At 61.0% G+C, this 41779-nt stretch carries 36 protein-coding genes and 3 pseudogenes (1 of these 39 cut by a window edge); 14 read left to right on the forward strand and 25 right to left on the reverse strand.

Features of this window, described 5'->3' with window-relative positions; translation table 11 throughout:
* Together BS629_RS21135 and BS629_RS21140 are read right to left on the reverse strand one after the other, a co-directional pair.
* Positions 1-218: the 5' portion of an alanyl-tRNA editing protein gene (locus BS629_RS21135; protein ID WP_018241737.1), read on the reverse strand. It extends 520 nt beyond the left edge of the window; 218 of the gene's 738 nt are visible here — the first part of the coding sequence; it begins with the start codon at positions 216-218; its stop codon lies beyond the left edge, outside the window.
* 6 nt (positions 219-224) lie between these two features.
* A complete protein-coding gene (locus tag BS629_RS21140; protein ID WP_018241738.1) occupies positions 225-1262 on the reverse strand; it encodes a cysteine synthase A in 1038 nt (345 codons plus the stop codon).
* Between the two features lie 225 nt (positions 1263-1487).
* Between BS629_RS21140 and BS629_RS21145 the strand changes: the two genes are divergently transcribed.
* Positions 1488-2147, forward strand: coding sequence for a ChrR family anti-sigma-E factor (locus tag BS629_RS21145; protein ID WP_018241739.1), 660 nt, complete (start codon positions 1488-1490; stop codon positions 2145-2147).
* 99 nt (positions 2148-2246) lie between these two features.
* Entirely contained in the window at positions 2247-3080 is an 834-nt protein-coding gene (locus BS629_RS21150) for an SDR family NAD(P)-dependent oxidoreductase (RefSeq protein WP_018241740.1), read from the forward strand.
* Here the strand turns inward: BS629_RS21150 and BS629_RS21155 are convergent, their stop codons facing one another.
* From BS629_RS21155 to BS629_RS21175, 5 genes are all read right to left on the reverse strand, one after another.
* On the reverse strand, positions 3081-4340 hold the full coding sequence (locus BS629_RS21155) for an SAM-dependent methyltransferase (RefSeq protein ID WP_018241741.1): 1260 nt from the start codon (positions 4338-4340) through the stop codon (positions 3081-3083). It lies immediately after the preceding gene.
* A 93-nt stretch (positions 4341-4433) separates the two neighbouring features.
* A complete protein-coding gene (locus BS629_RS21160; protein WP_018241742.1) occupies positions 4434-5285 on the reverse strand; it encodes a DUF1365 domain-containing protein in 852 nt (283 codons plus the stop codon).
* A complete protein-coding gene (locus BS629_RS21165; protein ID WP_018241743.1) occupies positions 5282-6613 on the reverse strand; it encodes an NAD(P)/FAD-dependent oxidoreductase in 1332 nt (443 codons plus the stop codon). The genes BS629_RS21160 and BS629_RS21165 overlap by 4 nt, the downstream gene beginning before the upstream one ends.
* Complete coding sequence (locus BS629_RS21170; protein ID WP_018241744.1) at positions 6610-8061, reverse strand: cryptochrome/photolyase family protein; 1452 nt, start codon at positions 8059-8061, stop codon at positions 6610-6612. Before BS629_RS21170 ends, BS629_RS21165 begins: the two co-directional genes overlap by 4 nt.
* Before the next feature lie 154 nt (positions 8062-8215).
* Positions 8216-8542 carry a hypothetical protein gene (locus BS629_RS21175; RefSeq protein ID WP_018241745.1) on the reverse strand — a complete coding sequence of 109 codons (327 nt, stop codon included), beginning with the start codon at positions 8540-8542 and terminating at the stop codon, positions 8216-8218.
* A 214-nt stretch (positions 8543-8756) separates the two neighbouring features.
* Here BS629_RS21175 and BS629_RS21180 point away from each other — a divergent pair.
* Positions 8757-9070: pseudogene (locus BS629_RS21180) on the forward strand (hypothetical protein).
* A 118-nt stretch (positions 9071-9188) separates the two neighbouring features.
* Positions 9189-9866 (forward strand): HAD family hydrolase, encoded by a 678-nt coding sequence (locus tag BS629_RS21185; RefSeq protein ID WP_018241746.1) that lies wholly within the window; start codon positions 9189-9191, stop codon positions 9864-9866.
* 37 nt (positions 9867-9903) lie between these two features.
* Here BS629_RS21185 and BS629_RS21190 read toward each other — a convergent pair.
* From BS629_RS21190 to BS629_RS21225, 8 genes and pseudogenes are all read right to left on the reverse strand, one after another.
* Positions 9904-12561, reverse strand: a pseudogene (locus BS629_RS21190) (nitrate reductase).
* Positions 12562-12897, reverse strand: a complete 336-nt coding sequence (gene nirD / locus BS629_RS21195) for a nitrite reductase small subunit NirD (RefSeq protein ID WP_018241748.1) — start codon at positions 12895-12897, stop codon at positions 12562-12564. It lies immediately after the preceding pseudogene.
* Positions 12898-12901: 4 nt separating this feature from the next.
* Complete coding sequence (gene nirB, locus BS629_RS21200) at positions 12902-15352, reverse strand: nitrite reductase large subunit NirB (RefSeq protein ID WP_003558768.1); 2451 nt, start codon at positions 15350-15352, stop codon at positions 12902-12904.
* Between the two features lie 16 nt (positions 15353-15368).
* A complete protein-coding gene (locus BS629_RS21205; protein ID WP_018241749.1) occupies positions 15369-16637 on the reverse strand; it encodes an MFS transporter in 1269 nt (422 codons plus the stop codon).
* A 479-nt stretch (positions 16638-17116) separates the two neighbouring features.
* Positions 17117-18397 (reverse strand): CmpA/NrtA family ABC transporter substrate-binding protein, encoded by a 1281-nt coding sequence (locus tag BS629_RS21210; protein ID WP_018445684.1) that lies wholly within the window; start codon positions 18395-18397, stop codon positions 17117-17119.
* Between the two features lie 34 nt (positions 18398-18431).
* Positions 18432-19019, reverse strand: coding sequence for an ANTAR domain-containing response regulator (locus BS629_RS21215; protein WP_018241751.1), 588 nt, complete (start codon positions 19017-19019; stop codon positions 18432-18434).
* A gap of 171 nt (positions 19020-19190) precedes the next feature.
* A pseudogene (locus BS629_RS21220) lies at positions 19191-19764 on the reverse strand (glutathione S-transferase family protein).
* Between the two features lie 7 nt (positions 19765-19771).
* Positions 19772-20137 carry an ArsR/SmtB family transcription factor gene (locus tag BS629_RS21225; RefSeq protein ID WP_018241752.1) on the reverse strand — a complete coding sequence of 122 codons (366 nt, stop codon included), beginning with the start codon at positions 20135-20137 and terminating at the stop codon, positions 19772-19774.
* Between the two features lie 219 nt (positions 20138-20356).
* On the opposite strand from BS629_RS21225, the gene BS629_RS21230 reads away from it, so the two are divergent.
* From BS629_RS21230 to BS629_RS21255, 5 genes are all read left to right on the forward strand, one after another.
* Entirely contained in the window at positions 20357-21217 is an 861-nt protein-coding gene (locus BS629_RS21230) for an ABC transporter substrate-binding protein (protein WP_018241753.1), read from the forward strand.
* Positions 21218-21231: 14 nt separating this feature from the next.
* A complete protein-coding gene (locus BS629_RS21235) occupies positions 21232-22362 on the forward strand; it encodes an LLM class flavin-dependent oxidoreductase (RefSeq protein ID WP_018241754.1) in 1131 nt (376 codons plus the stop codon).
* A 24-nt stretch (positions 22363-22386) separates the two neighbouring features.
* Complete coding sequence (locus BS629_RS21240; protein WP_018241755.1) at positions 22387-24219, forward strand: TRAP transporter large permease; 1833 nt, start codon at positions 22387-22389, stop codon at positions 24217-24219.
* Positions 24220-24232: 13 nt separating this feature from the next.
* On the forward strand, positions 24233-25231 hold the full coding sequence (locus BS629_RS21245; RefSeq protein ID WP_018241756.1) for a TRAP transporter substrate-binding protein: 999 nt from the start codon (positions 24233-24235) through the stop codon (positions 25229-25231).
* 291 nt (positions 25232-25522) lie between these two features.
* Positions 25523-26182: a peroxiredoxin gene (locus BS629_RS21255; RefSeq protein WP_018241757.1), complete on the forward strand. Its 660-nt coding sequence runs from the start codon at positions 25523-25525 to the stop codon at positions 26180-26182.
* Between the two features lie 103 nt (positions 26183-26285).
* Here the strand turns inward: BS629_RS21255 and BS629_RS21260 are convergent, their stop codons facing one another.
* The gene (locus BS629_RS21260) at positions 26286-27056 is read right to left on the reverse strand and encodes a gamma-glutamyl-gamma-aminobutyrate hydrolase family protein (protein WP_018241758.1); all 771 of its coding nucleotides are present in this window, start codon (positions 27054-27056) and stop codon (positions 26286-26288) included.
* A gap of 174 nt (positions 27057-27230) precedes the next feature.
* On the reverse strand, positions 27231-27953 hold the full coding sequence (locus tag BS629_RS21265; protein WP_018241759.1) for a glutathione binding-like protein: 723 nt from the start codon (positions 27951-27953) through the stop codon (positions 27231-27233).
* A gap of 171 nt (positions 27954-28124) precedes the next feature.
* On the opposite strand from BS629_RS21265, the gene BS629_RS21270 reads away from it, so the two are divergent.
* Positions 28125-29117, forward strand: a complete 993-nt coding sequence (locus tag BS629_RS21270; protein ID WP_018517217.1) for a lytic transglycosylase domain-containing protein — start codon at positions 28125-28127, stop codon at positions 29115-29117.
* Positions 29118-29197: 80 nt separating this feature from the next.
* Positions 29198-30154, forward strand: coding sequence for an NAD-dependent epimerase/dehydratase family protein (locus BS629_RS21275; RefSeq protein ID WP_018241761.1), 957 nt, complete (start codon positions 29198-29200; stop codon positions 30152-30154).
* A gap of 20 nt (positions 30155-30174) precedes the next feature.
* Here BS629_RS21275 and BS629_RS21280 read toward each other — a convergent pair whose 3' ends face one another.
* From BS629_RS21280 to BS629_RS21305, 6 genes are all read right to left on the reverse strand, one after another.
* Positions 30175-31440 carry a glycerate kinase type-2 family protein gene (locus BS629_RS21280; RefSeq protein WP_018241762.1) on the reverse strand — a complete coding sequence of 422 codons (1266 nt, stop codon included), beginning with the start codon at positions 31438-31440 and terminating at the stop codon, positions 30175-30177.
* A 160-nt stretch (positions 31441-31600) separates the two neighbouring features.
* Positions 31601-32998, reverse strand: coding sequence for a dipeptidase (locus BS629_RS21285; RefSeq protein ID WP_018241763.1), 1398 nt, complete (start codon positions 32996-32998; stop codon positions 31601-31603).
* Positions 32999-33015: 17 nt separating this feature from the next.
* Positions 33016-34074: an ABC transporter ATP-binding protein gene (locus BS629_RS21290; protein WP_018241764.1), complete on the reverse strand. Its 1059-nt coding sequence runs from the start codon at positions 34072-34074 to the stop codon at positions 33016-33018.
* A 7-nt stretch (positions 34075-34081) separates the two neighbouring features.
* Positions 34082-34873, reverse strand: coding sequence for an ABC transporter permease (locus BS629_RS21295; RefSeq protein ID WP_018241765.1), 792 nt, complete (start codon positions 34871-34873; stop codon positions 34082-34084).
* Positions 34870-35694: an ABC transporter permease gene (locus BS629_RS21300; protein WP_018241766.1), complete on the reverse strand. Its 825-nt coding sequence runs from the start codon at positions 35692-35694 to the stop codon at positions 34870-34872. Before BS629_RS21300 ends, BS629_RS21295 begins: the two co-directional genes overlap by 4 nt.
* Positions 35695-35827: 133 nt before the next feature.
* A complete protein-coding gene (locus tag BS629_RS21305; RefSeq protein ID WP_018241767.1) occupies positions 35828-36868 on the reverse strand; it encodes an ABC transporter substrate-binding protein in 1041 nt (346 codons plus the stop codon).
* 271 nt (positions 36869-37139) lie between these two features.
* Between BS629_RS21305 and BS629_RS21310 the strand changes: the two genes are divergently transcribed.
* Both BS629_RS21310 and BS629_RS21315 read left to right on the forward strand, forming a co-directional pair.
* A complete protein-coding gene (locus BS629_RS21310; protein ID WP_245268225.1) occupies positions 37140-39017 on the forward strand; it encodes an adenine deaminase in 1878 nt (625 codons plus the stop codon).
* A 109-nt stretch (positions 39018-39126) separates the two neighbouring features.
* The gene (locus BS629_RS21315) at positions 39127-39426 is read left to right on the forward strand and encodes a DUF6074 family protein (protein ID WP_018241769.1); all 300 of its coding nucleotides are present in this window, start codon (positions 39127-39129) and stop codon (positions 39424-39426) included.
* Positions 39427-39462: 36 nt separating this feature from the next.
* Here the strand turns inward: BS629_RS21315 and BS629_RS21320 are convergent, their stop codons facing one another.
* The gene (locus tag BS629_RS21320) at positions 39463-40554 is read right to left on the reverse strand and encodes an extracellular catalytic domain type 1 short-chain-length polyhydroxyalkanoate depolymerase (protein ID WP_018241770.1); all 1092 of its coding nucleotides are present in this window, start codon (positions 40552-40554) and stop codon (positions 39463-39465) included.
* Between the two features lie 288 nt (positions 40555-40842).
* On the opposite strand from BS629_RS21320, the gene BS629_RS21325 reads away from it, so the two are divergent.
* Positions 40843-41250: a low affinity iron permease family protein gene (locus BS629_RS21325; RefSeq protein ID WP_018241771.1), complete on the forward strand. Its 408-nt coding sequence runs from the start codon at positions 40843-40845 to the stop codon at positions 41248-41250.
* Here BS629_RS21325 and BS629_RS21330 read toward each other — a convergent pair.
* Positions 41247-41606: a low affinity iron permease family protein gene (locus BS629_RS21330; RefSeq protein WP_018241772.1), complete on the reverse strand. Its 360-nt coding sequence runs from the start codon at positions 41604-41606 to the stop codon at positions 41247-41249. The genes BS629_RS21325 and BS629_RS21330 overlap by 4 nt on opposite strands.
* Positions 41607-41779: the final 173 nt, after the last annotated feature.

A 41779-nucleotide genomic window follows, 5' to 3' on the forward strand; every position in this document is an offset into this window, starting at 1 on the left:
ATGATGACATCTTTGCCTGGACCATGCTTCGTCTGACCGAGCGCGATCTTGCTGCCGTCGGCACGTTCGAGCTGGCCGGTGTCACCAGGCTGGCCACCTGATGTCGCATAGAAGCAGGTCTGGTCCAGTTCGATGCCCCCGTCTTCGTGAATGGCGGTGACGACCGCCTCGCACGTCGAGAGATAGAAGTCGTCACGATAGAGGGCATTGACCGGCATGGGCTCTCACACGGGTTCGTAGGGAACGTGGATATCGGGCGACTTGGCCATCCAGCCCGGAACGGGCAGCCCCTTCGAGGTGAGGAAATCCGGATTGAAGAGCTTCGACTGATAGCGGTTGCCGTAATCGCAGAGGATCGTCACCACCGTGTGACCAGGTCCAAGATCCCGGGCGAGATTGACCGCGCCGGCAATGTTGATCGCTGTCGAGCCGCCAAGGCAGAGGCCCTCGTTCTCGACGAGGTCGAAGAGATAGGGAAGCGCTTCGGCATCCGAGATCCGATAAGCATAGTCAGGCGTGAAACCCTCGAGATTGGCGGTGATGCGGCCCTGGCCAATGCCCTCGGTGATCGAGGATCCCTCGGATTTCAGCGCGCCGTTCTGGTAGAATTCATAGAGAGCGGCGCCATCGGGATCGGCGATGCCGATCTTGACGTCAGATTTGAAAGCCTTGAGGCCGGTAGCCACGCCTGCCAGCGTGCCGCCGGAGCCGACCGAGCAGATGAAGCCGTCGACCTTACCGTCGGTGTCTTTCCAGATTTCCTTGGCGGTCGTTTCGATATGCGCCTGCCGGTTGGCGACGTTGTCGAACTGGTTTGCCCAGATCGCCCCGTTCGGCTCGGTCTTCGCCAGCTGCTCTGCGAGCCGCCCGGACACCTTCACGTAGTTGTTCGGGTTCTTGTAGGCAACGGCGGGCACTTCGACGAGTTCGGCGCCAAGCAGCTTTAGCGCGTCTTTCTTTTCCTGGCTCTGCGTTTCCGGGATGACGATGACGGTGCGATAACCGAGCGCCTTGGCGACCAGCGTCAGCCCGATGCCGGTATTGCCGGCTGTACCCTCGACGATGACGCCGCCTGGACGAAGCAATCCCTTCCGCTCTGCGTCGCGGATGATGTAGAGCGCGGCGCGATCCTTCACCGACTGGCCGGGGTTCAGGAACTCCGCCTTGCCGAGAATGGTGCAGCCGGTCACCTCTGAGGCGCCCTTGAGTTTGATCAGGGGCGTGTTGCCGATGGCTTCAAGGACGGAGGGGTGGAAGGTCATGGAATCTGCCTCTATTCGAACTCTTACTTTAAGAACGGTCTTTTCCCTTCACAAGGCTGAGTTGGCAAGAAAAGCTATTCCACACCTCTGTCGGACGCGATAAAATTTGGCTTTCCTCCCCAAAATGACTATGGCCCCGCAATCCCGCCGTGTGCGGGGTGATCCGAAGATTGACTTTCCCCGTACGGATGACGACAAAGCGAAAACGGAGCGCGGCAACAGGGCGTGACCGAAACCGAGATGGTTCACGAGCAGATCGACACGATCGATGCATTGATGGCGCATTATGTCGCCGGCTCCTTGCCTGAGCCGGCGCGTGTGCTGGTGCAGTCTCATCTCGAAATGAAACCGGACAATCGCAGCCTGGTAAACAGCCTCGAGCTGCTGGCAGGCGAAGCTCTGGAAAACGCGCCTGAAGTCGCCATTGCCGATCGCGACGGGCGGCTTGCGGCGATCTTTTCCTCTGCATCTCCCGTCCCGGCGGCGCAGTCGGCCACGCGACCGGAAAATTCGCTGTTTCCTCAAGCGTTGCGTGCTCTCTTGGGCTTCGAGGCCGAGGATGTGCCCTGGCGCCGGCGATTGCCCGGTTTCAGGGAATATTCGCTCGACATGGACGGCTGCGAGGTCAGCCTGATGTGGATCCGGCCGGGCCGCGCCTTGCCGGCGCACACCCATAAAGGCATGGAACTGATCCTCATCCTCGACGGCGCCTTCAACGATGAACGCGGCCGTTTCGGTCCCGGCGACATCTCCATTGCCGACGAGACGGTCGACCACCGGCCGGTCGCCGAAAAGGACAGGCCTTGCATCGCCTTTGCCGTTTCGGACGGGCCGGTCAAGCTCACCGGATCCTTTCGTCAGATGATCGGCGACCTGATCGGCTGAAAGCAGCCACAATGGTGTGATAGAGCCCTAAATCCGGGAGGAGCAGAGAAACTTCCGGACCTGTTTTCGTGTTAATCAGGCGGCCCGGAGGAACATGTCATGCGTGATTTCATTGCCCATCCCGAACATGGAATCGTCTGGATTTCAGGCGCGAGTTCAGGCATTGGCCGGGCGCTTGCGTTAAAGCTCGCCGCCGAAGGATACAAGGTCGCCGTCACCGCCAGAAGTCACGAAAAGCTGGTGGAGCTGCAGACCGAAGCCCGCGGCCTTTCCGGCAGCATTGTCGTTCTCGACGGCGACGTCACCGATGCCGAGGATATGGAACATGTCATGGCCTCCATCGAATATGAGCACGGGACGCTCGCCATGGCGATCCTCAATGCCGGCGTCTATCTGCCGGTCCACGCCGAGGACCTGAACCGCAGCGATTTCGAAAAGAGCTTTGCCGTCAATCTCTCCGGCGTCGTCAACTGTCTGTTGCCCGCGATCCGCCATATGAAGGCGAAAGGGCAGGGACAGATCGCCATCGTTTCCTCCGTCACCGGCTATGGCGGCTTGCCGACAGGAGCTGCCTATGGCGCCACCAAAGCGGCGCTGATCAATATGGCCGAAAGCCTGAAATTCGATCTCGACAAGATGGGCATCCGCATCCAGCTCGTCAGCCCGGGCTTCGTCGATACGCCGGCGACGAGGAAAAATGCCTTTCCGATGCCGGCCCTGGTATCGGTCGAGGAAGCCGCCCGGGAGATTGCTGCCGGATTGAAATCGCAGGCCTTCGAGATCACTTTCCCGAAGCGCTTCACCACCATGCTGAAGCTCGCGCGTCTGCTCCCTTATGGCGCTTATTTCACGCTGGTGAACCGCGTGACCGGCTGGCGGGAGCGACCGCCATTGCCTGGTCACCATCCGGTGACGCCGCATGCGGCGGAATGATCAACGACGCGAAAACACGACCTGACGGACATCGATATTGCGAGCGCGGAAGCCGGCCTCGCAATAGAACAGATAGAATTCCCAGAGCCGTTTGAAGCGCTCGTCGAAGCCCATCGGGCGAATGCGCTCCCAGACCGACCAGAAACGCTCGCGCCATTCGGCAAGCGTGCGGGCGTAGTCGAGCCCGAAGCCGAAGTCCTTGACCAGCGACAGATCGACCTTGCCGGCGAGTTCGGCCAGATGGTTGCGCGTCGGCAGCATGCCGCCTGGAAAGACATATTTCTGGATGAAGTCAGGGTTGCTGCGATACTGGTCGAAGGATTCCGGCCGGATGGTGATGATCTGAAGGCCAGCCTTGCCGCCCGGCTTTAGACATTGCCTGAGCTTGGAGAAATAGGACGGCCAGTATTTTTCGCCGACCGCTTCGAACATCTCGATCGAAACGATCCGGTCGTAGAGCCCTGCTTCATCGCGGTAATCCTGGAAGCGGAATTCCACGCGGTCATCAAGGCCGGCCTTGTGGATGCGCTCCTCGGCAAAGGCAAGCTGCTCGCGGCTGATCGTCAGCCCTGTCACCTTGCACTTCAGCTCGCTTGCGGCAAATTCGGCAAAACCGCCCCAGCCACAGCCGATCTCCAGCACATGGTCGCCGGGCCCGATGCCGGTCGCCTCGGCAAGCGCCCGGTATTTGGCGTTCTGGGCCGATTGCAGATCGTTGGCGCCGGTGGAATAGAGTGCTGAGGAATAGGTCATGCTCGGATCGAGCCATTCCCTGTAGAAATCGTTGCCGAGATCGTAATGGGCGGAAATGTTGCGCTTCGAGCCCGTTTTGGTATTGGTGTTCATCCAATGGCGGACGCGCTCGAAGAGGCGGCCAAGACCGCCCTTGCCATGCGCATAGCTGAACGCGGCCTCGCCATTGACGAGGAAGAGTTCGAGGAAGGCGGCGATATCAGGGCTGTCCCAATCGCCGTCCATATAGGTTTCGGCGACCCCGATCGTGCCGCTCGTCAGCGCCCGATAGGCAAGGTTCCAGTTGTGGAGGCTGAGCGCCGCCTTTGGCCCGGCCTTCTTGCCCTCGACCAGCAGCCTGCGGCCGTCGGGAAGGGTAACGGCAAGCGAACCGTGCTGCATGTGCAGAAGTCCGCGCAGCGCCAGCTTTGCTTTGAAGGGCAGACCCTTCACCATGCGGGACATGTTTTCGGCCGTCAGCGTCACTGCATCACGAGCCAGCAGATTCCAGTCCTGCGCCTTGCTCATTTCTCCTCCTCCAGCATTTTCCTGCCGGTTAGGGACGAAGCACCCTTAATGATACGCGCGGCCGCCCCCCGGCCATTGCATCGAACGCTAATGTCATTCCGCCGCTTCCGCAAGCGGGCGAGGCTGGCGGACGCTGACTTCAGGCGGGGGCGCAGGACGCCGGACGTAGCGCGCCCCCTTCAGCCACAACTTCAACGCTTCCCAATGGATGCCGGCGATGATCTTGAAGGTGAGGAAGGGGATGCGCGCCGTCAACCCCAGCAGCAAGGCGCTGGTCAACGGCACCTGTCGTCCGGAAAATGTCGCCGAGAGAAGCGGGCCTTCGCAGTCGTTCTCCAGGATGCGCCAGCGGATTTCGGCGCCGGGCGGCAGCATGCGGAAATGATAGCGCGCCGCCATGCCGATGAAGGGTGAGACGTGGAAGAGCTTGTCGCAGCTCTGGCGAAGCCCGCTTTCCGACATCTCGCCACAGCCGACCGGACAGACATAGCTGTGCCGCTCGCCGAAAGTATTGCGCACCTCGTAGATCATCGCGACGACTGCGCCACCGGCATCATAGGCGTGATAGACTGAAAGCGGATTGAAGACATAGCCGAGAATTCGGGGATAACAGACGAGCAGGATCCTGTCCGCGCGGTCGAGCCCCGCCTTGGCGAGCAGCCGGTCGGCATAGGCACGCAGTGATGTGTCTCTGGTATCGGCATGGTCCCTCTCGTGAAACGAGATGAGATTGGGCCCATTGACGGAAAACAGCACCGATAACCCGCCGGCCTCGTCCAGTCTGTCGAGATCGACAAGCAGCGAAAAGACGCGGTAGCGGAAGCGATGGCCGAACGGTTTCATCCGTTGATGCATGATCTCGCCGACATAGAGCGCGGCGGCGGCATCCGGTGGGACACCATTGGCTACTGCGTTCATGCCAAGTTTTTCGCCGCGCCTTGTCATGCCGCCACGTCCGGTTGAGGTTCCGAGGTTCGGGCAGTCCGCCAGGGTATGATCCCGCCCAAGGCTTCTGCCGCCGCCAGACCGGAAACGAGGCCATCTTCATGGAAACCGTATCCCGTCCAGGCACCTGCGAAATGGCAATGGTTCTCTCCCTGAATGACGGCGAGCGCCTGCTGTGCGGCCATGGCGTCCGCCGAGAATTGCGGATGTTCATAGGTGAACTCGGCAAACACTTTATGGGGGTCCGGCTCGCGGTCGGGATTGAGGGTCACGAATAGCGGGAATTTATCGTCGATGCCCTGCAGCCGGTTCATCCAGTAGGTCACGGCTACGTCGGCCTTTCCATCTTCACGGCTTGAACGGAGATAGTTCCATGAGGCCCAAACCTTGCGCCGCTGCGGCATCAGCGATTGGTCGCGGTGCAGGACGACGCGGTTCGGCTGATAGGGGATGGCGGCGAGCAGCCTGCTTTCCCGATCGGTGGCATCGGCGAGCAGGCGGGCTGTCTGATCGCTGTGGCAGGCGAAAATCACCTTATCGAACGGGTGTTCGATCCCCGTCTCGTCGATGATCGTGACGCCGCGGTCGGAGCGGACGACGCTGCGCACGCCGCAGGAAAGTTTCACGCGTTCGCCGAGCGGCCGCAGCAGCCGGTCGAGATAGGTGCGGCTGCCGCCGGTCACTGTGCGCCACTGGTGCTGCCGGCGATAGATCAGCCGGTGATTGTCGAAGAAATTGACGAAATGCTCGGCGGGAAACTGCAGCATGCGGGTTGATGGTGTCGACCAGATCGCCGCCGCCATCGGCACGAGATAGTTGTTGGTGAATCCGGGCGAGAAGCCACGCCAGTCGAGATAATCGCCGATCGAGCGCGAGGCGAGATGGCCGGCGGCGCGATCTTCGAGGCATCTGCGGTTGAAGCGCAGGATCTCGCGGATCATCCATAGAAACGATGGCCGCAGCAGGTTGCGCTTTTGCGCAAAGATCGAGGACAGCCCGCCGCCGCTCCATTCCAGCCTGCCGCGATCCAGAGAGAGCGAAAAGCTCATATCGCTTGCATGTGTCGCGATGCCCAGTTCGGCAAACAGCGCCGTCAGGTTGGGGTAATTCTGTTCGTTATAGACGATGAAGCCGGTATCGACCGCAATTTGAACCCCGTCGTAATCGGCGTCGACCGTCGCCGTATGGCCTCCGGCCCGTGCTTGGCTTTCATAAAGCGTGACGTCGTGCACCTGACACAGCGCCCAGGTCGCGGAGGCGCCCGAGATGCCGGAGCCGATGACGGCGATCTTCAGCCGGCGTGGAGCTGGACGGAAGTGCGCGTTCATGCGGCATCCCTCGTGGCATTGTAGGCGGCGAGCGCCCGGTTGCGGGCGAGTGCGTGATCGACGATCGGTTTCGGATAGGTCTGGCCAAGCGCGATGCCGGCCTCGTCGAGCATGCTCCTCGGCGCCTCGAACGGCCGGTGGATGTATTTTGCCCCGAGCTCTCGAAGCTCCGGCACATAGGTCCTGACATAGTTGCCGTCGGGATCGAACTTTTCGCCCTGCAACACCGGATTGAAGATGCGGAAAAACGGCGAGGCATCGGCTCCCGAGCCCGCCACCCATTGCCAGCTTGCCGCATTGTTGGCGGGATCGGCATCGACAAGCGTATCCCGGAACCAAGCTTCGCCCCGGCGCCAGTCGATCATCAGATCCTTGATGAGGAAGGAGGCGACGATCATGCGTACGCGATTGTGCATCCAGCCATGGCGCCAGAGCTGGCGCATGCCGGCATCAATGATCGGATAGCCGGTCATGCCGCGGTGCCACGCCTTGAAATCGTCGTCGTCGTTGCGCCATTCGAAGCCGTCGAAACGCTCGTTCCAGTTGTTCGATGCAAGACGCGGGAAGTGGAAAAGCAGGTGATAGGAGAATTCGCGCCAGGCGATCTCCTTGCGAAAATGCACGACATCGGCCACTGCCACCCGTTTCGACAGGCCGCGTGTGGCATCCCAGATGCGGGCAGGGGAGATCTCGCCGAACGCCAGGTGTGGCGACAGCATCGACGTCGCGCGTCTCGCAGGATAGTCTCGGTTTTCCTTGTAGCCGTCGAGCGCGTCTTCGATGAAGGCACGCAGCTTCTCATGCGCGCCCTCTTCGCCGGGAGTCCAGAGATCGGTAAAATCGCCCGCCCAGTCCGGTTTCGTCGGGAGCAGCTTCCAGCTCTCCAGCGCTTCTGATTTCGGAAATTGCGACGCAAGCCGCAGTTTTGCCGGCGCCTCCAGCGGCGGCTCCGGTTCGCCGCCGCCCTCCAGCGCGCGCCAGAACGGCGTGTAGACGCGATAGGGCGTGCCGTTGCCGGTCACCAGCCGGGAAGGGTCGTGCAGCAACTGGCCCCCAAAGCTTCTTGCCTCGATCGCCTGCTTTTCCAATTCGTGCTTGATACGGTCGTCGATGGAGATGCCGGCTGGATCGTAGCGCCGGTTCCAAAAGACGGCTTCGGCCCCGCTCTCCCTGATGAAGGCGCGGAGCACTTCGAACGCCTCGCCGCTTGCCAGCACCAGCCGACTTCTCCGCTTGCGCAGCGATCTGTCGAGCGCTTCCAGCGAATGATGCAGCCACCAGGCCTGCGCAGCGCCCAGCGGACCGGTGCCTGCTGCCTCCGGCTCGCTTATATAGAGGGGGATGATAGGACGCCCGGAGCGATGGGCGGCATCGAGAGCCCGGTTGTCGTCAAGGCGCAAGTCCTTGCGAAACCAGAGGATAACAGGGTTTGCGATGTCCTTTGCCAATGAAGCCGTTCCGTTGGTGTTCTTTTCAACCTGCTACGGATGTACGGAGCGCGCGGATCAAAAGTTTCATCCGGCGGAAAAAGCTTTTCATGGCCTTCGGGATATCAAAAAGGCCGGCGTGAACCGGCCTTTTCTGAGAGCAGCAGTCTGTCGGTTAGTTGTCGTATTCGCGGCAGGCTTCGCTGATCGATGCGCCGCTCTGGCCACCGCGCGTGTCGACGCCGGACATCTGTTGCGGCATGCCGGGGCATTCCATCGTCCTCGGCTGGCCGATGCTCTGTGTCGTCGTCGGATCGACCGGCGAGACGGGTACCGGACGAATGCCGTTGTCATCGTTGGTGTAGTCGGATGAATAGGTACCCGAATTCGGATCAGTCGAGCCGCCATTTGTCGGCCCGATTGGATCGGGGTTCGACTGGGCAAAGGCTGACGATGCCATGCCGATCGCAAGCAGCGAAGCGGCGATAAGGGACTTAGACATGGGATATCCTCCTTGGATTTTCATCTTGGATGACCCAGGCGTAACCGGCTGATGGAATCATTGTTCCGAAATTTGCCGAAAACCTGCATTCAAGCCTCGCTGCGTACCCGGCATGGTTATGCGTAAACCTTAACGGGCGATGGCGCTGGATCGGCGCCGGCGCATGTCCTACTTGCATGCGGAGATACTAAAAAAACCGTGGCATGAGGCCGCTATGTTCATCTCCATTCGCGAAGCCGCAGATCTTGGTCTCCAGATCGCACTTGTGCTCACCTTGACGATGAGTGGCATGGCGGTCGCCTCCTACGCCGTCAGGAATGACAGGGCTAAAATTTCCGCGATCGACGTCAGCCGTCCCTCGCTCTGGACCGCCGCGCCGATGCGCGTCGATCCGGCTACGCAAGCCTACCTGCGCGCCGATGCTTCGGCCGCACTGGAGCCGATGGTGCCAATGACCTCTGCCACGACCCGATTGGCCTCCGGCTTTCCTGCGACTTGATCGTCACCTCGGGTACGGCGGCCTTCTAGGCGAAGGCGGTTCGAAGGCGTCACCGCCATCCTCCCGAAAGCTTGCAAAACGCCATGATTTGCCGTTTCATCGAGACAGCGACCACCGTTCGACTCTTTCCCTGAAGGATTCAGCCTTTTGTCTATGCCGATGCCCCGCGGCTTTGAGAAGCCGTATGCCGCCTTCCTGTTCGATATGGACGGCACCATCCTCAATTCGATCCATGCGGCCGAGCGTGCATGGAGTGACTGGGCAAGGCGCCATGGGCTCGATGTCGCCACGTTTTTGCCGAAGATGCATGGATCGCGCGGCATTGACACGATCACCCGGCTGAACCTGCCCGGCGTTGATCCCGAACATGAATCAAGACTGGTGACCGAGGCTGAAATCGCCGATGTCAGCGATGTCGTTGCCATTCCCGGCGCCGCGACCTTTCTGAGTTCATTGCCCCCGGATCGCTGGGCGATCGTCACCTCCTCGCCGTTGCGCCTTGCTCACCGGCGACTGGAGGCAGCAGGCTTGCCGGTGCCGAGATTTATGGTGACGGCTGAGGACGTCAAGGTCGGAAAACCCGACCCGCAATGTTATATTCTCGGAGCCGAACGCCTCGGCGTCAGCACGCAGGATTGCCTGGTGTTCGAGGATGTCGCAGCCGGCATCACCGCCGGCGAGGCGGCGGGTGCCGATGTCATGGTCATCACGGCAACACATCACCACAAGATGGAGACGCCGCACCCGACTCTCTCATCCTATGACGAGGTCTCGGTCCGCATCGCGGCCGAACACAGGATGCTGATCGTCCCGAACAGGGCCTGACAATGCTCCGGCTGCGTCCTGCTTGCTTTTGTACGGTTCACTCCGCGGCTGCGGCAAGACAGCGATCGATGATCCTGCCGATTTCGCTGCGGCAGGAGCCGCAATTGGTTCCAGCGCTCGTTTCCTTGCCGACCGCCTCGACGCCGTGACATCCGCCGCGCACGGCAGCAGCGATCTGGTTGACCCCGACACTGAAGCAGGAGCAGACGGTTGCGCCCGGATCCGGCCTGCCGGCGCCGGGACGGCCTGCAACGAGCGCAAAGCGTTTCCTGAGGTCGCCATGCGAGGCTGAAAGCTGCGAGATCGCCCAATTGCGTGCGACGGCGACGGGCTCGCGGGCGAGAAACAGCGCGGCAAGCAAGACCTCGCCATCGAAGAAGGCGAGCCTCAGGTCGCCGGATTGCCGGTCGGCATAACCAAGCGGTTCGATCTCTGCCGGAATGGCGAAAACCGCGCGGCACCAGGCCGTCCAGTCTTCGACGTTTTCGCTGAAAGCAAGCTCCAGCCGCCAGCCGCCGGCGGCTTTTGCCAGTGCCCAATAGGCGGCGTCAGGCGTGGCGGGTTTTGTGGCGGAGACGGCGAAACCGTAATGGGTGGCGCGAAACGGCCGGACGGCGACGGCAACGTTCTTCGATGCCGGCTGACCGGAAACAGGATCGGTGATCGGTGCGACCACAGCGTCGATCCGCGCTCTTGCGGCGAACTGGTCGTTCCAGTGCATCGGCGCAAAGATGCCGCCGCGTGCCTGGCGATCGGTGACCAGCGCCCTGACGATTGCCTTGCCGTGTGGGCTGTCGATTTCGACGAGGCCCGCGCTTGATATACCGGTCTCGATCGCGTCGCGCGGATGGATTTCCGCAAAAGGTTCGGCGATATGGGCAGAAAGCCGCGCGCTTTTTCCGGTTCGCGTCATCGTGTGCCACTGGTCGCGGATGCGCCCGGTATTCAGCGTGAAGGGGTACTCGGCATTGGTGCGATCGGTTGCGGGCGGTTTGACCGCGACGAAGCGCGCCTTGCCATCGGGATGGAAGAAACCGCCCTCGGCAAAGAAGCGGGTGACGCTGGGTGCGGTCCCTGCGGCGTGCGGCCACTGAAAGGGCGACAGCTCCTCATAGGCGCCGCCGCTCATGCCGGCGCGCGCGCCGATGTCGAAATCGCGGCTGCCGTTATTTTCGAAGGCCGAAAGCGCGGCATGCTCCGCAAAGATTGCGTCCGGCGCATCAAAATCGAAGGCGCCAGCAAATCCCATGCGGCGTCCGACCTCTGCAAGCTGCCACCAGTCCGCCCTCGCATCGCCGGGAATGTCGAGAAACGGCCGTTGCCTTGAAATGCGCCGTTCGGAATTGGTGACGGTGCCATCCTTCTCGCCCCAGCCGAGCGAGGGCAGAAGCACATCTGCGTGCCGGGTCGTGTCCGTCTCTTTGAGGATGTCCGACACGACGACGAAGGGACAGGCGGCGATCGCGCTTTCGACGCTGTCGGCATCCGGCATCGAGACGACGGGATTGGTCGCCATGATCCAGAGCGCCTTGATGCGCCCGTCGGCCACGGCGCGGAACATGTCGACTGCCTTCAGGCCGGGCTTTGCGGCGATGACGGGCGAGTTCCAGAAGCGCTGCACGCGATCCCGATCGTCGGCATTCTCGATCGCCATATGGGCGGCAAGCATATTGGCGAGACCGCCGACCTCGCGCCCGCCCATGGCGTTGGGCTGGCCGGTCAGCGAGAACGGTCCCATGCCGGGACGGCCAATGCGACCGGTCGCCAGGTGGCAGTTGAGGATTGCATTGACCTTGTCGGTGCCGGAGGAGGATTGGTTGACACCCTGGCTGTAGCAGGTCACGACCTTCGGCGTCGTCTCGAACAGGCGGAAGAACTCCCTGATCTGCATGGCCGGCAGGCCGGTCCGCTCCAGGAGATCGTTGATATCAAGCGCTGCCGCCGCCGCAAAAGCTTCGGCGAAACCTTCGGTATGGGCGGCGATATAATTCTGGTCGATTGCCGGACTGGTCGCGAGATGGGCAAGCAGTCCCATGAACAGCGCGACGTCGCCGTCCGGACGGATGGCGAGATGCAGGTCGGCAATATCGCAGGTCATCGTCCGGCGCGGATCGATGACGACGATCCGCATGTTTGGCCGCGCCGTCTTTGCGGCGGCAAGCCGCTGGTAGATGACGGGATGACACCAGGCAAGATTGGAGCCGGTCAGGATCACCAGATCCGCAAGCTCGATATCCTCATAGGTCCCAGGCACCGTATCGGCGCCGAAGGCGCGGCGATGCCCCGCCACGGAAGAGGACATGCAGAGCCTTGAATTGGTGTCGATATTGCCGGAACCGATGAAGCCCTTCATCAGCTTGTTGGCAACGTAGTAATCCTCGGTCAGCAACTAGCCCGAGACGTAGAAGGCAACCGCGTCAGGCCCGTGTTCGGCGATCGTTTCAGAAAAACGCCGGGCGACCAGATCAAGCGCCTCGTCCCAGTCGCTCCGTTCGCCTGCGATCTCGGGGTAGAGAAGCCGGCCATCGAGGTCGATGGTTTCGGCAAGGGCAGAACCCTTCGAGCAGAGCCGGCCGAAATTCGCCGGATGCTCGGGATCTCCTTTGACGCTGACTGCGCCTGCCTCGTCGATCGTGGCGAGAACGCCGCAGCCGACGCCGCAATAGGGACAGGTGGTTTTGACCTCAGCCGCCATCTATTCCGCCGCCATCATCAGGCTTTCCAAGGCGATGAATAGCCGGCCGTCTTCGTTCAGCACCGGTATCGTCCGGACCTCGCCTTCGTCGGCGCCGAGCGCCCTGCCTGTTTCCAGCGAGATCACCCAGTTGTGCAGCGGGCAGGTGACTGACTTGGCGTGGACGATGCCCTGGGAGAGCGGGCCGCCCTTGTGCGGGCAGTGATCCTCGATGGCGAAGACCTCGTTTTCGGCCGTGCGGAAGACGGCAATCTTGCCCTGCGGCGTCTTCACGCAGCGCGCACCGCGTAGCGGGATATCGGAGATGTCACCGATTGCGATCCAGTTCATATCCATCTCCTTACTCTGCAGCCTGCGGATAGCCGATCGTCGCCATCGGCTTGAACTCGTGCTTGTCCTTGCCGGAGACACGCTCCGACCAGGGATCGACCTGGGCAAATTTTTGGCTGAAGACGAAGCGTTCGTAATAGGCTTTGCGCTTTTCGGCATCGCCCATGATCTGGCGGCGGATTTCCTCCAGGCCGACGCGCTTGGCCCACTTGTAGATCCGCTCGAGATAGCGGGCCTGCTCGCGGTACATCTGCGTCAGTGCCACGATATGCTCCAGCGCCTCGTCCTCGGTCCGGACAAGCCCAAGGACCTCCGTGCCCTTGATGTCGAGCCCGGCTGCACCAGCGAAATGGATCTCGAAACCGGAATCCACGCAGATCACGCCGATGTCCTTGCAGGTTGCTTCCGCGCAGTTGCGCGGGCAGCCGGACACGGCCATCTTCAGTTTGGCCGGCGTCCAGGAGCCCCACATGAACCTCTCGATGCGGATGCCGAGACCGGTGGAATCCTGCGTGCCGAAGCGACACCAATCAGAGCCGACGCAGGTCTTCACCGTGCGCAGACCCTTGGCATAGGCTTGGCCGGAGACGAAGCCGGCCTTGCCGAGATCGGCCCAGACGGCGGGCAGGTCTTCCTTCTCGATGCCGAGCAGATCGATGCGCTGGCCGCCGGTGACCTTCACCATCGGAATCTCGAATTTGTCGACGACATCGGCGATGGCGCGCAGCTCGTTCGCATTGGTGACGCCGCCCCACATCCGCGGAACGACGGAGTAGGTGCCGTCCTTCTGGATGTTGGCGTGCACGCGCTCATTGATGAAACGCGACTGGTAGTCGTCGGCATATTCGTCGGGCCAATCGCAGACCAGGTAGTAGTTGAGCGCCGGCCGACATTTGGCGCAGCCGCAGGAAGTCTTCCATTCGAGCTCCTGCATGACGGCAGGGATGCTCTTCAGACCCTTCGCCTTGATCAAGCGGCGGACATCGTCATGGCCGAGTTCGGTGCAGGTGCACATCGGCTGGACCGCAGCCGGGTTGTAGCTGTCGCCGAGCGTCAGTGCCATGAGTTGTTCGACGAGGCCGGTGCAGGAGCCGCACGAGGCGGATGCCTTGGTATGGGCGCGCACGTCGTCGAGCGACGTCAGCCCTTTGCCCGAAATCGTCGAGGTGATTTTGCCCTTGCATACGCCGTTGCAGCCACAGATCTCCGCGTCATCCGGCAAGGCTGCAACGGCCGCCATAGGGTCCAGCGGCGACCCTCCCTGATAGGCCTGTCCGAAGATCAGCGTCTCGCGCATCTCCGAAATATCGGTTGCCTTCTTCTTCAGGTCATTGAACCAGGCACCATCAGCGGTCTCACCGTAAAGCACGGTGCCGATGATCTTGTTGTCCTTCAGCACCAGGCGCTTGTAGACGCCGGCGCTGGCATCGCGCAGCACGATCTCCTCGCGGTCGTCGCCGTCGGCGAAGTCGCCGAGTGAATAAAGCTCGATGCCGGTGACCTTGAGCTTGGTCGGCGTATCCGCGTGAACAAAGGCGGGCGAGCGATCGCCGGAGAGATGCGCGGCGGCGATGCGGGCCATTTCATAGAGTGGCGCAACAAGGCCATAGACCATGCCGCCGACCTCGGCACATTCGCCGAGCGCGAGAATGTCGCCATCCGAGGTCTGCATGCCGGCATCGACGACGATGCCGCGATTGACTGCAATGCCGGCGTCCTTCGCCAGGCCGACACTCGGGCGAATGCCGACGGCCATGACGACCAGCGTTGCCGGGATGATGCGGCCGTCGTCAAGCTCGATGCCCTCGACCTTGCCGTTGCCGACGATCGCCTTGGTATTGGCCTTGCAGATGACCTTGATGCCGCGTTCCTCGACCGCCTTCTGCAGCAGGTAGCCGGCGGCGGGGTCGAGCTGGCGTTCCATCAGCGTCGGCATGACGTGCAATACGGTGACGTCCATGCCGCGCTGGGCAAGGCCGGCTGCCGCTTCAAGGCCAAGCAGACCGCCGCCGATGACGACAGCCTTTTCGCGCGATTGAGCGGCAAGCAGCATCGCCTGCACGTCATCGAGATCGCGATAGGTGATGACGCCGGGCAGATCCTTGCCGGGAACGGGAATGATGAAAGGCACGGAACCGGTTGCGATCACCAGCTTGTCGTAGCTTTCGGTGACGCCGTGGTCGGAGGTGACGGTCTTGGCGGCGCGATCGATGTTGACGATCTTGTGGCCCTTGTAGAGCATGATGCCATGCTTGATATACCAGCCGTCGCCGTGAATGATGATCTGTTCGTAGTCCTTTTCTCCTGAGAGAACCGGCGACAGCATGATGCGGTCGTAATTAACGCGCGGCTCGGCATTGAAGATCGTAACTTCATAGCGACCCGGCGCCTGCTCGAAGAGGTGCTCCAGCATGCGCCCGGGCGCCATGCCATTGCCGATGATGACAAGTTTTTCGGTCATATTTCCAGGTCCTTGATCAGGTTGCAGCCAGGGGCGCCGAGTGCCCTTGGCGCGACAGTTGCTTGACGGACAGGTGCATCCAGATGAGAGAGATCACGACGATCGCGAAGAGCAGCAGGAAACAGCTGGACCAGAGACCGGTTATGTCCTTGAGGAGGCCAAAGGCGATCGGAAGGATGAAGCCGCCAAGGCCGCCCATCATCCCGACGATGCCGCCGACTGCGCCTACGTTTTCTGGGTAGTAGGCCGGAATGTGCTTGTAGACGGCAGCTTTGCCGAGGCTCATGAAGAACCCGAGCACGAAGATGACGACGATGAAGATGACGGGGGTGATACCGAAGGCCGGACCTGTCCCGGCCCCAGAAGCAGCCGGCAGCGAAAGGATGAGGGTGGCCACGGCCGATACGGCAAGCATCGTATACATCACGCTGCGCGCGCCCTTCTTGTCCGACAGCACGCCACCGAAGGCGCGGAAGATGCTGCCCGGGATGGAGTAGGCGGCCGCGATCATGCCGGCGGTTTCCAGGTGGAAGCCGTAGACGCCGACCAGATAGCGCGGCAGCCACAGCGACAGGGCGACGAAACCGCCGAAGGCGAAGAAATAGTAAAGCGAGAAGCGCCAGACCTGAACGTTCTGCAGCGGCGCGAATTCCTCGGCAAAACTCTTGGTGGCGACGCGGCGTTCGCGGCGGAGACGGTAGGCCGGATCATCGGTCGTGGTGAACCAGAAGACGATTGCCATCAGTGCCAGACAGACGGCCCAGATCTCGGCAACCGCCTGCCAGCCCCATGCGAGCAACACGAAAGGCGCCGCGAATTTGGTCACAGCCGCGCCGACATTGCCGGCACCGAAGATGCCGAGCGCGGTTCCCTGCTTCTCAGCCGGGAAGAAAGGCGAGACATAGGCGACACCGACCGCGAAGGAGCCGCCGGCGAGGCCGACGCCAAGGCCGGCGATCAACATCTGCGTATAAGTCTGGGCGTAGGAGAGCAGGAAAGTCGCCAATGCGGCGGCCAGCATGGTGAGCGTGTAAACGAGACGGCCACCGTAGCGCCCCGTCCAGATGCCAAGGACGATGCGCACGAGCGAGCCGGTCAGCACGGGGGTGCCGACCAGCAATCCGAACTCGGCCTCGTTCAGCCCGAGATCCTGCTTGATGCGAATGCCGATGATCGCGAAGATCGTCCACACGGCAAAACAGAGGGTGAAGGCTACAGTGGAGATCCACAATGCTTTGGCTGGTTCGCCGGCCGACATGGGATGTGCTTTCTCGATGACAGACATAACTTCTCCGGGGCCCGACAAGGTCGTGCCGATCCATCGCTGAGGGTTAAAACAAAAAGCCGCTGGTCAGGACGCGCATACACGAGGTGCGCGAAATATCCTGATCAGCGGCTTTGCTGGTGGCGCCCGCCGTTGGACGCCGAATTCTTGGGCCTTCTAGCCCTGTTGCCTGGAAGCAATCCGTGCCGGCTTGCTCAAGCTTAGATTACATCTTCGATCTGAAGGGGTAACCTCTGTGTCTCCTATGAGCGCCTATCGCGCGCTCATTCTGCGCTGATCGCCATTGACCGGTGCAATAATGACAATGCAAACCGCGTGCCAGTTTGTTGTCACTTGTACAAGCCCTTGAATGTAAATCATATTATTCAAAAATCTGACGGATGCATGTTTTTCAGGCCGCCATCAGTCGTGCAAATCTTTTGTGCGCTTGTTGTGAGGCAGGCAGATCCTTGCTGGCGTTTTGTGCAGGCCGGCGTCAATCAGGCCTCGTCGTCGGACATGAAGGGCAGGGCGCTTTTAACGGCAAAGCCTGCGACATAATCAGGCAACCTAGCCGGGTCGAAGACGTGGCCGTCCATGAAGCGGTCGCCCTCGTCGCCGCCTTCGATGCGGATATCGGCATCGTCGGGTGCGTTGCCGTCGCCGAGAGCCGTCCGGTAGAGATCCGGGCGGTAGGCGGATGCTGCGGCCCTTGCCATGTTAAGGCTGACCTCGGCCTGTCCCCAGCGGATCATCTGGCTGTAAATCCACAGCGCATGGCTTGGCCGGGGATAATTGGCGAAGCCGGAATGGAACATGAAATAATCGGTGATGATGCGGCGGTTACCTTTTGCGTCGAGGCTGAATTCGCCGGCGAGCACACGGCGAATAATCTCGACGGGGGCAGCGATATAGCGCGGGTCGGCTAGAGCTGCCGCCAGCGCGTCGTGATTTTCCGGCCGGTCGCACCAGCGGGCTGCCGCGTCGAGGGCCACGATCAGCCGGGAAACGGTTTCCGGATGGCTTTCCGCCCAGTCCGGCCGCATGCCGATTACCTTTTCCGGTGCCGACGGCCAGATATCCTGTTTGGCGGCGACGATGCGGCCGACGCCGCGCTCTGAAGCGACCATGTTCCACGGCGCGCCGACGCAGAAACCGTCAATCGCACCGGCTGCCAGCGCATCCGAAGTCATGGGCGGTGGCACCACGACAAGCCTGACGTCCTTGTCGGGATCGATGCCGCCGGCCGCCAGCCAGTAGCGGAATTCGTAATTGTGCGAGGAGAAGGGATAGGTGACCCCGAAAGTCGGCAGCGGCTCGCCGCGGGCCTTCATTGCCGCCAATATTTTTGCCAGGGCGCGGGCATTGTCGAGCGCGCTTGCCGTTTCCGGCAATCCCGCGTCATTCCGCATCCTGTCGAAGAACCGCGTCGACAGCGTGATCGCGTTGCCGCCGCGCCCCAGCGAAAATGGCGTGATCGTCGGTGAGGGATTGGAGCCGAGGCCGAGCATGGAGGCGACGGGCATCGGCGACAGCATGTGGGCAATGTCGAACTGGCGGAATGCCAGGCGGTCACGCACATTCGCCCAGGAGACGTCCTTGACGAGATCGAGCGTCAGGCCTTCCTTCCGCGCGAAGCCGAATTCTGCGGCGGCAATCAGCACCGATGCATCGACGAGCGGAATGAAACCGGCCCGCAGCACTTTCGGTCCTTCGTTGTTCACCCGCACGGGCGAGGGCAGCTCGCCGCCGGAGTTGGAGGTCGTTGTCATCATATCCACTCCGGTTTCCTCCGGAAATTCATCAGGTCGGCCATTACATCAACAGCCCAGCGGCAGTGACGACGCTCTGGGCGATTTCCGACATCTTCTTCTTTTCGTTCATCGCTGTCTGGCGCAGCAGGGCGAAAGCCTCTTCCTCCGACAGGCCGCGCATCTTCATCAATATGCCCTTGGCGCGCTCGACCAGCTTGCGTTCCTCCAGCGCGGAGCGGGCATCGGCAAGCTCTCGCCGTAGCCGGTTGAAGGCATTGAAGCGGCTGACGGCCATGTCGAGGATCGGTTTGACGCGTTCCTTCTTCAATCCGTCGACGATATAGGCCGAGACGCCCGCATCGACGGCAGCCTCGATCGAGGCCGTGTCGGAGCGATCGACGAACATGGCGATCGGGCGGCTGACCGTGCGCGTCAGCTGGAACAGATGCTCCATCATGTCGCGGTTGGGATTCTCGATATCGATGATGATCACGTCGGGCATCAGCGTTTCGATGATTCGCGCGATGCCGTTGACCTCGTGGACCACGGTGACGCGCACATGCCCTGCCTCGCGCAGTCCTTCTTCGATGATGGAGGCGCGTATGGCATTTTCGTCGATCACCAGAATTGTCAGATCGAGATGAGTCATTGTCTATTCATGACGCACTGCAGCAATTTTGGCAAGGCGTTCGCCTGAAAAGTGTGCACAAATAGGTGTGCGCAAAAAATAATCAAACTGCCGCACTTTCGGGCGAAATCAATGCGCCACGTAGCTTAGCTGGCGAAATTCGGCGAAGAATTGCTGCCGGGCAAGGTCTCTTCACGGCTGCGGTATTTCGGATGTGAAATGAGGAATGGCGTAACCGCGCTTGAGCTGTGGCCGTGCGGCAAGCCTGAGATACCATTGCCTAACATAAGGGAAAGCATTCAGGTCGATCTTGCGTTGACGAGATAGTCGCGGCCTTCGAGCCGCGCGTTCAGCGTCTCGTACAGGCGGCGGGTGTCCCTGCGAAAGAGATCCTCAGCGAATGGCGCTTCGCCGCTGTTGTAGGTCAGGAAATAATGGGCGTGACCGAGCGTCGGCCCGAACCCCCCATCTGCCACATCAGCCATTCGATCGCGTGATGCCGGGCGGCACCCTGCCGGGGTAGGAAGCGGCCGGCCTTTTCGGCGAGGTAGAGCAGGATGGCGCCGGATTCGGCAAGCGTAATGCCGGTCTCGTGATCGATGATAACAGGAATCTTGCTGCCCGGATTGATGGCGAGAAAATCCTGCAGGAATTGGTCCCCCTTGGTGATGTCGATCGCATGGGGGCGATAGGAAAGGCCAAACTCTTCGAGTGCGATGGATACTTTGAGCCCGTTCGGCGTGATCCAAGTATAGAGGTCGATCATCCCAGGTTCAATCGAACATCATTTCGTCGACCGGCAGCTTCGTCATTCCGAAGCGCCCGGTGACATCGTCGAGGCCAGAGAACATGTCCCGCAGAGTTTGCACGATCGTCTCGACGCGCGGGTCAATGACGCGATAGACGATCGCCTTACCGTCGCGGCGTCCTTCGATCACACCGGCCTCGCGAAGCTCGCTCAACTGCTGGGAAAGCGTCGGCTGGCGGATACCGAGTTCGTCCTCCATCGCCGAGACCGGGGCTTCCGTCTCCATCAGATAGCAGACGATCGCCAGGCGGTTGGCATTGGCGATCAGCTTCAGCAATTCGCTGGCTGCGCCGACATCGCGGCAGACTCTTGAGGAAACGGGCTTCGTCAACGGTATCGTCCTTGAAGGTTCTATAAAAAAGTAAAGTGACGGCGCTGAATTTTCAACTCCGGCTCGCTCACTTCGCTCGATCTGGTAAAAGATTTCATTGCCTATCGATTTTATGGGATTTCAAAGGCGATTTTCTCCTGCTGACGACAATCGCTTCCTCGCAATCAATTTATAAAAAAGTAAATTGACTGCTATGAGCCACGTTATCGGTCGCACAGAATGAAAATTGGTGTTCATCCCAATAACCTGCATCTTCGTCTCGCGCGGCTCTGGCCCGGCGCCTTTGTCGATCTGCAGCCGATATTCGTCTCCTATGCCGAAGGCCGCGATACCGCGGCGCTGCTGGAAAGTGGCGACATCGATCTCGGCGGCACCGGCTCGACGCCGCCGATCGAGGCGGATATGCGCGGGCTCGGCGTCGAATATATCGCTGCCTCCGCGCCGCGCCCGGCCAACGGCGCTATCTTCGTCAGGAGCGACAGTCCGATCGGCTCCGTCGCTGAGCTGAAAGACCGCCGGATCTCGCTGGTCGACGGTTCGTTTCACACCTATTTGCTGGCCCGTAGCCTCGAAGGTGAGGGGATGAGCCTGCCCGATGTTGAGCGGGTCGAAAGCGGCGCGCGCGACTCGCTCGCCGATCTGCTCGAAGGGCGTGTCGATGCCTGGGTCGCCATGTCGCCGCGTCTCGAAAAGGCGCTGGAGCGCGACGACGTCAGGTTGATCGTCCGTTGCGGCGCGGCCATTCCCAACCGTTCTTTGTTCTGGACATTGGAGCGGAACGGCCTTTCGGCGGCGGAAATTCGGGCGGTCGTCTCCGAACTCAGCCGGATCGGTAACGAGATCGCTGCCGATCCACGCACTGCTGCCAGACTTCTTGCATCGGGCGACCGCGGCGGATCTGGCGACCGCGGCGGAACGGATATCGATGCCTGGGAAAAGGTGGTGCGCTCGCGCGACTTCACGGTGTTTCCGATCGACGACGAGATCATTGCCGAACAACAGGAAGAGGCCGACACGCTGCTGCGTCACGGCCACTTCGCCAAGCCCATCGTGCTGAAACGCCCGGAAATGACGAAATAACAAGGAATCGGGAGATGAACGTTTTCTGGTACATGTGCGCACCCGACGGCGCCTATCCCTGGCAGCCGGAAGGCTCACGTCAGGTCGACTACGGCTACTACAAGCAGCTTGCCCAGGCCTATGACCATCTGGGTTACACCGGCGCCCTGTTTGCGACCGGCGCCCACGACGTCTGGGTGCTGGCGAGTGCGCTGCTTGCTCACACCGAGCGGCTGCGATTTCTCGTCGCCATCCATCCCGGTCTCGTCGCGCCGACATTGCTTGCCAAGATGGCGGCGACCTTCCAGGAGTTCGCCCGCGGCCGGCTGCTGATCAATGTCGTCTCCGGCGACGCCAAGATGCTCGGCGCTTACGGGATGATGTTGCCGCATGACGAGCGTTATGACATGGCGGACGAATATCTGCAGCTCTGGCACCGGCTCTTTGCCGGCGAGAGCGTTACCCATCAGGGCAAGTATTTCTCGACGGACGGCGCCAAGCTCGCCTTGCCGGTCGGCGAGAGCATCGCACCGCCGCCGCTCTGGTTCGGTGGCTCCTCGGATAAGGCGCTTGAAGTCGCGGCGAAACATGTGGACACCTATCTCTCCTGGGGCGAGACGCCCGCCCAGATCGGCGAGAAGGTCGAAGCGGTAAAGGCGCGGGCCGCCCACTACGGCCGTGAACTGGAATATGGCATCCGTCTCTACGTCATCGTTCGCGACACCGACGAAAAGGCCTGGGAGGCGGCGGCCGATCTCTATGGCCGCATGGATGATGCGGCGATCACCGCCAACCAGCGTTTCGTCGCAAGAAGCGATTCCGTCGGTCAGCAGCGCATGACGGCCTTGCACGGCGGCCTGAAGCCGGAAAATCTGCGCGATCTCGAAGTTGCACCGAACCTCTGGGCCGGCATCGGCCTGGTCAGGCCCGGCCCCGGCACGGCGATCGTCGGCTCTCCGGATACGGTTCTGCGCACGCTCGAAGCCTATCAGAAGGCTGGTGTCGATACTTTCATTCTTTCTGGCATGCCGCTGCTTGAGGAAGCCTATCGTTTCGGCGAAAAGGTGCTGCCGCGGCTCGATGTCAGCAGGGAGGTCTCGAAGGCGCGCAACTACACTTGGTCGACGCTCTTCGATCGCGATCTTTCGACCGTCAAGAATGCCTGATCCTCTCGCCAGAAGGTAAGTTTCGTGGCCACCAGTGAATTTCATCCGATCGAACAGGCCGCTCCGGACACCGGGGTGGCAGCGCGCCTGCTGCGGGCGATCGAGGCGATTCTCGGCATTGCCGCGGCACTTGTTCTCGCCGTGCTGCTTTTTATGGTGCTCGTCACAGTCTGCCTGCGCTATTTCTTCAGCGCCGGCTTCATCGGTGCCGAGGATCTCGGCATCTGGCTGCATGTCGGCCTGATCGCCCTTGGCGCGCCGCTCAGCCTCAACAGCGCGCTTGCCATGCGCCTCGACGTTTTCGTCAGGATACTGCCGGAAGGCCTGCAGAAGGTCTCGCGGATCGGCGCCGATGTCTTCACCGTGCTCTCGGCGCTGATCCTGAGTTTTGGCGGCAGCGAGATCATGACGATGCTCGGCGGTGTCTCGCCGACGCTCGGCGTGCCGGAATGGATCCGCTTCGGCTTCCTCGGCGCCGGCGGCGCGCTGATCCTCGTCGTGCTGCTTCTGCAGCGCATCGCCGAAGGCAAGCTCCTGCCGGCTGCTCTCTCGCTTGCCGTGGGGGTCGCGCTCTATGCCGGTATCCCGCATGTCGCGCTCGATCTCGACTGGCCGCCGAGCATCTTCCTCGGACTTATTGCGGCAATCGGTCTCGTGCTTGCTGCGCCGCTGCCGCACGCCTTTCTTGCCGCAGCCTATGTCGTCATCGCCTTCGGCAGCAGCCTGCCGGAGCCGGCGATCGTTTCCGCGACCGTCACCGGCATCTCGAAATTCCTGCTGCTCGCCATTCCCTTCTTCCTGCTTGCCGGCGGCCTGCTGACGGCCTCCGGCGTCGCCAACCAGCTCGTGCGCTTCGCCGCCGCCATGGTCGGCCATCGCCGGGCAGGGCTGGCGCAGACGACGCTCTTGACCAGCGTCCTTTTTTCCGGCGCCTCCGGCTCGTCGGTCGCAAATGCCGCTTTCGGCGCGTCGACCTTCCAGCCCGAACTGGTCAAACACGGCTATCGGCCGGCGCAGGCGGCGGCGATCATCGCCTCGACATCGGTTCTCGACAACGTCATCCCGCCGTCGATCGCATTTCTCATCCTTGCGACGGCGACCAATCTTTCCGTCGGCTCGCTGCTCGTCGGCGGTTTCTTTGCCGGCGGGCTGATGGCCATATGCCTGGCAGTCGCCATCCATCTGACGGTCAGCGAACAAGTGCCTTTGCCGCGCGCAAACGCGAGACAGCGCTGGCAATCGGCAGTCCAGGCTATCCCAGCCTTCGGGCTCGGCATCATCGTCGTCGTCGGCATCCGCATCGGCATCGTCACGACCACGGAAGCGGCTGCGCTTGCTGCTTTCTACACGCTGCTGCTCGGCATCGGCGCGCGGCTCGGCATTCTCTCGCTCTATGCCGCCTTTCGCCAGGCAGCAGTTGAAGCGGCGGCAATCGGTCTCCTCATCGGCACAGCCGGCCCCTTTGCCTTCCTGCTGGCTGTCGACGACGTGTCCGGGCTGATCTCGCATCTGACGACGGCACTCGGCGGCAGCGCGCTTGCGGTCATCCTGCTGTCGAACGTCATCCTGCTGGTTGTCGGCCTTGTTCTCGATATCGGCGCTGCGATCCTGCTGTTCGGCCCGATCCTGCTGCCGGCAGCTGTTGCCGCCGGCATCGATCCCATTCAGTTCGGGGTGATCATCGTCGTCAACCTGATGATCCACGGACTGACGCCGCCGCTTGGCATGCTGATCTTCGTCGTCAGCGGCGTCACGCGCATTCCCGCCTCGGAACTCTTCCGGGCGGTGGTTCCCTATCTGCTCGCTCTCCTGGTCTCGCTCGCAATCCTTTGCGCCTGGGCCATCATCTTCTCGTAAACAGGACAACCCCATGGATAATTTCAATCGACGCCATTTCCTGAAGACCGCTGCTCTCACCGGAACGGTGCTTGCAGCGCCCGCTTTCGTCCGCACCGCCGCCGCCCGCACGACGACGATCACGATCGCTTCGCTGCTCGGCGACGACAAGCCGGAAACGAAGATCTGGGTGAAGATCGGCGAACTGGTCGAAGCGAAGCTGCCGGGCCAGTTCAAGTTCAATATCGTCAGGAACGGTGCGCTCGGCGGCGAGAAGGAGGTGGCCGAGGGCGTGCGCCTCGGCTCCATCCAGGCCAGTCTCTCGACGGTCTCGTCGCTTTCCGGCTGGGCACCGGAACTGCAGATCCTCGATCTGCCCTTCCTCTTCCGCGATGCCGACCACGTGCGCCGGACCGTTGGTGGTGATGTCGGCGCCGATCTCAAGCAGAAACTGCAGGCGCAGAATTTCGTCGTCGGCGATTTCATCAATTACGGCGCCCGCCATCTCCTGACCAAGGAACCGGTGACGCGGCCGGAGCAGCTCAAGGGTAAGCGCATCCGTGTCATCCAGAGCCCGCTGCACACCAAGCTCTGGAGCGCATTCGGCACGACGCCGATCGGCATTCCGATCACCGAGACCTATAATGCGCTCGCAACCGGTGTCGCCGACGCGATGGATCTGACCAAATCGGCCTATGCCGGCTTCAAGCTCTATGAGGTCGTGCCCGATATGACCGAGACCGGCCACATCTGGGCATCCGGCGTCATCTATTATGCCTCGACCTTCTGGGCCGGCCTCAACGACGAGCAGAAGGCGGTGTTCCAGCAGGCTTCCAGCGAAGGGGCCGCCTATTTCAACCAGCTGATCGTCGACGACGAAGCCAAATCTGTTGAGACGGCGCTTGGCCATGGCGGAAAGCTCTTGAAGCCGGAAGCCTTCGAGGAATGGCAGAAGGGCGCCCAGGGTGTGTGGGACGATTTCGCACCTGTTGTCGGTGGCATCGACAGGATCAAATCCGTCCAGGCCGCCTGAGCAAGAGGCAGGGCGGTTCGCCTGCAGCTTTTGACGGGACCGATGGAAAACCATCGGTCTCTTCATCGCGCGCACTTGCCGGAAAAATAATGCCGGAGCAGGCCGGAAATCGAAAGAGCATGCCTTCGGTGATCGTGATATATAACTTACTAAAATCCAGGAATGGGAAGTCTTTACCTTCGGCCGGTGCGATCCTGTTGACCGCAATCTCTCGACCGCTTCCGGCGGACGGATCCCATGGCCTCGATTTGAGACCAAAAACATTGAACACAAGGCTTTGGAGGGCCGACCATGAGCTTACGCATCAACGATATTGCCCCCGATTTTACCGCCGACACCACCCAGGGACCGATCAGCTTCCATGAGTGGATCGGCAACGGCTGGGCCGTCCTGTTCTCGCATCCGAAGAATTTCACGCCGGTTTGCACGACCGAGCTCGGCGCCATGGCCGGCCTTGCGGGGGAGTTTACCAAGCGTGGCGCCAAGATCATCGGAATCTCCGTCGATCCTGTGGAAAGCCATGCCAAGTGGAAGAACGACATCAAGACCGCCACCGGCTTCGACGTTGAATATCCCCTGATCGGTGACAAGGACCTCAAAGTCGCCAAGCTTTACGACATGCTGCCGGCCGGCGCCGGCGAGAGCTCGGAAGGCCGCACGCCTGCCGACAACGCGACGGTGCGTTCGGTCTTCATCATCGGTCCCGATAAGAAGATCAAGCTGATCCTGACCTATCCGATGACGACGGGCCGCAATTTCAATGAGATCCTGCGCGCTATCGATTCCATCCAGCTGACGGCCAAGCACCAGGTGGCCACACCGGCGAACTGGAACCAGGGTGATGACGTCATCATCACTGCCGCGGTGTCCAACGAAGACGCGATCACGCGTTTCGGCGCCTTCGATACGGTTCTGCCCTATCTCAGGAAGACCAAGCAGCCGACGGCCTGATCCCGGCTCTCGAACCTCTACAAGCCGTCGCGAAAACATCTTCGCGGCGGCTTTTCTTTGTGGTGCTGATAGCGGTGAAGTGTCGGCCGTAACCGATCGAACCTTAGGTGATGGCTTTGCGGGCTCTCACCGCGTCGCCGAATGCCTGAAACAGCGCACGATTCACAGGGTTGGTTTGGGGATCGTATTCGGCGTGCCATTGCACGCCGAGCGCAAATCCCGGCGCGTCTTTGAACCGTATCGCCTCGATCGTCCCGTCCTCGGCAATTCCTTCGGCAACGACCCTCTCGCCAAGTTCGAGGATGCCCTGTCCATGTAGCGAGTTCACCCGGATCGTCTCTCGGCCGAGAATGCGCGCAAACATCCCGTCCTGGATAAGTCGAACATCGTGACGATCGCCGAAAACGATGGCGGGGTCGGGATGGATTTCGCCGGTCTCCAGGCGCGGCATTCGGTGGTTCATGCGTCCTGGCAATTCCCGGATTTCAGGATGCAACGAGCCGCCGGCGGCGACGTTCATTTCCTGAAAACCGCGGCATATACCGAAAACAGGAACGCCTTGCGCAACACAGGCTTCAATCAATGGTAGCGCCAGCCCGTCACGATCTTCATCGTAAGGTTCGTGCTTGGGATCAGGCACCATGTTGAAGCGGCTGGGATGGACATTAGCTCTGGCGCCCGTCAGCAGAATGCCGTCGACGACAGCCAGCAGATCCGCGATATCGGCTAGTTTAGGATTGCCGGCAAACATCAGCGGCAAGGCTTCGGCAACATCGGCCACTGCTCGCAGATTATTTTCTCCGACAAGCTGGGCCGCAAAGCGGCTTTCGACGATGCGGGCGTTCCCGATGATGCCGATTACAGGTCTCGTCATTGCTGGCCACACCCCAAGTCGCAACGCCAGCTGCTGCCCAAACCGTCAAGATCCGCGGGCAGGTGATCTGCAACGACGCGAAGCGGGAACCGGCCTTTGGCTGGCTGCGGGCCCGGTTGTCACTATGGATATCCTTTGCCGCAATGACGGTGCAAGAGCTATCGCAGCCGATGCTCAATCCGGAACGGGAAGGGCGCGCTGGTTGTAGAGGATCTTGCGGATGCGCGCCTGCTCCTCTTCGGAGAGCTTACTGTTGTCGGTGCCAAGATCGGCGCCGACCGCCAGGCCGCGTTGGACACCAGGCCGTGCGCCGACCTCCTCGAACCATCGCTTGAAATGCTTGAACTCGTCGATGTCCTGACCCTGTGCCTGCCAGTTGACGGTCCAGGGATAGCTGACGATATCGGCGATGGTGAATTCCTCACCGGCCAGATAGCGCCGGTCGCGAAGCCGCATGTTGAGAACGCCGTAGAGGCGGTTGGCTTCGTCCGTGAAGCGCCGCACCGCATAGGACTGGTCGCCTTCGCGATCGCCAAGGCGACGGAAATGACCGGCTTCGCCGAGTTTCGGCCCCTGGTTCGCCATCTGCCAGATCACCCATTGCGTGACCTCGTATTTGCCGCGCAGATCCTGCGGCCAGAATTTACCGGTCTTCTCGGCGAGATAGAAGAGGATCGCGCCGGATTCGAACACGCTCAACGGACCGTCGCCATCGGCAGGCTCGTGATCGACGATGGCCGGCATGCGGTGATTGGGGTTGAGTTTGAGATAATCAGGTTTGAATTGGTCGCCCCGGCCGATATTGACCGGCACCAGCCGGTAGGGCGTGCCGGTTTCCTCCAGGAAGATCGAAACCTTCTTGCCGTTCGGCGTCGGCCAGTAGTGGAGATCAATCATCTGCTTATCCTCGTTCGCTTAGATAGTCCTGGTGAAGAGGATGACGCTGCGACCGTGGCAGGTCGAATATATCTGTTCCAAAATTGCTGGCGAAATTAGAAACCTGGTGCAGAGAGGGAAATGGGGGAAGCTTCCTACCCGTATCGATGGTATTGAGAATTCAGCGTCGCGATGGAAGTTCGAACCCGCCGAGATCCGATGATAGGCCGGAAATGTCAGTCCGACATGGGGAGGAGATCGGCGAAAGCCATGCTTTCGCTCTGCCTTCTGTTTTCCCAACTAGACACGGTAAGGGCCCAGCCGGAAGGAAGCGCTGGGGCGCCGGCCTGTCTCTATTCGGGGACTTCGGCGTCGGAATCGGGTGAGACGCTTTGCATCCGTAAGGACAGTTTCAATCGAGACCTTTGCGTCGCGATCGAGCATTTCGCCAGCGCCAATCAATTGCCGCCGGATTATTTCGCCCGTCTCATCTGGCGGGAAAGCACCTTTCGCCCCGATGCAGTCAGCTTCAAAGGAGCGCAGGGCATTGCGCAGTTCATGCCCGGAACGGCGAAACTGCGCGGTCTTGAAGACAGCTACCAGGTGTTGGAAGCCCTGCGGAAATCGGCTCAATATCTCGACGAATTGCGCAATCGTTTCGGCAATCTCGGCCTTGCCGCCGCCGCCTATAATGCTGGCGAAAACGGACTTTCCTCTTACCTAACGTCAGGGAGATTACCTTACGAGACACGCGGTTACGTCCTGGCAATCACCGCGCATACCATCGAGGAATGGAAGGATAATCCTCCGGAAGATGCGGCTGCCCCGCTCGACAAGGACAAGTCCTTCCTCGATGCTTGCGTGGCGCTTGCGGAGAGACGGACGTTGAAGGACACGCCCTGGCGTCAGGAGGGTGAATGGGCGCCCTGGGGCGTCCAACTTGCGGCGAATGCGAATGTCGCGGTAGTCAGGCGCATGTTTCTCGATGCAGTGCAGGATCTGCCCGCGCCCCTGAATGCGGAGCAGCCGCTGATCCTGCGCCAGCGCGATCGCAGCTTTGGTTTTCGCCCGCGTTATGCTGCCCGCATCGGCCGGCAGACACGCCTGGAAGCCAACGACCTCTGCAACCAGATCCGCAAACAGGGCGGCACCTGCCTTGTTTTCAGGAATAGCGGGCCTGGTTGAGCCGAATTGATCACGAAAAGTCTGCTTGCAGGATCAGCTAAGCGCAGCGTATTCGACACGGGAATGCAAAGGGAGGAGCGATGATGCGGGTTTTGGTAATCGGGGCAACGGGCCATGTCGGAACCTATCTCGTTCCCCGTCTGGTGGAAGCCTGCCACGACGTCGTTACGATCAGCCGCGGCACGGCAAAGCCTTATACGGCAAACCACGCCTGGGCTGCCGTCGATCAGCGTCAGATGGATCGGACAGCCATGGAGCGGACGGGTGATTTCGGCCCGGCCGTGCGTGGTGTGAAAGCCGATATCGTCATCGACATGATCTGCTTCTCGCTGGAAAGTGCCGAGCACCTGGTGACGGCGCTGTCGGGGCATGTCGGTCATTTCCTGCATACCGGCACGATCTGGACGCACGGCCAGCCGACAGCCGTGCCGACACTGGAAGAGGCGCCGAAATTTCCCTTCGGCGAGTACGGCACGCAGAAGGCGGCGATCGAAACCTATCTGCTGCAGCAGGCAAGGCTGCGCGGATTTCCGGCAACCATCATCCATCCCGGCCATATTGTTGGTCCCGGCTGGGCGCCGCTCAATCCGGCCGGCAATTTCAACCTGCAGGTCTTTTCGACCCTTGCCCGCGGAGAGGTCCTGGCGCTGCCCAATTTCGGCCTTGAGACCGTTCATCACGTCCATGCCGATGACGTGGCGGCGATGTTCATGGATGCGATCGCCAACTGGAATGCGTCGACGGGCGAAAGTTTCCACGCGGTTTCGGAGCAGGCATTGACCCTTCGCGGCTATGCCGAATCAATGTCTCACTGGTTCGGGCACGAGCCGAAGCTCAGCTTCGCGCCATTCGACGCCTGGGCCGAAGGTCAAACGGCTGAGGATGCGCAGGCGACCTGGGAGCATATTGCCCGCAGCCCGAATTGCTCGATCGCCAAAGCGAGGCGCCTGCTGGGTTACATCCCAAGATACACATCCCTGCAGGCGGTGCAGGAATCGGTCAGCTGGCTGGTCGGGCAGGGGCGGATCAAGACCTGATCCGCCATCGCCGCCGGATCCTAACGGATCAGAATAGCCCTGAAATCATTGACGTTGGTTCCGGTCGGGCCGGTTTCGAAGAGATCACTGGTGGTCGCAAAGCCCGAATAGCTGTCATTGCCGTCGAGCAGCCGGCGCGGATCGAGCCCGGCGGCGCGAAGGCGCCTTGCCGTGCCGCCATCGGCAAAAGCGCCGGCATTGTCCTCCGAGCCGTCGATCCCGTCCGTGTCGGCGGCGAGGATATGAATGCCCTCCTGCCCGTCGATCGCAAGCGCTATGGCGAGCGCGAATTCGCCATTGCGTCCGCCCTTGCCGCCCTTGGCTCTCAGCGTCACCGTCGTCTCGCCGCCGGAAAGGATGACGACCGGCTTGGAAAACGGCCTGTTGCGGCCCGATACCTCGCGGGCAATCGCCGCATGCACCAGCGCCACGTCGCGCGATTCCCCCTCGATCGCATCCGAAAGGATCGCCGGCTCGATCCCCTGCGACTTCGCCAGTGCGGCTGCCGCATCCAGCGAAACGCCGGCGGAGGCGATGATGTGATGCGCGTGCCGTAGGAAGACCGGATCGTCGGGCCGCGGTGCATCGGCCTTCGGAGAGTTCAGATGGTCGAATGCGGCCTGCGGCAGCTGCAATCCGTATTGCCTGATGATCTCGAGCGCATCGTGCCGTGTCGAACCATCAGGGACCGTCGGCCCGGAGGCGACATGGGCCGGGTTGTCGCCGGGAATATCGGAGACGATCAGACTGACGACCCTCGCTTTGGTCGCTGCTGCAAGTCTTCCGCCCTTGATGGTGGAGAGATGCTTGCGCACGACATTCATTGCCGAAATCGGTGCGCCCGAGGCAAGCAGCATTTCGTTGAGCGCAATCTCATCTTCAAGGGTCAGCCCGTCCGGCGGGGCGGGCAGCAGCGCCGAGCCACCGCCGCAGATCAGCGCGATCACCAGATCGTCTTCCGTCAGCCCGTTCACCGTCTCCATCAGCCGCTTTGCGGCGGTAAGGCCAGCCGCATCCGGCACCGGATGGGCGGCCTCGAAGATCTCGATGCCGCGTGTCTCGCAGCCATAGCCGTAGCGGGTGACCACCAGACCCTCGAGCGCTCCGTCCCAGACGCTTTCGAGCGCCCGCGCCATCTGCGCCGCGCCCTTGCCGGCGCCGATCACCACGGTCCTTCCCTTCGGCCTATCAGGCAGGTTCGCCTTGATGCCAGTCAGCGGATCGGCGGCGCGAACCGCCGCGTCGAACAGGCTTTTCAGAAAATCGCGGGGAGCTGATATCGTCATCGGTGGTCTCTGCTGCCTCGGTGTCGATGTGGGATTGTCCGTTATTCTCGGCCTGCAGGATCAGCAGGGTGCGCTGGCCGCACCATAGCCTACGGCATAATTCCTCAAATCGGAATCGATCGAAGGATAAAATTATGCAGCAATTCAAAGTGCTACAGCGTCAGTCGGCGAGGGCCGCCAGGATCCGGACCCAGGATCGTATGCCTTTATGAAAACTGGAGAGATCGTATTTTTCGTTCGGGCTGTGGACGCGGTTGTCGAAGCGGGCGAAGCCGACCAGGAGGGCATCGCATCCGAGCCGGCGTTTGAAGTCGCCGACGATGGGGATCGAGCCTCCGGTGCCGGCAAGGGCAGCTTCGCATTGCCATTCCGTCGAAAGCGCCTGAAGCGTCCTGGTGAGAAACGGACTGTCGATCGGCATGACGGTTGCCGGCGAAAACCCGTAATCCCTGAAGCTGACCGAACAATCCCTAGGGATACGTGCGCGCACGTGCCGCTGGAAGGCATCACGGATCGTCTGAGGATCTTGACCTTCAACCAGGCGAAACGAAATCTTGGCGCTTGCCTTCGCCGGAATGACGGTCTTGAAGCCTTCGCCTGTATAGCCGCCACTCATGCCGTTGATTTCGCAACTCGGCCGCGCCCAGATCTGTTCGAGGACGGAACGGCCTGCCTCGCCGGCCGGATCTCTCAGGCCGATATCGCCGAGAAAGGCCTCCTCGTCGAAGGGCAGTCTTTTCCACAGCGCCTTGATGGCGTCGGGGAGCTCTTTCACGCCATCATAAAAACCCTCGACCGCGACGCCGCCATCGGCTCGCCGTAGGCTCGAAACCACGTCTGACAGCACCTGAAGCGGATTGCGCGCGGCATTGCCGAACATGCCGGAATGCAGGTCTAGATCGGCGCAGGTGACCTCGATTTCCGTGGTGTAGATACCGCGCAGCATCGTCGTGACGGCAGGCGTTTCGCGATCCCACATATCCGTGTCGCAGACGAAAACCGCATCGGCCTTCAACTCGTCTGCCGTGGCATCCAGAAAGGGTGCGAGGCTCGGGCTGCCGGCCTCTTCCTCGCCTTCGAACAGCATGCTCACCTGCACGGGCAGTTTTCCGGTGACGCTCTTCCATGCACGGCAGGCTTCGACGAAGGTCATCAGCTGTCCCTTGTCGTCGGATGCGCCGCGCGCCACGATCGCGGTATCGCCGTTCGGCAAGGCTTCCATGCGGGGCTCGAACGGATCGCTCGTCCACAGCGCCAGCGGATCGACCGGCTGGACATCGTAATGGCCGTAAAATAGCAGATGCGGTCCGGACGCCGCCTTTTCATGGGCGACGACCATCGGATGCCCGGTCGTTTTACGCACCGATGCTTCGAAGCCGATCGCAGCCAGATCCCGGCTCAGCCATTCGGCAGCAGTGCGGCAGTGATCGCGATAGGCCGGGTCGGTCGAGACGCTCGGAATGCGGATCAGCTCGAAAAGCCGCGCCAGGCTACCATCGAGGCTTTGGTCCACATGGGCAAGAACGGCATCGATATCTTGATCCATGGCACTAGTCATCGTCTCTCCTCAGCGTTTCAATCTTCCGGATCGAGAATGCAGCATTGCTCGGCGAGCGGTATCAGCACGGCGGACGACCCCGTTTCCAGCGGGTCGGACAAAGCCCCATTGGCGGTGATCTCTCCCGCTGATGTCGTGCATTTGTACTGATAGGCCCGGCCAAGATAGGTGCGCGTGCCGAGCACGGCCGCGATGCCACCACCGTCACGGCTGACGGCAAGACCGTCTGCGCGGCAGGCCAGCACGAAGTCGTCCTTGATCGGTCCGAACGTTTCCTGTGACAGCTGCAGCCGCGCTCCGCCGGTCGTCTCGGCCATCACAAGCGCGCCGTTGCGCGCGGTCACCTTCATGCGGATCAGGTTCTCGAATCCGACGAAGCGGGCGACGAAAGCGTTGGCCGGCTGGCGATACAGCACCTCCGGCGCGTCGAGCTGCATGATGCGCCCGGCATTCATGATCGCCACCCTGTCGGAGATCGAGAATGCCTCCTCCTGGTCGTGGGTGACGTAAAGCGATGTCGTGCCGTTGGCGCGCTGGAGCTGCCTGATCTCGACGCGCATGTCGATCCTGAGCTTTGCATCCAGATTGGAAAGCGGCTCGTCGAACATCAGAAGCGGCGGCTCGATGACCAGTGCCCGGGCGAGAGCCACGCGCTGTTTCTGGCCGCCTGACAGGGCCGACGGCAGCCGGTCGGCGAAGGCCGAAAGGCCGACGCGGTCCAGCATGGCCATCGTTCTTTTCGCCCGTTCCGGCTGGGGAATACGACGCTGCCTCAGGCCGAAGGCAACATTGTCCTGGACGCTCAGATGAGGAAAAAGCGCGTAGTTCTGAAAGACCAGGCCGATGTCGCGCGCATATGCGGGTAGGCCGGTGAGGTCGCGCTCGCCGAGCTTGATGCTGCCGCTGCTCGGCTGCAGAAAACCGGCGACGAGGCGCAATGTCGTCGTCTTTCCGCAGCCGCTGGAGCCGAGCAGGGACACCAGCTCCCCGGCCATGACTGAGATCGACAGGTCCTTAAGCACCTGGGTACTGCCGTAATGGGCGGAGATGGAATCGATGGTGAGGGATACGGTCAAGAGCGTTCTACTTTGTCAGGAAGGTAAGGCCGAGCGTGGCCTCGACGACGGCCATGACGCCGACTGTCACGAACATCAGCAACACCGATACCGATGCGATCGTCGGGTCGAAGAACTGTTCCATATGCGCAAGGATCTGGATCGGCAGCGTCGAGATGCCCGGCCCGGTCAGGAAGACCGAAACCGACACGTCGTTGATCGAGGTGATGAAGGCGAGGATGAAGGCGGCAATGACCCCGGCCCGAATATTCGGCAGGACCACGGTCAGGAAGGTTTTCAGCGGCGGGCAACCCAGGCTGATCGCCGCCTCCTCGACGGAAAAATCGAAGGCCGCCAGGCTGGCGCCGACGACGCGCACCGAATAGGGCAGGATCAGCAACGCATGGCCGACCAGCAGGCTGATGAAGATCGGAAGCCCGAGGCCAATTGTGACCGATTTCATCAGCGAAAATCCGAAGACGATCTCCGGCACCAGGATCGGCAGGACGAAAATGGTGGAAAGCCAGCGCGGCAATTCCACCCGGTAGCGGTTGATCGCATAGGCCGCCGGGACACCGATCAGCAGGGACAGCGCCGTACCGAAAAAGGCGACCTGCAGGCTGGTCAGCGCGGTCGTGCGGAAGGCCTCGATCTCGAAGATATTGACGAACCAGCGCAATGTCAGGCCCTGCGGCGGGAAGGTCAGATAGGTCGTGTCGCTGAAGGCCGCACCCACGATGATGACCAGCGGTGCGAGCAGGAAGAAGAAAACGCAGGCCGCAAAGGCGGCGAGGATCGGGTGAACGCGCCTGTCCATCATACCGCCATCGGATTGAGCCGGCGTGCGATGCGGCTCATGATGAGGACGACGCCGAGCGTCAGCACCACCATGATGGCGGCGATCGTCGATGCGCCCACCCAATCGAAGGTCACCATGGCGCGCTGGTAGAGGAAGGTCCCCATCATCATCTGCTTTTCTCCGCCGAGCAGTTGCGGTGTCGCATAGGAGGTGAAGCTGCCGGTGAAGACCAGGACCGCGCCGACGATGAGGCCGGGTGTCGCGAGCGGCAGGATCACCTGAAAGAATGTCATCAGTGGTCTCGCGCCGAGCGAGGCGGAGGCGTCGATCAGATCGCGCGGGATGCCTTCAAGCACCCCGACCAGCGTCAGGATCATCAGGGGAACGAAGAGATAGACCATGGCGACGATGACCGAGCCTTCGGTATAGAGCATCGAAAGCGGCTCCCCGATAATGCCGGTCGAGATCAGCATGGCATTCAGGATGCCATTCTTCCCGAGAATGATCAGCCATGCGAAGGATCGGACGACGACACCCGTCAGCAGCGGAAAAACCGCTGCGATGATCATGATGCTCTTTGCGCGACCGGGCATTTGCGCGATCACATAGGCGGTGATGAAGCCCACAGTGAGCGAAATCGCCGTCGTGACCAGGGCGACCTCCAGCGTCCGATAAAGAACCGCCCGGCGAAAACCGCTGCTGAAGAATGTCACATAGGGCGCAAACACGCCCTTCGGCTCCGCGAACGTTGCCGCGATGGTGATGGCGACGGGAACGATGAGAAGCACAACGACGGCAATCGTCGCCGGCATCGTCAATCCCCACCTGGCAAAATGCTTCATCTTAAAACTCGTGGCATGTCCTGATATCACGAGCGCCGCATTTCGGATTCGGACGTGCGGCGCTTCCATGTCTGGCCTAGGTCTGGCCCAGGTCAGGCAATAAACCGGCCTCAGGCCGAGAATATCGCGCAGCTTACTGACCGAAGACTTCGTTCCACCGGTCGATCCAGTCGGCCTTGGCAGCATTCATCTTGGCATAGTCGATGCGGGTAAGGCCTGCCACCATATCCGGGCCATAGGTCCAGATCTTCGCCTGGTCCGGCGTCAGGCTGACCTTTGTCGAGATCGGCGCGTCGACGCCTTGTTCGGCTTCAGCCTGCTGGACTTCTTTGGACAGGATGAAGTTGATGAACTGATGGGCGAGTTCGACATTTTCGGAACCCTTCGGGATGTTCACGGTGTTCAGCGTCGCGATGTCGCCGTCCTTGAGCTTGGCCCATGTCATCGTCGGAACGGCCGCCTGCATCGATGCCAGGGTAAAGTCCTGGGCCAGCGCAACGCGAACTTCGCCTGTTGATATCAGGTTCACCAGCTCCGAGCCGGTGTTGTAGTTCTTGACGACATTGGGCTTGAGTGCCTCGATTTCCGCAAAGGCCTTGTCGGCGTCTTCATAGGCATCCGCACCGCCATGCTTGCCGGCTTCCAGCACGACCAGCGGGCCGGCCGTAGTGGTGATTCCGGGCAAGGAGACGGAGCTTTTCAGATCTTCGCGCCACAGGTCGCCCCAGGCGGTGATCGGTGGGTTGACCTTGGCGGAGTCATAGACAATGCCGACGCGTCCGATCGTGTAGGCAGGCCCGTATTTGCCCTGAGGCGCCTTGCCCAGCTCGTAGATATCAGCGAGGTTGGGGATCTTCGACGCATCGATTTCCTGGAACAATCCCTGTTCGATGCCGAGCTGCGAGAAGCTGTCTGTGAGATAGATGACATCGACGCCCTTGCCGTCGCGCAGTTTCAGCTTGTTGAGCCGGTCGGCATTGTTACCTGTCTCGAACACGATCTCGCAGCCGCAGATCTTCTTGAAGGGCGTGATGATGTTCGCATTCATCTTCTCGCCATTATAGCCCCACCAGGAGATGGTCAGAGTCTTCGATTGCGCATGTGCCGCAACGGTGCTGCCGACGGCGGCAAGCAGCGCTAGAGACAGGATTCGGGCAAAACGTCTGGCCTTCATGAGCAATGTCCTTCTGTGAAAAACGGATTTGATAATCGGGATCAACCCCCTGGATTTGAGGGATACTATTTTTTGATCGGTCAGGTCGCAAGCTCAATAATTGAGCAAATACGCTCTTATGCGGGGAATTTTCCCAGACCGATCCCGTCAGTAACTCCCGGTTGCCGACGCCTTGTCGCCGCTCACAAAACGTGTGGTTCGTCAGCGCTTTACACATCCGGGTGTGGTCTTTACGGTCCGGCGGTTCCAGCTTCTCACGGGCATTTCATTCATGGCCACTTCGCGCACTGCTCTTCCAGATGATCTGCTAATCAACGCGTCCGACGAGGTGCTGACGCGCCAGGATCTGGTGCTGACGGCGCTCGGACGCCGGCCCGCCGACAGGCTGTTGCGCGTGGGCAGGTTGCTCGATGTCCACACCAGGACATGGCTCGACGATCAGGAGATCGTCATCAAGGGCCGCCGCATCGCCTATGTCGGCCCCGCCGGCAGTTACGCAGGCGAGGTGAGCGAGCGCTTATCCGAGCCGGATCTTGCGGCCGTGCCGGGCTTCGGCGAGGCGCATAAACATATCGAAAGCTCCCACCTGACGCCCGAATGGGAGGCGGCTCTGGTGATGCCGCATGGCGTGACCTGGACCTGCGAGGCGAGCCACGAGTTTTCCAACGTCAACGGTGCCCGCAATCTGGAATTCTGGCTGGAAGCGCGCCGGCGCGGATCGCCGATGAAGATCTTTCCCCTGCCTGGCTCCGCCGTGCCTCCGACCGCCTATGAATGGGGTGGCGGCTGGTTCGGTTACGATGAGCAGAAGGCCTTCCTTTCCGAAAGCCTGATGGTCGCCGGGCTCGACGAGGTCATGGACTGGCCGTCCATATCCGATCCCGGCAATCCTTCCTACGATCGGCTATGGGGCATGATCGGCGCGACCTTTGAGCAGCGCGGCGTGGTCGAAGGCCACGGCGCCGGGCTGCGCGACATGGCCTCGATCAATGCCTTCGCCGCAGCGGGTCTCGCTTCGGATCACGAAGGCTGGTTTCTCGATGAGATCTGGCAGAAACTTCTCCACGGTCTTTTCATCGAGCTCAGGCCGCATTCCCTGCCGGAGGTGATCCGCGGCCTGATCGACAAGGGGCTGACGGACTGGTCGCAGATCGCTCTGGTGACCGACGACCGCAGCGCCTCCGACACACTGAAAATCGGCGCGACCGATCACAATGTCCGGCTCGCCATTGAAAACGGCCTTGCGCCGGAGATCGCCATCCAGTGCGTCACCCTTAATCCAGCACGCCATATGCGGCTGACGCCGTGGGTCGGATCGATCGCGCCGGGCCGTTTCGCCGATTTCGTTCTTCTCAGCGACGTCGCCAGCCTGTCGATCGAAAAAGTATGGGCGGACGGGCGTCCTGTGTCCGAGGGTGCGACATTCCTTGGCGTGCGTCCTGAAATCGATTGGCCGCAATGGGCGACGCGCACCGTGAAAATAGACAGGACGGTCACGGCTGACGATTTCCGTATCGAGGCGCCGCCGAACCGGACCACGGTCAACGCAGCACTTTTGCGGCCGTTTCACTGGCACGACGATTTCATCACCATGGAATTGCCGGTGGAGGACGGCGCCGTACAGCGGGATCCCGCGCGCAATGTCACCAAATTCTCTATTGTCGACCGGTTTTCAGGGGAGGCCAAGGTCTCCAGGATGTTCTGGCTGGGCACCGGACCGCGCACGCCGGAGACGGCGCTCGCCTCCACACTCGGGCACGACAAGCATAATATCTGGACGGTCGGCTCATCGGACGAGGCGATGGCGATGGCCGTGAATGCCCTGAACGAACAGCAGGGCGGCTGGGCGCTGGTATCCGGCGGCAAGATTCTCGCTCGTGTCCGCTACGAGGTCGGTGGTCTGATGACGGCGCGTTCGGCTGAAGCGCTGGATGCGGAGATGCAGGCGCTTTATGCGGCCGGCGCCGGGATCGACTGGATGTACGAGCCGACCTTCTCACCTCGATGGTGGCCGGGATTTCCCGAACGCCTGTCATTTGCGACGCTGACCTGCTCGCCCTGGCGCTGGGTCCTGGTCGCGCCGTCGGAGCTGGCGCGGGAGGGGTTCGTGAACGTGCTCACCGGCAAAACCCATCCGATCGTCTGGTGACGTAGTGGCCCGCCAAAATTCCACCTGATTGATCTTCTTACTGCAGCAAATAGAAAGCGTTAACCATAGTCTCGTAGACAACGAACAGGATCAAAGGAACCTGTGTTCGATGGCTACTGAAATGACCCGCCGGCCTGCCGGCGCCAATGAAGGCAGAATTATTGCCTTTCCTGCTGGAACCGGAACTGCGAATATTGAGCGTTGCGCTCGCGAACTCGGCCGCCGGCATGGCGCAGATGCGATAGAATTCTGGAAGGCCGAATGCCGCAGGCTTGCCGATCAGCTTCTGGCGGCCGGGATACCGGAGAGCGATGTCGGTCAGCGGGTGCTGCAGTTTCAGCAAGATGTCCAGAGCGAACTGGTCTTCAGCCATCAAAACGGACCACTGCCCAAGTCTCAAAACCGATAGCGGCAATCTCGCCGATGGCCGTCGTGTGCCTTGCGACTACCGCATTAGCCCGGCGGACCGGAGGGCGTCTTCAATGATTTTTTGAATGCCGCCACGATCGCTGCCCGTGCCAAATGGATCTGCAGCGTTTTCCGGTTGCGTAGCAGGGGCTTTCGTGTTGCGCCGTTTTTCAAATGAGGGCACCAGACCCCAGGACCTGGCAATTTCGACGGTCGAGGAAATTCCGACGTCAAGCATGAAGGGGCCGCTTGCCCCGTAGCCGGTGCCGACATCGAGAGGCGTGCCGTGACCCATTCCGGCAATCGTATAGAGCTCGATCACTTCGACACCATGAGCATCAGTCCAGACCTTTCGCTGATGTCGTCCGATATCTTCGACGCGCCCCGGCGATGCGTCGACGCCGTGGATATTTTTCCATTGCTCCACGATCGCATTCGCATTGGATGGCACGACGGTGCTGTCTGCTGTTCCCTGCCATATTGCTAATGTCGGCCATCGGCCCTTGTGTCCTGAAGCGTTTCTCAACCGCCGTTCCAGCTCTTTGGCAGTCGGGCCGCCATGGCCGCGCATTCGGTCGAACGCCTCGGGAATGGTTGCAGCACTTGCATATGGCAGGCCGGCAATGATCGCGCCACCCGCAAAAACCTCGGGATAGGTGGCAAGCATGGCGGCGGTCATGGCGCCGCCGGCCGAAAGCCCGGTCACGAACACGCGCCTGCTGTCGATACCGTGTTCCGTAACGACCTTTGCGATCATCTGGCGAATGGAAAAGACCTCGCCGTGATCCCGGCGAATGTCCTCCGGGTTGAACCAATTGAAGCAGAGATTTGCATTGTTTGCCCTTCGCTGCTCGGGAAACAGCAGCGCGAAGCCATAGTCCTCGGCCAATCCAGACCAGCCGGATCCGATATCATACCCGGCGGCAGTCTGGGTACAGCCGTGCAGGACAACGACCAGAGCCATATCTTTCCCGCGCTTCGACGGCAAATAGGTGTAGCCCCCCAAGGCGCCTGGGTTTGAGCCAAATGCGTCCAAGGCGACGAGATCGGGGCTGCCCTGCGTGGGTTGGGCGCGAAGGGTTCCTCGCAGCGCAGCAAGGCGTGCGAGGGTGTCTGACATAGATCTCATGAAAGTCTCCGCCAATCAGCAGCCGGGATGGCGGTGATGCTGAACTAAACGCGTCAGTCTACGAAATGGTTGCTGCGGTGCACAATATTTTTCAAGCCACCGGGCTTCTCAATGCATGGACACTTTTCTCATCAGACATCCAGCTTAGCGGCAGTCTTCTCCATGGTGCAAGCAGATGGGCGTCCGACCTCTGGATTGACATCGGCGGCGCCAGGAACTTCGGCCCGGATGTGGAGTTGATGTTGTCGATTGACAGCATTGACGCTGCGACCCAACGAGGCTTTTCAGATGTCGAACAAATCCAACTTCTTCTCTTCCTTTGCTACCGCCGTCGCCGATCTCTCGGGAAAGCCGTTCACCTTCGTAGCGGCTTTGGCGCTCGTGCTTGTCTGGGCGGTTTCCGGCCCTTTTTTCGGCTATTCCGAAACCTGGCAACTTGTGATCAACACCACCACCACGATCATTACCTTCTTGATGGTGTTCGTGTTGCAGAACAGCCAGAACCGTGACGGCAAGGCTCTGCAGGCCAAACTTGACGAACTCATCCTGACGAGTCAGGCGGCCAACAAGTTTGTCGGCATCGAAAAGCTGGAGGAGGGCGAACTCAGGGAAATGAGCAAGACCCTTGCCGAGAAAGCCGAATGCGTCGAGGAAAAGGCGGATGAGAAATCTGCCGCAGAGGCAGCGTCCGCCTAATTCGCCGTCTTTGAAATTTGGTCGTGGTGTTGCCGGCGCATTCCCTCGATTGCCTCGGCGTTTTTCTTCTCGACCGCAATCCAGTGGTTTCCTGCCTTGCTTGATCGGATCAGTTCGTCGAGCTTGGCATGCAGTGCCATTATGTCCCGATTTTGGGAGTTCTGCACCAGCAGCAAAATGAAAAATATAATGAGGGTACCGATCATGTTGGTCAGCAGAAACCACCCGCGTGGAAAGGAGAAGCTGAGACCGACTGCCGTCCATATGACTGCGAATGCGACCAGCGTGACAGGGACCACAGGATGCCCTGCCCATGAGACGGCCCAGTCAGAGATCTGTCGAAAGCGCCAGCGCATACGGCTCTCCACAGCGTAAAACGGAAGACGGAGAGGCTTCCATCACCTCGCCAGAATAGATAGGGCGCCGCAAACGACATAAAACCCGCGTTTCTGAACTGACCCCAATAAGTTGGACGGTTTAAAGGCTGGTTAGATTTAAGGGCTGAGTTCTGTATTGCACAGGGCTCAGC

Origin of the sequence: Rhizobium leguminosarum bv. viciae USDA 2370 (assembly GCF_002008365.1) — a bacterium.
Taxonomy (GTDB): Bacteria; Pseudomonadota; Alphaproteobacteria; order Rhizobiales; family Rhizobiaceae; genus Rhizobium; species Rhizobium leguminosarum.

Excerpts from the sequence above, each read along its gene's own strand:
- BS629_RS21175 (WP_018241745.1), bottom strand. The coding sequence starts at position 8,542 with ATGTCTAAGTCCCTTATCGCCGCTTCGCTGCTTGCGATCGGCATGGCA.
- BS629_RS21260 (WP_018241758.1), bottom strand. The coding sequence starts at position 27,056 with ATGACGAGACCTGTAATCGGCATCATCGGGAACGCCCGCATCGTCGAA.
- nirD (WP_018241748.1), bottom strand. The coding sequence starts at position 12,897 with ATGGATATGAACTGGATCGCAATCGGTGACATCTCCGATATCCCGCTA.
- BS629_RS21330 (WP_018241772.1), bottom strand. The coding sequence starts at position 41,606 with ATGCGCTGGCGCTTTCGACAGATCTCTGACTGGGCCGTCTCATGGGCA.
- BS629_RS21245 (WP_018241756.1), top strand. The coding sequence starts at position 24,233 with ATGGATAATTTCAATCGACGCCATTTCCTGAAGACCGCTGCTCTCACC.
- BS629_RS21285 (WP_018241763.1), bottom strand. The coding sequence starts at position 32,998 with ATGACTAGTGCCATGGATCAAGATATCGATGCCGTTCTTGCCCATGTG.
- BS629_RS21230 (WP_018241753.1), top strand. The coding sequence starts at position 20,357 with ATGAAAATTGGTGTTCATCCCAATAACCTGCATCTTCGTCTCGCGCGG.
- BS629_RS21305 (WP_018241767.1), bottom strand. The coding sequence starts at position 36,868 with ATGAAGGCCAGACGTTTTGCCCGAATCCTGTCTCTAGCGCTGCTTGCC.
- BS629_RS21255 (WP_018241757.1), top strand. The coding sequence starts at position 25,523 with ATGAGCTTACGCATCAACGATATTGCCCCCGATTTTACCGCCGACACC.
- nirB (WP_003558768.1), bottom strand. The coding sequence starts at position 15,352 with ATGACCGAAAAACTTGTCATCATCGGCAATGGCATGGCGCCCGGGCGC.
- BS629_RS21315 (WP_018241769.1), top strand. The coding sequence starts at position 39,127 with ATGGCTACTGAAATGACCCGCCGGCCTGCCGGCGCCAATGAAGGCAGA.
- BS629_RS21325 (WP_018241771.1), top strand. The coding sequence starts at position 40,843 with ATGTCGAACAAATCCAACTTCTTCTCTTCCTTTGCTACCGCCGTCGCC.
- BS629_RS21140 (WP_018241738.1), bottom strand. The coding sequence starts at position 1,262 with ATGACCTTCCACCCCTCCGTCCTTGAAGCCATCGGCAACACGCCCCTG.
- BS629_RS21165 (WP_018241743.1), bottom strand. The coding sequence starts at position 6,613 with ATGAACGCGCACTTCCGTCCAGCTCCACGCCGGCTGAAGATCGCCGTC.
- BS629_RS21280 (WP_018241762.1), bottom strand. The coding sequence starts at position 31,440 with ATGACGATATCAGCTCCCCGCGATTTTCTGAAAAGCCTGTTCGACGCG.
- BS629_RS21265 (WP_018241759.1), bottom strand. The coding sequence starts at position 27,953 with ATGATTGATCTCCACTACTGGCCGACGCCGAACGGCAAGAAGGTTTCG.
- BS629_RS21160 (WP_018241742.1), bottom strand. The coding sequence starts at position 5,285 with ATGACAAGGCGCGGCGAAAAACTTGGCATGAACGCAGTAGCCAATGGT.
- BS629_RS21300 (WP_018241766.1), bottom strand. The coding sequence starts at position 35,694 with ATGAAGCATTTTGCCAGGTGGGGATTGACGATGCCGGCGACGATTGCC.
- BS629_RS21310 (WP_245268225.1), top strand. The coding sequence starts at position 37,140 with ATGGCCACTTCGCGCACTGCTCTTCCAGATGATCTGCTAATCAACGCG.
- BS629_RS21320 (WP_018241770.1), bottom strand. The coding sequence starts at position 40,554 with ATGAGATCTATGTCAGACACCCTCGCACGCCTTGCTGCGCTGCGAGGA.
- BS629_RS21215 (WP_018241751.1), bottom strand. The coding sequence starts at position 19,019 with ATGACTCATCTCGATCTGACAATTCTGGTGATCGACGAAAATGCCATA.
- BS629_RS21270 (WP_018517217.1), top strand. The coding sequence starts at position 28,125 with ATGGAAGTTCGAACCCGCCGAGATCCGATGATAGGCCGGAAATGTCAG.
- BS629_RS21275 (WP_018241761.1), top strand. The coding sequence starts at position 29,198 with ATGATGCGGGTTTTGGTAATCGGGGCAACGGGCCATGTCGGAACCTAT.
- BS629_RS21150 (WP_018241740.1), top strand. The coding sequence starts at position 2,247 with ATGCGTGATTTCATTGCCCATCCCGAACATGGAATCGTCTGGATTTCA.
- BS629_RS21295 (WP_018241765.1), bottom strand. The coding sequence starts at position 34,873 with ATGATGGACAGGCGCGTTCACCCGATCCTCGCCGCCTTTGCGGCCTGC.
- BS629_RS21155 (WP_018241741.1), bottom strand. The coding sequence starts at position 4,340 with ATGAGCAAGGCGCAGGACTGGAATCTGCTGGCTCGTGATGCAGTGACG.
- BS629_RS21205 (WP_018241749.1), bottom strand. The coding sequence starts at position 16,637 with ATGTCTGTCATCGAGAAAGCACATCCCATGTCGGCCGGCGAACCAGCC.
- BS629_RS21235 (WP_018241754.1), top strand. The coding sequence starts at position 21,232 with ATGAACGTTTTCTGGTACATGTGCGCACCCGACGGCGCCTATCCCTGG.